The 43,405-nt window shown below is 33.0% G+C and carries 44 protein-coding genes; 23 read left to right on the plus strand and 21 right to left on the minus strand.

Annotated elements, in window-relative coordinates; translation table 11 throughout:
- Positions 1-124 precede the first annotated feature (124 nt).
- Positions 125-460: a hypothetical protein gene (locus FWJ34_RS02670; protein ID WP_308253784.1), complete on the plus strand. Its 336-nt coding sequence runs from the start codon at positions 125-127 to the stop codon at positions 458-460.
- 84 nt (positions 461-544) lie between these two features.
- Here FWJ34_RS02670 and rpiA read toward each other — a convergent pair whose 3' ends face one another.
- From rpiA to FWJ34_RS02705, 7 genes are all read right to left on the minus strand, one after another.
- The gene (gene rpiA, locus FWJ34_RS02675; protein ID WP_308253785.1) at positions 545-1,249 is read right to left on the minus strand and encodes a ribose-5-phosphate isomerase RpiA; all 705 of its coding nucleotides are present in this window, start codon (positions 1,247-1,249) and stop codon (positions 545-547) included.
- Between the two features lie 543 nt (positions 1,250-1,792).
- Positions 1,793-2,398 carry an aminoacyl-tRNA hydrolase gene (pth, locus tag FWJ34_RS02680; RefSeq protein ID WP_308253786.1) on the minus strand — a complete coding sequence of 202 codons (606 nt, stop codon included), beginning with the start codon at positions 2,396-2,398 and terminating at the stop codon, positions 1,793-1,795.
- Between the two features lie 129 nt (positions 2,399-2,527).
- A complete protein-coding gene (locus FWJ34_RS02685; protein ID WP_308253787.1) occupies positions 2,528-3,403 on the minus strand; it encodes a hypothetical protein in 876 nt (291 codons plus the stop codon).
- Between the two features lie 126 nt (positions 3,404-3,529).
- Positions 3,530-4,189, minus strand: a complete 660-nt coding sequence (gene tsf, locus FWJ34_RS02690) for a translation elongation factor Ts (RefSeq protein WP_308253788.1) — start codon at positions 4,187-4,189, stop codon at positions 3,530-3,532.
- A gap of 149 nt (positions 4,190-4,338) precedes the next feature.
- Positions 4,339-5,139: a 30S ribosomal protein S2 gene (gene rpsB, locus FWJ34_RS02695; RefSeq protein WP_308253789.1), complete on the minus strand. Its 801-nt coding sequence runs from the start codon at positions 5,137-5,139 to the stop codon at positions 4,339-4,341.
- Between the two features lie 153 nt (positions 5,140-5,292).
- Entirely contained in the window at positions 5,293-5,709 is a 417-nt protein-coding gene (locus FWJ34_RS02700) for a GtrA family protein (RefSeq protein ID WP_308253790.1), read from the minus strand.
- Positions 5,710-5,819: 110 nt separating this feature from the next.
- Complete coding sequence (locus FWJ34_RS02705) at positions 5,820-6,992, minus strand: glycosyltransferase family 4 protein (RefSeq protein ID WP_308253791.1); 1,173 nt, start codon at positions 6,990-6,992, stop codon at positions 5,820-5,822.
- 305 nt (positions 6,993-7,297) lie between these two features.
- On the opposite strand from FWJ34_RS02705, the gene FWJ34_RS02710 reads away from it, so the two are divergent.
- On the plus strand, positions 7,298-7,855 hold the full coding sequence (locus FWJ34_RS02710; RefSeq protein WP_308253792.1) for a Uma2 family endonuclease: 558 nt from the start codon (positions 7,298-7,300) through the stop codon (positions 7,853-7,855).
- Positions 7,856-7,951: 96 nt separating this feature from the next.
- On the opposite strand, the gene FWJ34_RS02715 is transcribed toward FWJ34_RS02710, so the two are convergent.
- A complete protein-coding gene (locus FWJ34_RS02715; protein WP_308253793.1) occupies positions 7,952-8,254 on the minus strand; it encodes a hypothetical protein in 303 nt (100 codons plus the stop codon).
- Positions 8,255-8,274: 20 nt separating this feature from the next.
- Positions 8,275-9,102 carry a hypothetical protein gene (locus FWJ34_RS02720; protein ID WP_308253794.1) on the minus strand — a complete coding sequence of 276 codons (828 nt, stop codon included), beginning with the start codon at positions 9,100-9,102 and terminating at the stop codon, positions 8,275-8,277.
- Positions 9,103-9,305: 203 nt separating this feature from the next.
- On the opposite strand from FWJ34_RS02720, the gene acs reads away from it, so the two are divergent.
- From acs to FWJ34_RS02750, 7 genes are all read left to right on the plus strand, one after another.
- Complete coding sequence (gene acs, locus FWJ34_RS02725; protein WP_308253795.1) at positions 9,306-11,279, plus strand: acetate--CoA ligase; 1,974 nt, start codon at positions 9,306-9,308, stop codon at positions 11,277-11,279.
- A gap of 253 nt (positions 11,280-11,532) precedes the next feature.
- Complete coding sequence (locus FWJ34_RS02730; protein ID WP_308253796.1) at positions 11,533-11,772, plus strand: type II toxin-antitoxin system HicA family toxin; 240 nt, start codon at positions 11,533-11,535, stop codon at positions 11,770-11,772.
- A gap of 2 nt (positions 11,773-11,774) precedes the next feature.
- Positions 11,775-11,981 (plus strand): type II toxin-antitoxin system HicB family antitoxin, encoded by a 207-nt coding sequence (locus FWJ34_RS02735; protein WP_308253797.1) that lies wholly within the window; start codon positions 11,775-11,777, stop codon positions 11,979-11,981.
- Positions 11,982-12,113: 132 nt separating this feature from the next.
- On the plus strand, positions 12,114-12,299 hold the full coding sequence (locus FWJ34_RS19515) for a DUF6888 family protein (protein WP_396231610.1): 186 nt from the start codon (positions 12,114-12,116) through the stop codon (positions 12,297-12,299).
- Positions 12,289-12,483: a DUF6887 family protein gene (locus tag FWJ34_RS02740; RefSeq protein ID WP_308253798.1), complete on the plus strand. Its 195-nt coding sequence runs from the start codon at positions 12,289-12,291 to the stop codon at positions 12,481-12,483. The genes FWJ34_RS19515 and FWJ34_RS02740 overlap by 11 nt, the downstream gene beginning before the upstream one ends.
- A 230-nt stretch (positions 12,484-12,713) precedes the next feature.
- Complete coding sequence (locus FWJ34_RS02745; protein WP_308253799.1) at positions 12,714-13,697, plus strand: sulfurtransferase; 984 nt, start codon at positions 12,714-12,716, stop codon at positions 13,695-13,697.
- Between the two features lie 54 nt (positions 13,698-13,751).
- Positions 13,752-14,501, plus strand: a complete 750-nt coding sequence (locus FWJ34_RS02750) for an MgtC/SapB family protein (RefSeq protein ID WP_308253800.1) — start codon at positions 13,752-13,754, stop codon at positions 14,499-14,501.
- Between the two features lie 253 nt (positions 14,502-14,754).
- On the opposite strand, the gene FWJ34_RS02755 is transcribed toward FWJ34_RS02750, so the two are convergent.
- The 3 genes from FWJ34_RS02755 to FWJ34_RS02765 all read right to left on the minus strand — a co-directional run bounded on the left by FWJ34_RS02755 (position 14,755) and on the right by FWJ34_RS02765 (position 18,167).
- Positions 14,755-15,645: a sulfotransferase domain-containing protein gene (locus FWJ34_RS02755; RefSeq protein ID WP_308253801.1), complete on the minus strand. Its 891-nt coding sequence runs from the start codon at positions 15,643-15,645 to the stop codon at positions 14,755-14,757.
- A gap of 340 nt (positions 15,646-15,985) precedes the next feature.
- A complete protein-coding gene (locus tag FWJ34_RS02760; RefSeq protein WP_308253802.1) occupies positions 15,986-16,684 on the minus strand; it encodes a class I SAM-dependent methyltransferase in 699 nt (232 codons plus the stop codon).
- Between the two features lie 22 nt (positions 16,685-16,706).
- Entirely contained in the window at positions 16,707-18,167 is a 1,461-nt protein-coding gene (locus FWJ34_RS02765; protein ID WP_308253803.1) for a sulfotransferase, read from the minus strand.
- A gap of 317 nt (positions 18,168-18,484) precedes the next feature.
- On the opposite strand from FWJ34_RS02765, the gene FWJ34_RS02770 reads away from it, so the two are divergent.
- Positions 18,485-20,035, plus strand: coding sequence for a calcium-binding protein (locus tag FWJ34_RS02770; protein ID WP_308253804.1), 1,551 nt, complete (start codon positions 18,485-18,487; stop codon positions 20,033-20,035).
- Between the two features lie 383 nt (positions 20,036-20,418).
- On the opposite strand, the gene nblB is transcribed toward FWJ34_RS02770, so the two are convergent.
- Entirely contained in the window at positions 20,419-21,093 is a 675-nt protein-coding gene (gene nblB / locus FWJ34_RS02775; RefSeq protein ID WP_308253805.1) for a phycobilisome degradation protein NblB, read from the minus strand.
- A gap of 281 nt (positions 21,094-21,374) precedes the next feature.
- Between nblB and htpG the strand changes: the two genes are divergently transcribed.
- Positions 21,375-23,333, plus strand: a complete 1,959-nt coding sequence (gene htpG / locus FWJ34_RS02780; protein WP_308253806.1) for a molecular chaperone HtpG — start codon at positions 21,375-21,377, stop codon at positions 23,331-23,333.
- Positions 23,334-23,653: 320 nt separating this feature from the next.
- Here the strand turns inward: htpG and FWJ34_RS02785 are convergent, their stop codons facing one another.
- On the minus strand, positions 23,654-24,088 hold the full coding sequence (locus FWJ34_RS02785) for a DUF29 domain-containing protein (protein ID WP_308253807.1): 435 nt from the start codon (positions 24,086-24,088) through the stop codon (positions 23,654-23,656).
- 146 nt (positions 24,089-24,234) lie between these two features.
- Here FWJ34_RS02785 and FWJ34_RS02790 point away from each other — a divergent pair, with 146 nt between their 5' ends.
- Both FWJ34_RS02790 and FWJ34_RS02795 read left to right on the plus strand, forming a co-directional pair.
- Entirely contained in the window at positions 24,235-24,573 is a 339-nt protein-coding gene (locus FWJ34_RS02790; protein WP_308253808.1) for a hypothetical protein, read from the plus strand.
- 179 nt (positions 24,574-24,752) lie between these two features.
- Complete coding sequence (locus FWJ34_RS02795) at positions 24,753-25,031, plus strand: hypothetical protein (RefSeq protein WP_308253809.1); 279 nt, start codon at positions 24,753-24,755, stop codon at positions 25,029-25,031.
- Positions 25,032-25,036: 5 nt separating this feature from the next.
- Here the strand turns inward: FWJ34_RS02795 and FWJ34_RS02800 are convergent, their stop codons facing one another.
- Positions 25,037-26,839 carry a DNA polymerase III subunit gamma/tau gene (locus FWJ34_RS02800; RefSeq protein ID WP_308253810.1) on the minus strand — a complete coding sequence of 601 codons (1,803 nt, stop codon included), beginning with the start codon at positions 26,837-26,839 and terminating at the stop codon, positions 25,037-25,039.
- Positions 26,840-26,958: 119 nt separating this feature from the next.
- On the opposite strand from FWJ34_RS02800, the gene FWJ34_RS02805 reads away from it, so the two are divergent.
- Positions 26,959-28,131: a tetratricopeptide repeat protein gene (locus tag FWJ34_RS02805; protein ID WP_308253811.1), complete on the plus strand. Its 1,173-nt coding sequence runs from the start codon at positions 26,959-26,961 to the stop codon at positions 28,129-28,131.
- Between the two features lie 87 nt (positions 28,132-28,218).
- On the opposite strand, the gene FWJ34_RS02810 is transcribed toward FWJ34_RS02805, so the two are convergent.
- Positions 28,219-28,620, minus strand: a complete 402-nt coding sequence (locus FWJ34_RS02810) for a pre-16S rRNA-processing nuclease YqgF (protein WP_308253812.1) — start codon at positions 28,618-28,620, stop codon at positions 28,219-28,221.
- Between the two features lie 211 nt (positions 28,621-28,831).
- On the opposite strand from FWJ34_RS02810, the gene FWJ34_RS02815 reads away from it, so the two are divergent.
- Both FWJ34_RS02815 and ychF read left to right on the plus strand, forming a co-directional pair.
- Positions 28,832-29,536, plus strand: coding sequence for a TerC family protein (locus tag FWJ34_RS02815; protein WP_308253813.1), 705 nt, complete (start codon positions 28,832-28,834; stop codon positions 29,534-29,536).
- 163 nt (positions 29,537-29,699) lie between these two features.
- On the plus strand, positions 29,700-30,791 hold the full coding sequence (ychF, locus tag FWJ34_RS02820) for a redox-regulated ATPase YchF (RefSeq protein WP_308253814.1): 1,092 nt from the start codon (positions 29,700-29,702) through the stop codon (positions 30,789-30,791).
- A gap of 106 nt (positions 30,792-30,897) precedes the next feature.
- On the opposite strand, the gene FWJ34_RS02825 is transcribed toward ychF, so the two are convergent.
- The 4 genes from FWJ34_RS02825 to FWJ34_RS02840 all read right to left on the minus strand — a co-directional run bounded on the left by FWJ34_RS02825 (position 30,898) and on the right by FWJ34_RS02840 (position 33,420).
- The gene (locus FWJ34_RS02825) at positions 30,898-31,245 is read right to left on the minus strand and encodes a DUF5615 family PIN-like protein (RefSeq protein ID WP_308253815.1); all 348 of its coding nucleotides are present in this window, start codon (positions 31,243-31,245) and stop codon (positions 30,898-30,900) included.
- A gap of 3 nt (positions 31,246-31,248) precedes the next feature.
- A complete protein-coding gene (locus FWJ34_RS02830) occupies positions 31,249-31,527 on the minus strand; it encodes a DUF433 domain-containing protein (protein ID WP_308253816.1) in 279 nt (92 codons plus the stop codon).
- Positions 31,528-31,658: 131 nt separating this feature from the next.
- On the minus strand, positions 31,659-32,531 hold the full coding sequence (locus FWJ34_RS02835) for a lipid kinase (protein WP_308253817.1): 873 nt from the start codon (positions 32,529-32,531) through the stop codon (positions 31,659-31,661).
- Between the two features lie 280 nt (positions 32,532-32,811).
- Complete coding sequence (locus FWJ34_RS02840; RefSeq protein ID WP_308253818.1) at positions 32,812-33,420, minus strand: 2-dehydropantoate 2-reductase; 609 nt, start codon at positions 33,418-33,420, stop codon at positions 32,812-32,814.
- Between the two features lie 149 nt (positions 33,421-33,569).
- On the opposite strand from FWJ34_RS02840, the gene FWJ34_RS02845 reads away from it, so the two are divergent.
- The 5 genes from FWJ34_RS02845 (at position 33,570) to FWJ34_RS02865 (ending at position 41,042) form a co-directional block, all read left to right on the plus strand.
- Entirely contained in the window at positions 33,570-35,213 is a 1,644-nt protein-coding gene (locus FWJ34_RS02845) for an acetolactate synthase large subunit (protein ID WP_308253819.1), read from the plus strand.
- 162 nt (positions 35,214-35,375) lie between these two features.
- On the plus strand, positions 35,376-36,311 hold the full coding sequence (locus FWJ34_RS02850; RefSeq protein WP_308253820.1) for a hypothetical protein: 936 nt from the start codon (positions 35,376-35,378) through the stop codon (positions 36,309-36,311).
- A gap of 334 nt (positions 36,312-36,645) precedes the next feature.
- Positions 36,646-38,580: an ABC-F family ATP-binding cassette domain-containing protein gene (locus FWJ34_RS02855; protein ID WP_308253821.1), complete on the plus strand. Its 1,935-nt coding sequence runs from the start codon at positions 36,646-36,648 to the stop codon at positions 38,578-38,580.
- A gap of 319 nt (positions 38,581-38,899) precedes the next feature.
- Complete coding sequence (locus FWJ34_RS02860; protein WP_308253822.1) at positions 38,900-40,066, plus strand: pyridoxal phosphate-dependent aminotransferase; 1,167 nt, start codon at positions 38,900-38,902, stop codon at positions 40,064-40,066.
- Positions 40,067-40,112: 46 nt separating this feature from the next.
- Entirely contained in the window at positions 40,113-41,042 is a 930-nt protein-coding gene (locus FWJ34_RS02865; RefSeq protein WP_308253823.1) for an FkbM family methyltransferase, read from the plus strand.
- Between the two features lie 239 nt (positions 41,043-41,281).
- On the opposite strand, the gene FWJ34_RS02870 is transcribed toward FWJ34_RS02865, so the two are convergent.
- Entirely contained in the window at positions 41,282-41,629 is a 348-nt protein-coding gene (locus FWJ34_RS02870; protein WP_308253824.1) for a YkgJ family cysteine cluster protein, read from the minus strand.
- A 139-nt stretch (positions 41,630-41,768) separates the two neighbouring features.
- On the opposite strand from FWJ34_RS02870, the gene psb30 reads away from it, so the two are divergent.
- Positions 41,769-41,900, plus strand: a complete 132-nt coding sequence (psb30, locus tag FWJ34_RS02875) for a photosystem II reaction center protein Ycf12/Psb30 (protein ID WP_308253825.1) — start codon at positions 41,769-41,771, stop codon at positions 41,898-41,900.
- 176 nt (positions 41,901-42,076) lie between these two features.
- The coding region (malQ, locus tag FWJ34_RS02880; protein ID WP_308253826.1) for a 4-alpha-glucanotransferase at positions 42,077-43,405 on the plus strand (1,329 nt) is incomplete at its 3' end.

Raw genomic sequence — 43,405 nt, forward strand, 5'->3', positions numbered from 1 at the left:
CCCTTATTCAATCCTCTTGATTCATCTTTCTTGTTAAACTTTTTACTTTTTACTTTTTACTTGGTGAACTTTACTTCGACTGCTATATTATATAAACACTTCTATTATTTTAGGAAAATAAATCATGAGCGAAAATTGGGACAATCAACAAAATCAGCAAACTAACCAAACAGAGGCGACATCGGCTCTAAAATTAGCTAATAAATCTTCATTATTATTTGGAAATCGTCCGATTGAACCTAGTCATTTACAAATAGTTAATACTTATACTACTGTGGGCAGTTTACGTCCTGTTACAAAAAGTGGATTAGATATTAAGGAAATGATAACTGTTTCAGGATCACGTCCTATTACAGCTAGTCATCTTAATATTAGTCAAGAATTTAAAGTTATGGGTAATCGTCCTGTAGCTTCTAATCAAATTGATGATGTTCTTCTTTTAATGGGTTATCTCGACTAAAAATCCGGAATCAGCAAGGGGTTTAAACCCCTTATTAGAATTAATAATCAAGATGTCTATTTTACAATTAATTATTTAGTAAGTTTAAAATTGTCTTACAGAAGGTTTACCATCAATAATTTCTCCCACGAGAATAACATCCGCCACGCCTACAAATAAACCGTTTTCTAATACACCCGGAAGATTATTAATTTTTGATTCTAATTCCTCTGGATTATCAATGCGATCGAATTTAACATCAATAACTAAATTACCTTGATCTGTGACCACAGGACCAGCTTTTTTTATACCCATTCTTAACTCTGGTTTACCTCCTAATGCTTCTAATTGACGAGTAACAGGAGTTATAGCCATAGGGATTACTTCTACTGGTAACAAAAAAGTTGAACCTAACTGATCAACTAATTTACCAGCATCTACCACTACAATAAATTGATCTGCTAAACTATCCACTACTTTTTCCCGAGTATGAGCGGCACCACCGCCTTTAATCAAGTTTTTTTGGGGATCAACTTCATCAGCACCATCAATAGCTACATCTATATGATCGATCGCATCTAGGGTAGTTAAAGGAATACCATATTTTTTTGCTAAAACTTCCGCCTGAAAAGAAGTAGGCACACCAACAATATTAGTTAACTCTCCTGACGCTAATCTCTCGCCAATATATTCGATGGCGTAAGCAGTCGTTGAACCTGTACCTAAACCAATGATAGAATTAGATTTGACAAGGTTAGCAGCGGCTTTACCTACTTCCTGTTTCATTACAGTTACTAGATCTTTAGTCATTTTTTTTTTTTTGAATAATCATCAATTATTATCTGTGATTCGAGATCATTAATCAATTGAAAGGAATAATTAAGATTGCCAGCGCACTATTTGAGTCACTAATTAGGGTTTGCTGAATTAAGATAAAACCTTAACTAAGTTGCAAAATATAATTCAAAAGCTTTTCATGACGACTTTCTGGGCATTTCAGCAATACCATAGCTTTCCACTGTTTCTGGAATTATCAGTTTAACCAATCTTTTTAGGATTACTTCTACTTACTATAATACTAATTGAAGAATTTATTGTAACTCAATACAATCTATAGATACTTTTGGGTATTAATTTTTGTATTTTATTAAAATATGCGGAATGTGGGTTACAAACATACCTAATTCTACTGAAGGAAAATACTCAGATGTTTATAACTAACATTTAATAGTGATCAAACCCAAATTATTTAAGCATATTTGATCTTGTTTAATTTTTCCCTATAAACATTGTTTATATTTGGTAAAAATGGGTAAAAAATAACCTCCTTTTTTTGTTGCTTACTTAGATTAGTTATAGATCCACAAATTTTTGATTATAAAGACTCATGGTTTTTTCAACACCATCTTTTAAACTTAGACAAATGGCATCATGGGTTAACACCATCAATTCCTCAATAACTTTTTCCTCACTTTTGGAAAATTTACCCAAAACATGACCAATGGTAGCCTCTTTATGACTAGATTTGCCAATACCAATACGAAAACGAGAGAATTTTTGAGAACCAACATGAGAAATAATTGATTTCATACCATTATGACCCCCGGCTGATCCTGATAGTCTTAACCTGATTTTGCCAAAAGGTAAATCCATGTCATCATAAACCACTAAAATCACTTCAGGGTCTAATTTATACCAATCTAATACTGCCCTTACGGATTGACCTGATAAATTCATATAAGTTAAGGGTTTTACCAACCTAATTTTACGATGGTTTAGAGCGATTCCTTCACAAAATAAGGCATTAAATTTTGGATTTTTTTGCCAATTAAACTCCCATTTATCCGCTAAATAATCCACTATTTCAAATCCAATATTATGTCTTGTTTTTTCGTATTTTTTTTCAGGATTTCCTAAGCCTATAATTACTTCTGGTATCACTAAATTTTTTTCACTCATTTTTATTTTTCATTAACTATAAAAATTTTTCTTAATTAGTTTACAAAATTTGTGGGCAATATCCATCCTACAAAACTAAATTTTTCTTTAATTTTTTTTTAGGGGTTTAAACTTTTTGCCAATTCCTGATTACTCATTCCAACTACTACGCCATGCTGATTCTGCTTGGGCGATCGCATATTGTTGATTTATTTTTGTATATTCATTTTCAAGGGCATCTAATTCTTGAAGAAGAATAGTAATTTTTTGTCTAATTAAATTCAATTGAGTATGATTAAATTCAATTTCTGTTAATCTTAAACAAAGGGCAATAATAGGGGAAATATTTAAGTTATCTGATGTATCTTCTTTCTCAATTACAAGACTTAATAAATTAGGTGAACCACTTACTAAAGATGTATTTTCTTCTGCTTGTAATGCCATTTCTAAAATTTTACTAGGGATTTTATTAGGCAAGATATTCGCATTTTGTAAATATTTATTGGTTCTATGAGAAATATTCATTAAACACTCTTCTATACAATCTTCTATATCTAGTTGAAACTTAATTAACTCTTCAGGATTAATCTCTTGAGAAGTTGATAAGTTTTCTGAATTATTTGTTTGTGTATTTTTTGAATCTAAAAGAGTTTCTTGAGGACTATTTTCTGTGATTAATAAAGACGAAAAAAGTGTTATAATTTGATTATAAAAATCTTGTATAAATTTATTATTAGGAAGTTCTATAGATTTAAAACTATCAAGTAAATTTTCAATAAAAATGGTATCTAATGCTTTAATTTGTTTCTGTAAATTAATTCTTTGTTGATAACTTAAACGAAGAAAAGAATCTGGATATTTTTGTGTACAAATTTGATAAACAGCCAAAATTAATTGACGATTAACAATCTCACTGAAATTTTGAAAATAATCTTGATATAAACTTAGTAAATTAGTGGCTAAATTTTGAATCTTAGTATTTAAAACGATTAAATCATCTCTTAATTTTTTGATTGACTTACTCATTTTTATTAATAATTAAAGAAAGTAAAAATTTGAGTTTTAATTAGGTAATGAAAAGAGGGAAAAGTAGGAGATTAGGAGACTATTTAAAGATTTATTAATTCCTAATTCCTAATTCCTAATTCCTAACTATTTTAAACCTGCTTGAGCGGCGACTTCTTCAGCGAAATTAGTTTCTTCTTTTTCGATGCCTTCTCCTAAAACAAAACGATTAAAACGACGCACTTGAATATTTTCACCGATTTTAGAAATTTGTTGAGTAATTAATTCTTCAACGGTAATTGCTTGATCACGAATATAGGGTTGACTGAGTAAACACATTTCCCCCAAACGTTTTTGAATTCTACCTTCTACGATTTTCTCTTTGATATTTTCAGGCTTTTTCCCTAAATCATCTCTACCCATTTCGATTTCTTTTTCTTTGGCAACAATATCTTGAGGAATATCAGCAATTTTAACGTATTCAACATTAGGACAAGCAGCAATTTGCATAGCGATATTTTTAGCTAAGGCTTGGAAATCTTCTCTACGGGCAACAAAATCAGTTTCGCAGTTAACTTCAACTAAAACACCGATTCTACCACCAGTATGAATATAACTTTCGACAATCCCTTCAGCGGCAACTCTACCTGCTTTTTTCTCAGCAGAAGTAATCCCTTTTTGACGTAACCATTCAGTGGCTTTTGTTATATCACCATCATTTTCAACGAGGGCTTTTTTACAATCCATCATCCCGGCGTTAGTTTTTTCTCTAAGTTCTTTTACTAATTTTGCAGATATTTCAGGCATAATATTATTTTTAGTTTAAATCATTAACAATAATCATTACATGAATTGACTCTGTGAGAGGTAAGAAGATCAAAAAAGTTCATAGTCAGGGCTTTAGCCTCTTAACTTTACAAAAGTGCGACTAAAGCTCCGACTACAAACAAGAGTTATTACTCTTCTTCACTATCACTATCTTCGTAATCTTCATCTTCGTAATCTTCGTCGTAGTCAGCTTCACCTGTAGCTAAAGATTCTTCAAAGTCATCGAATCTTCCTTCAGCAACAGCTTTACCGTAACGCCCTTCATAAATAGCATCGGCTAATTTACCAATAATCAATTTAATAGAGCGAATAGCATCATCATTAGCAGGAATAGGTAAATCAACTAATTCAGGATTACAGTTAGTATCTAACATAGAAATAACGGGCAAATTGAGTTTTTGACACTCTTTGATGGCATTATGTTCTCTACGAATGTCAATAATTACTACAACATCAGGAACACGACGCATATCTTTGATTCCGCCGAGATATTTTTGTAGTTTTGCTAACTCACGACGTAGAACTGAGGCTTCTTTTTTTGGTCTTCTGTCTAAAGCGCCACTTTCTTCTAATTCTTCTAAATCTTTAAGACGTGCTACTCTGGATTTAATGGTTTCCCAGTTAGTGAGCATACCACCTAACCAACGTTGATTAATGTAAAATGCACCACAACGACTAGCTTCTTGGGCGATAATTCCGGCCGCTTGGCGTTTAGTACCGACAAAAAGCACTTTTTTGCCACTTTCTGCGGCTTTTTTGACATAATTATAGGCTTCATCCATTAACTGTGCAGTTTGCACTAAGTCAATAATATGTACACCATTTCTAGCGGTGTAAATATAGGGGGCCATTTTCGGATTCCAACGACGAGTTTGATGCCCAAAATGAACACCAGAATCTAAAAGCTCTTTTAAGCTAACTACTGACATTTGTTTTTCTCCAATTTTTCGGGTTTATCCTCCATCCGGGTTAGTTCTATTTCTGATTTTTAGAAACACCCGACGTCCCAGATGTGCGAATTTAGACAACTTTACCATTTTATCACAGTATTTATTTTTTTTCTAGTTAGTTAATAATAATAGTTATTTAAAACTCCAATTTTTGTGCATAAAATAGTTATAAATATAGAAAAGTATAGCTACCATTAAACTGGCATAAACTATCCAAATATGGAAAATTTTAACAAGAATAAACATCAAGAATAGATTAGCGATAAAACTAGAAGTCATCACTGCATAATATTTGTAAATTTCTTTAAAAATGTTAGTATTAGTAATTTTAAAAGTAAAATATTTATTGAGGAAAAAACCTAGTAAATTAGAGAAGAAAAAACCAATAATTGTAGCCATGATTTCTTCTACTTTAAATTTATCAGTTAAAATCCATAAAATTACTATATTAAAACTTAAACAAACAATCCCAACTATGGTAAATTTAATAATTTCTCTTTTCTCATAAATTGTCTTTCTTAAAGTCTCAAAATAAGAATTAATTTTCATTAAACATAATAACAGATAATAACAGATAATAAAACTTCGATACCTTTGCGCCTTTGCGCCTTTGCGAGAAAATTTTACTGATAATTATTAAATAGAATTTTATCGAACTCCTAAGTAATTTTATTGAGATAATTTAAAAAGATTTTTTCTAACTTATCGGTTATTTCTTGCCAATCAAAAGATTTTGCCCTAATTCTACCATTATTACTCAATCTGTGCCATTCAAGTTCATTATATAATAATTTGGCGATCGCCTCACTTAAATGATCTTCATCAGGATTAACAGCAATTCCTTCGATGCCATCTCTGACAATTTCTTTTACAGCACTTTCTTGACTATGACAATATATAACAGGGATTCCTAAAGCCATCGCTTCGAGGGGGAAAATACCGAAACCTTCCCTTAAAGATGGTTGAATGGCGATTTTTGCTTGACTTATTTCTCGCCAAACTTCTTCAATTGTCTCTAACTTTCCTCTAAATTTTACTTTATCTACAATTCCTAATTTTTGAGCTAACTTTTCTAATTCTTCTCTAGTGTTGCCTTCCCCAATTATCTGTAAAATTACTCCTTGATAAGCATACTTTTGAGTAAAAATAGCGACAGCTTTTAACAATAAATCAACTCTTTTTTCTTTGATTAATCTTCCTGCATAAATTAACGGAGGTGTATCGTTAATACCAGAATGACTTAAAGAAGATATAAAAGAAAGATTAATACCATTACTTACTATTTCTATTTCATCGAATTTTCCTCTAGCTTTGCGTAACTTTTCGGCGGTAAATTTACTAACACAAATAACTTTATTCCCTAACTGTGCCGCTAAAATTTCAATATTATAATAAATAAACCAAGTCCAATTTTTAATATAAATTTGCCAATATTTTCCCCAATATTCATGCCAAGTTATAATCATTTGTTTTCTTAACAATTTTGCCTTAAAAAACAATAAAAATAAATGAATATAAGGAATATTATCTACTAAAATTATGTCAAATTTATGCAAAGGTAAAGTTAAGGTAGCTAAAGCATATTTAAGGGAAGTTAAAGCAGTTCTTTGACCTAAACTATTATACAATTTTTTAGCGAAAGGTAAAGGGATTATTTCCACATTTAAAGGATGTTTTTTTTCTTTTACCCAACCAGCTAAAGTAATTTGATGCCCTTTTTCTGTCAAAAATTTTGCTAACTGATAATTGCGAAATTCTACACCACCTAAAGAATCGGGATAAATGCAATCATAAATAAAAATTATTTTTAGCTTTTTTTGTTCTTTTTTCATTTTTCCTTAATTTAATTTAATTTAACTTACTGGCTATGAAATAGAATAACATTATCTGGTTTTTCCTGATAATAATAATTGTCACTTTAGGATATTTTATCGTCAATACTTTTAATTTTAAATTTTTTTGGATAAATGTTTAATTATTGCGGTGAATATTTTGATTAAATGGCAATAAAAAATCTCGCAAAGGAGGAAATAAATAATAAAAATATGGTAAGACTTTACTTACTCTATATTGAAACAATCAAAAAATAGATGAATTGATATAATTAAAAAACGTTAAATATTAATAGGTAAAAACAATGGTTGCCATTCAAGAAGTCGTTAAACTGGCTGCTGAAGAATATTTAAACCTAGAAGAAATAAACTCCGTAAAACATGAATATATTAATGGTGAGGTGTATAAAATGGCGGGTGCAAATTCGGCTCATGTTACGATTTCTCTTAATATCGCTTCTTTATTAAAAAATCATTTAAGAGGCAGTGATTGTCGAGTTTATATTGCTGATATGAAAGTCAGAATTGATAGTTTAAATCTCTTTTATTATCCTGATGTTATTGTTACTTGTAGCCAAGACGATCGAGCTTTAGATTATTATAAAAAATATCCTCAAATTATTATAGAAGTGTTGTCAGAAAGTACGGAATCTTTTGATAGAGGTGATAAATTTGCTGATTATCGCCTTATAGAAAGTTTAAAAGAATATGTACTTATTTCCCAAACAAAAAAACGAGTGGACTTATTTACCAAACAAGATAATAATTTATGGCAATTAACCTCTTTTTCTGAAGGAGAAAATTTAGTTTTAAATAGTATTAATTTTACTGGTGCTGTCTCTAGTTTATATGAAGATATATAACCATTTAAAACTTGATTTGATTAACTACTTTGCTTATTATCTTTACCATATTAAAATGTTAAAAATATTTAGAAAGTTCGATTCTTAAAAAAAATATTATCCCCATAAATCCTTAATTTCATCTAACTGATGTTGTTGATTAAACCTTTCCCACATAATACCGTTAACGTCAATATCCTTAGTAAATTCCATCGCTTCAGAATCTTCCCAACCTAAATGCCTTAAACTTCCAGACTTTGACTCTGTATCTTGTCTTACGGAAAAATTCAGTGTTTCTGTTCTCCATAAAGCATATTCTCCCTCAATTATTACCGTTGGTTGTACTGATAAACGTTGACTATACTCTTTAATACTGTCTTCAAGATTATGAGTTGATAAAGCAATATGTATTTTTTTCATTTTGTCAAGTTTTTTCCGTATTAATTTTTATTCAAATCTGTTAATTGTAAAAAATTATTGATACTTTTAATCATCATTTCTTGCTCAGATATACTTCCAGTAAGATCAAGAGAAATTTCTAAGCCTTGATGTAAAATTATTTTAGGTATTTTAGGTTTAAAAATTTGATTATCTTTACTATCTTTTTGTTCTACTATCTTAACTCGTTTAATTTGTCCCAATTGATATTCAATAATTTTTGATGTAAAAATATTATCTTGTCTAATAAAAACTACCCCTTTTACCTTGTCAAATATACAGCTAACTTGTCTAAAAAATGTTATAGAAAGAATCATTAAGCCTCCTCCTATAAGAGCAAAAAATCCCGCAATAAAATAGGCAAAAAATTGATTATCTTGCTTTACTATTAGAGAATTTTGAGCTGGATTTTTGACAAAAATATTGATTTTTGTTACTTTATCTGTTTTTCCCTGTCGTCCTGAACTATATACTTCTGCAAGAGGTATTATTTGATGATCTGTGAGTATATCAACTCTATAAGTTATCTCATTAGGATTATCTTTATTTCTATTAAGTTTTGCCCCCTGTAATTGATTAATTTTAATAATTTCTTTTCCCATCAAACCCTGTCTTGTTAATTGACAAGATATTTGTTGTGTTTGAATGACATTGTACACTGTCAGTTCCCGATCACATTGTAGAATATGTAATTTTCCAAAAGATAAAATAATCCATATTCCTAATAAAAAAAAAGGTATTGCAAAAAGAAATAATAATAGTCTTCCTAAATAAAATTTATTACTATTTTCTAGCTCTAATATCTGAGAATTTTGTTTTTTTATTTTCATCGCTTTACTTAATAAAAATCTCTTAAATTCTGATTCTAATAATTAACTTTATAATAAAAATTATAAATTAGTTGTCTATAGCTTTTAAATTCAATAATTTTTTACATCTATATTATCTGCGATCAATAAAATTTAACAATAAAAATTCAAGAAATAGGTTAATCTTTGATCCTAGTAGAATTTGTATTTATATATATTTGATTATGACACAACCGACGATCGAATCTATTTTAAAGGAAAAACGTACTTTTACACCGCCCTCAGAATTTGCAGAAAAAGCTCAAATTAAGAGTTGGGCAGACTATCAAGCATTATATCAACAATCGATCACTAATCCTACAGAATTTTGGGCTGATTTAGCGGAAAAAGAGCTAAATTGGTTTCAAAAATGGGAGCAAGTTTTAGACTGGAGTAATCCTCCTTTTGCTAAGTGGTTCGTTAACGGAAAGATAAATATTTCTTATAACTGTCTTGATCGACATCTCACCACTTGGCGACGCAACAAAGCCGCTATCATTTGGGAAGGCGAACCCGGTGACAGCCGTACTCTTACTTATGCCCAACTTCATCGGGAAGTGTGTCAATTTGCTAACGTCATGAAGCAGTTAGGAGTCAAAAAAGGTGATGTCGTGGCAATTTATATGCCCATGATTCCCGAAAGTGCCATCGCCATGTTAGCTTGTGCGAGAATTGGGGCGGTGCATAGTGTAGTCTTTGGAGGCTTTAGTTCGGAAGCTTTAAGAGACAGAATTAACGCCGCTCAAGCTAAATTAGTAATTACTGCTGACGGTGGATTTCGTAAAGATAAAGTCGTCGCCCTTAAAGAGCAAGTTGATTTGGCGATCGCAGATAATCACGCCCCCTCTGTAGAAAACGTGTTAGTGGTACAACGCACCAAAGAAAAAGTACAGATGGAAGCTGGTAGAGATCATTGGTGGCACGACTTACAAGCGGGAGTATCCACCCATTGTAAAGCTGAAGCAATGGATAGTGAGGATATGTTATTCATTCTCTATACCAGTGGTAGTACAGGGAAGCCTAAAGGAGTTGTGCATACAACAGGAGGCTATAACCTTTACTCTCACATGACGACTAAGTGGATTTTTGATCTTCGTGACGATGATGTTTATTGGTGTACCGCCGATGTGGGTTGGATTACTGGGCATAGTTACATCGTTTATGGACCTCTTTCCAATGGTGCGACAACTGTTATGTATGAAGGTGTACCCCGTCCGTCTAATCTTGGTTGTTTTTGGGATGTTATCGAGAAATACGGCGTAAATATATTTTATACTGCCCCTACCGCTATTCGTGCTTTTATCAAAATGGGCGAACATCATCCTAAAGCCCGTGATTTATCATCTTTACGCTTGTTAGGCACGGTGGGCGAACCGATCAACCCTGAAGCGTGGATGTGGTATCATAAGGTAATTGGTAAGGAAAAATGTCCCATAGTCGATACATGGTGGCAAACGGAAACAGGTGGGGTGATGATAACTCCTTTACCCGGTGCTACTCCCACAAAACCGGGTTCGGCAACCTATCCTTTCCCTGGTATCATCACTGATATTGTGGATTTAGATGGCAATTCTGTTGAGGATAACGAGGGCGGTTATTTAGTGATAAAACATCCTTGGCCTGGTATGATGAGAACAGTCTATGGTGATCCCGATCGCTTCCGTAATACCTATTGGGAACATATACCGCCGAAAGATGGACAATATCTCTATTTTGCCGGAGATGGTGCGAGACGAGATGAAGACGGCTATTTCTGGGTAATGGGGCGTGTGGACGATGTTATCAACGTTTCTGGGCATCGTTTAGGCACGATGGAGGTAGAATCCGCTTTAGTCTCTCATCCTGCGGTAGCAGAAGCCGCCGTTGTCGGTAAACCTGATGAAATTAAAGGGGAAGAAATCTTTGCTTTTGTCACTCTCGAAGGTGATTTTACCCCTAGCGATGAATTGGCAAATGAACTAAAAGCCCATGTAGTACAAGAAATTGGATCGATCGCCCGTCCGGGAGAGATCAGATTTACTGAGGGAATGCCGAAAACTCGATCAGGTAAAATCATGCGCCGATTGTTGCGTAGCCTTGCTTCTGGGCAGGAAGTAACAGGGGATACATCTACTTTAGAAGATCGTAGCGTCTTAGATAAATTGAGAGAAGGAGCGTAAATTAATTAACAATTAACAATTAACAATTAACAATTAATAATTAACAATTAATAATTAACAATTAATAATTAACAATTAAACTAATTCTTGATGAAATTAATTACAGTGATAAAATAAAAAATAAAATACAGAGTTATAATGAATATTAATCCCCAGAAAAATTAGAGAATTAAAAGCACAAATTACGAAAGAAGGTTTTGTTTATTTATCAAAAAGAGGAAAAGGAAGTCATTAGTGTTGGTAACATCCTTTATTGAAAAAAACTTTAACTATCTCTGGAAAAGATGGTGATGAAAATATTTTATTTAATGATTTATGCCAATTATTAAAAAGATTAGGTTTTGACGAAAGAATTAGAGGATCACATCATATCTTTAGAAAAGACGGCATCGCAGAAAAACCAAACATACAAAGTGATGGGAATAAAGCAAAAGCCTATCAAGTCAAACAAATTCGAGAAATTATTTTAAAATATAATTTAGGAGATAAATAATCATGTATAAATATGAAATTATCATTAATTGGAGCAAACAAGATCAAGTATTTATCGCTAAAGTACCAGAATTATTAGGTTGTATAGCTCATAGTAAAACTCAAGAAGAAGCTATTATTAATATTAAAGAAGCGATGGAGTTATGGATTGATAAAACCAAAGAATTTGGGGATTTTATTCCACAACCAAAAAGTTTACAAGTTGCTTAATAATTTTAAGCGGATAAAGTGCGCTCGCCCGTTCGGGAGAGATCAAGTTTACTGAAGAGGCTTAAGTTCTGCTAGTGGTGGGTTTTTTTTAGCTCACCTTCAAATTTATAATAGTATAATGGAGGCAATCTTATTTTACCCACCTTTGAACAATCAATTAAATCGGTAATACTTTGTCAAGATTTATCTAATAAGTATTTAGATATTCACCTGTTTCGTTTTAATGATCGCACTGGCGAGATTTATATTTTAGCTGGTGAAGATATTGAAATTTTAATTGCATCTAATGGAACATGGAGGTTTATTGATGAAACCTAATTTTGAAACAATGACTCGAAAAGAGCTTAAAGATTATGTGTTAGCCCATCGTGATGATCAAGAAGCTGTTGATTTGTTAATGAGTCGGCGTAGTCCAGATTCCGAAGCTATTTGGTATGATACTTCTTTATCTCAAGCTCAAATTAAAGAGATTTTGGAAAAAAAAATTCAAGGTAAAATTTGAGATCCAATGGGTATTACGATCGCACTTTCCCCTGACATCAGATTTGCAGTCGTAACGAAAAAAACTCTATCTGTCGATTATTGCCTAGCTTCTAACAGAAAATTGTCAGTGATACTTCTACTTTAAGGATAGATTAAATTGAGCTTGTTTTTTAGATGTTTTTGATAGCGATTAAAAATTTATTTAGATTATAATGGATAACGAACATTACGAAAATCAAGAACATTATGATGTCACAATCTTTTTGGACAGTCACGAAACAGTGGCTTTTCTATAAATTTCCCCGTCTTGCCATTATCTTTTTTTGTGTATTATTAAGTATTGTTTGGTTTTCTTTCTCTCCGATGGTGGCGAGTTCATCTTCCACTATTCAGTTTGTTTCTCCCAGTTGGGTAGAGCAAAATAGAGATAATCCTAAACTGAAAATTTTAGATGTCCGCATCAATCCGTTAGAATATATAGAGGGTCATCTTCCGAAGGCTGTAAACATTGCAGATAATAACTTTCGAGGACCTAATGGCTTTTTACCCGTACAATATTGGGAAGAACAGAAAATCGCTCAAATATTTTCTAAAGCAGGTATCAGTAATGATGATACGGTGGTAGTTTACTCTGATGGTAATAATGTTTTAGGGGCGACAATGGTTGCTTATTTATTGGAGCGATCAGGTGCTAAAAATATTGCGGTGTTAGATGGTGGCTACAAGGGCTATAAAGATGGTCAAAAAGACGTTACAAAAGAGTTTCTACGCTATGATAGGGGGAATTTTACCTTAAAAGATAACCCTTCTGTGAGAATTAGCTTAAAAGAATTAGAACCTCTCATCGGTAAGAAAGATGTAGTAATTATCGATCCTCGTCCGCCAGAGCTTTTTGAAGGTAAAACGAATCTTTGGGTAAGAAATGGGCATATTCCGGGAGCAAAAAATATACCTTGGCCTACTTTTACGGAAGCGAATAATTCTAGCGAAGCCTTGAAAAATCCTCATCAGTTAAAATCTTTAGAAGAAATTAAACAAATATTAGCTAGTCGCAACATTAAGCCTAGTGATACGATTATTGTTTCTTGCAGTACTGGACGAGAAGCAACTTTACAATATGTCGTCTTAAAACACTTGCTTGGTTATCCTAACGTCAGAATTTATGAAGGTTCTTGGACAGAATATAGCACTACTGATCTTCCCATCGAAACAGGTCCAGAAAAAAGTGCTTAAAGTTTCATCTGCGATCGAGCAACTGGTAGGGTGGGCATTGCTCATCTTTTTATCGTGAATACATTATATTATTTAATTTTTTGTCAAGAAATCAGCATGGAAGTGAAATGGACAGATTTTGCAGTCAGAATTATAGTGGCGTTTCTGTTGGGTTCAATACTGGGATTTGAACGTCAGTGGCGACAACGCATGGCAGGGTTACGAACCAGTACTTTAGTCTCAACTGGATCAGCACTTTTTGTATTGCTTTCTGTCCTCACTCCTAATGATGCCAGTCCAACTCGTATTGCGGCACAAGTAGTGTCAGGGATTGGCTTTTTAGCTGGAGGGGTGATTTTAAAGGAAGGTATCACCGTTCGAGGGTTAAACACGGCCGCAACCATTTGGTGTGCTTCGGCAATTGGTTCATTGGCAGGAGGTGGTTTTTTGTATCAGGCTTTTTTAGGTGCGATCGCTGTTCTCTTATCTAATACTCTCCTACGTCCGATCGCCCATCGTATTAACCAACAATCCTTACAGGGAACGGAAAGACAGTTAGCCTATCGAGTCAATTTCGTTTGTCAAAGAAAACAAGAAATCCATGTTCGAGCATTATTATTACAGTCTTTGACATCTAATAATATTACCCTGAGATCGCTATATAGTGAGGATTATAATGACAGTACAGATAAAGTGAATATCGAAGTTGAAATGTTAACTCAAGTACGAGACGATCAATTTTTAGAACAAATCGCTAGTCGTTTAAGTTTACAAAAAGGTGTTATTTCTGTTAGTTGGCGAGTGATAGAAGAAGAATTTGGTTAATCTTTTATTATAACTTAGATCTTGCATCTCTATCATCAATTCTCGATGAGGATAGGGAAAAGGGAAGAGGGAAGAGGGAAAAGTAATAAGAATTGATTTTAAAACTCCTAAAATTGATTTTTCCCGTTTTGTTTCATTGGTATTATTGTACTGGTGCAAGATCTGAGTATAATCTAAACTTTTAAAATTTAATGAGAAAATGAAAACGCCCAGCTTAGTAATGGTGGAGTATGAGTCGATCATCTTACTAACTTTATGAAAAAGGGGACTTGAATTCTTGTTCTAAATATTCAGATAATTCTTGATTATAAGGAGTAAAATAAGTTTTTAATTGTTGAATGATTAATGGTGATGTTTGGGGATATTCATACTGATTATGAGGATAATATTCTGTTAGTTTAAAGTTATCTATGGCTAAAAAATTAGTTACTTTTTTGAGGGTATTGGTGGGATTTTTATAAAACTTTTCACTTTGTAAGATTAAAAATTGTTCAGAAGCAAAATATTGTCGCCAATGCTTTAATTGTTCAATATATTTACCCCTAGATATATAGGCTAAATGTTGATGATTATAACTATAATAATTTTCGTCTTGATAAAACTTTTCCAATTCTCCTTTTAGGCGATCTTTTTCTAATTTTAATGCTTCTTTTAAAGGTAAATTTTCTAGGTTAAAACGGATACAATGATGATAATGGGAAATAGCTCGATCGACGGGATCTCGTAGTAAAACAATCAATTTAATATCAGGACAATACTCTTTTACCCTTTGAGCTACTAAAGGATGAAAAATATAATAAGGACTAGCTTCCCCAGTAATAATCTTTTTTTCTGAGAAAATATCATCATTTTTATTATTAGTTAAAAAAGGAAATTGTTGAAGATACCAATCCCATCCTTTTTGAAAATGTAGATCAAAAAAATGTATTTCTTTATCTACTGGAGATGCGATCTGAGGATGTTCCATTAAATAACGAAATAGGGAACTTGTACCGCCCCGTTGTACTCCAATTATTAAAAAATCTGGTTTTTTCATGGTAAAATTTAATGAGGGTTTGCTGTGGGAAATCAGAAAACTTTTATAATCCACGGTTTTGACATAATACTCAGATCTTGCACCAGTACAATAATACCAATGAAACAAAACGGGAAAAATCAATTTTAGGAGTTTTAAAATCAATTCTGATTACTTTTCTCTCTTTCCTCTTCCCTTTTCCCTATCCTCATCGAGAATTGATGATAGAGATGCAAGATCTAAGTAATACATTGCCCAAAAAATAAGCAATTTTAGCAAGGGTTTTAAACCCCTTATTTACTTAAAAACTGGGTAAGTAATATGTGTCGTCAGACTCAAATTCTAATAATAAAAACCATTAAAACTCTTCCCTCTTCCCAAATCCTGCCTACTTTCATGATACTATTATGAGGCAACTCCTAATTATATAAAAAATGTCGGCAATGCTCATCCTAGTAGTAATTATCACTCACGGTGCTTGACAAATCCAAACGCAATCCCTAGGCACTGATTCTATATCTTTGACTAGAATTTTATAGCCTAGATAAGTTAAAAATTGTTCCATAATACTATCTGTCATGACAGAAAAAGCTGTGCCATGTCTTCCTAATAAGTGTTTATCCCAGTCTTTAAGAAACCTTTTCCAACCCAATTTGCTGAGAATATTTGTATGATGAAATATACAGAGTTTATCACCTTTTAATAGTGAGGGAATACGGGTTAAATAATTAAAAATATCCCTAGGCTCTAAATGTACCATAGTATCATAACAAAAACAGATGTCTATAGAGGCTTTTTCTATGTTATCTAAGGTTAAACCATCGAGTTTGATATAATTTACTCTTTCTTTCCCAATGCGTTGTTTCGTTGCTTCTAACATTTCTGTGGCAATATCAGCACAAGTTAGGCGAGCACCATATTTAAGTAAAATTTCGGCTGTACGTCCACCGCCGATGCCAATTTCTAAAATCTGATGATTAGGTTTAATATAAGGAGCAATAAATTTATTTTCGATCAATTGGACGTATTCATCTAAACATTGTGCTGCACCTGCTTCTTTCCCTATCCATTCATCACCGATATATTTTTTATCTTGATGAAGATTTGACCAATTTTTGGCGTAATCATTCCAATCTTTTTCATAATCGATACTTTTATTCTCAGTCATATTAATTATTAATTAAACTTGATTATTCCTTTACCATACCGAATGATCCTTTAATTTTAAACCACTGATTCCGCATTCGCCAAAATTTGCTAGTTTTCATCGAAATAATTTCTTCTTGGCAATTTTTTAACTCTTCTTCTTTTTGAGTAAAATTAGCTTCTATTTCTTTTAGCTGTTGCTGAGTTTGTTTTAATTCTTCTTGAGAGCGATCGAAATAAAAATGTAGTTGTTTAAAGTCTAATTGAGATTTTTGTAGTTGAACTTGATGATTGTTTAACTCTTGTTGTAATTCTTTTAACTGAATTTGAGACTGAGATAAGTGGGATTTAGTTTCCTCTAACTGAATTTGAGATTGAGATAACTGAGATTTAGTTTCCTCTAACTGAATTTGAGATTGAGATAACTGGGATTTAGTTTCCTCTAACTGAGATTTGGTTTCTTCTAACTGAATTTGAGATTGAGATAACTGGGATTTAGTTTCTTCTAACTGAATTTGAGACTGAGATAATTGGGATTTGGTTTCTTCTAACTGAATTTGAGACTGAGATAACTGAAATTCTGTGGCTTCTTTTTTTCCCGTTATTTCTCCTAATTCTTGATATAACGAATGTAAATGTTGATCACTAGATTCTTTTTCCTGTTTTAACTTTTTATTCAAAAGTCTTAAATCTAACCAATCTTGTAACGCCCAACTATTACTAGAAAGATTATCAATGTCATCAAGCCATGAATTTTCAAAACCACTAATTATATTTAATTCTTGATATTGTTGCCAAATTTCAGGAAAATAAACTTTAATCAGATGACGACGTTGAGACTTTTTAACATCTCTTTTCAAAGCCGAATTGTCATAAAGACTCGAATCAATAGCTGATAAGGAAATTCCGAATTTTTCTTGTATTATCTGGGCTAAAATCTGTGGATTCTTAATAACTGTTTCTAAATTGATTAATAAACATTTTTCTTGATGCAGATTATAAAAATTTAATATTAGGCGATTATAAGTACTCCAAACCTGTAAAGCTAATTCAGGATTATGATGAAAAATATCATCACCCCGACGGTACAAAGAATCAATTACTTCCCAAGGCGATCGATAAACGAAGATAAAATAAGCTGAAGGTAATAAATCTGACCAAAAATCTAAAAAAAGTGATGTTCTCGGCTCTTTCCATCCCCAAGGATTTTCAAAGTCTTGATTTTCTTCTATTAATCTTCTTGCCTCTTCCACATAAGTTAATGGCGGAACAATTTTTTCTTGAGTAGTCCAACCAATGCTATTAATACCTAAAGAAAATAAGATACTTTCGTGAAAATTGACAAAGTCAGCATTTTCAAAATAACCTTTAGGATTACCCTCATTGGCTGGTATTAATTTTTTTCCAATATTTACCCCAGCACTTTGGAGTAAAGAAGACAATAAAGAAGTACCAGAACGGTGCATTCCCGTTAAAATGAGAATCGGTTGTTGAGAATAAGCCATATATTAAAATAAATGATGTAACAACGCAAATTTAATTTATCATTTAAGCTAACATAAAACTAATTAATCATCTTGATTAGATAAGTAACTCTAACTGAAATCTTATTATTATACAACAAAAAAAATCAAAATAGTTAATCTATACTAATCCTAAATAGGTTGTGGTAAATTAAATAGCAGTTAATAACTAACTATTATTGACAAATAAAATTTACTTTGTTAGGATTTATGAGTCAGAAGCATAAAACGAAATAATATCATAGTTTAGTTCGTTAAAATAAACAATATTCAAAAAAATCATAGTGTAGGAGTACATAATGGCTTTAACTACAATTACAACTTTTACAAACGGTCCTGATCTTTGGACTCCTTCTTTGTTACCTGGTCTAACAGATGGAGTATTAGGTGAGGCTTTAGCAGGAAATGATACCGTTGTTGGTACACAGTTCGCCGATTCCATCTTAGGTGGACAAGGAGAAGATAGTCTTCTTGGTGCTGGTGGGAATGATACTATCTATGGTGGCCAAGGTAATGACACTATTGAAGGTGGTGCAGGAAATAACTGGATTAGTGCCAATCAGGGTAATGATTATATAATTGTAACAAGTCCTGGTGACACTGTTTACGGTGGGCAAGGAGATGATATTATTATTGTTAATACAACAAATGCTTTTGTTAGTGCCAATAAAGGTAATGATACTATTACATCTTCCCAAGAAAACAGTCAACTCTATGGAGGTCAAGGTAATGATTTGATTAATCTGACTGGGGGAAGTAGTCAAATAGTGCAAGGAAACATCGGTGATGATACTATTACATCCTCAGGTGGTGAACACCTAATCTATGGTGGACAAGGAGATGATCGGATTATTATTTCTGGAGCATCAACGAAAGTTAATGTAGCTGGAGACTTAGGAAATAATATCATTGAGTTGGGAGAAGGTGTAATAGGTTCTAACATTACCATTTTTGGTGGTCAAAATCCTGCCAATACTGGTGGACAAACTCCTCAAGGAATATCAACTATAATAGTCAATGGAAATAATAACCTTATAGGAGCTAATATAAGCAATGTTGGAACTATCAATGTCAATCAAGGTGTTACCACAACTATTAATGCTTCTACAATTATCGCCTCTGGAGCGACAAAAATAGGGGGTTCTGGTACTGTTAACATTCAAGGAACTTTACAACAACTAACTCAATTAACTCAAACCGTTACTATTACCAACACTAATACCTTACCAATAGTTACAGATAATAATAATATTTTTCAAGCTGTCGGTCTTTCTCGTAGTCGTTTCAATTTAGCTACTGGGTTAACACAATTTTTTGTGATTGATGGTGCTCAATTTGCTCCTATAATTGCTCAGACTAATCCTAATGTTACAGATCCTGCCCAGCTACGAAAGTTGAATATTGGAGCTTTATCATTCCAGTTCGGACAAATTACTCAAGGAGAATTAAGTGCCATCAGAACTAATCCGGCGGCGGATATTCCAGCATCAACTCAAGCTAAAATGGTTAATTTTGGAACACAGTTAAATGATGCCAAGTATATTCCTCAAGTTAATTTACAACAGGCTGATACATTACTTAGTGGTTTTTATACCCTTATTTCCCAAAATGGTATTACACCAGTAAAAAATCGTTTCTTCTCTGTTATTGATACCAAAGGAACAACAGCAACCACTGATGATGTAACCACTCTTTATTATAGTTCTAATGGTCAATTTGACTTAGGTACTTCCGAAAAAGTCTTTACCTCAACCCCTGGATTATCTGTCTTTACTCCCTCAAACACAGGCGTAGGCCCCCTTAGTTTGGCTACTATCCCCGCTAGTACTCAAATTATACCTTTTGCGTAATATTTATCTATTTAAGCATTTAATTAATTTAATTAATTTTTGATCCTTTCTATCTTATAGGGAGGATTTTTTTCTTCAGTTGGTAATTGATAATTCCTCATTCTTAATTCCTGATTCCTGATAACTCATTTTTAATTAGGGTATGTAATTTTATAATACTTACCTATTTTTTGACTAAACAAGAGGTTTAAACCCCTTGCTAAAACTGTGCATTTTTTTTTGTTAATGTAGTGTGTTTAAATCGTTTATTTTTATAGCTTCCTCATTATGGCAGATAACGAGTTGATTAAGACGTTTTGAGATTCTTCTCTATGCTCGGAATGACAACTATAGATTTTGAGAATGTCTTAACTAACCCGTTTATTGCTATAATTCAGCAGCGTCTAATTATTTTTGATATTTATTAAATAATTTTTGGCTTCGTTGGCTACCGCTACAGATTTATCTTCGGAAAGAATTGTTAAAACTTTTTTAGCTTCTTCACCGCCAAATTTACTTAATGCTTGGGCTAAACGGTGGCGAATTTGCCAATCATCACTATTGACAAAAGGAATTAACAAACTTACCGCCCGAATATCTCCCAATTCTCCTAAGGCACTAATAGCGGCAGTTTGCAATAATCCATTATCGGAATCTAAAGCATCTTTTAATAAATCAAAACCTTCGGGATGCCCTAATTCTCCTAATGCAGCCACAATACTAAATTGAATTAACCAATCTTCACTTTCATAATACACTTTTTTGAGATCTGGAAATGCCTGAATAAGTTTTAATCCGGCAATGGCATCGGCTGCCGCCGCTCGAACATCGGGTTCAGGATCGTTATATAATCGATCTAATAATATTTCTAAGGATTCTTCTAAGTTTACGTCTCCTAAAGTATCTAACTGAGAAATTGCGGCATAACGTACTCTAACATTATTATCTTTTATAATCGGTTTTACTAATTCATAGGCTTTTTCTTTCCCCAATTGCCTTAACTCATTTATTCCTTTGATGCGATCGCCAAAATTTTGAGAATGGATTAATTCGTTTACTGATTCTGGTGTAATAGTCATATTTTTTTTAGTTAATGGTTAATAATTAAACTTCACCTCATTACTATAACTTAGGTAGATTCGGTAAACCACATCTTGATATAGTGGGATTCTCTGTGACATGATCACAAATAAGTAAGCCTTCGTCTATGAATAAATTAGATTTTTAGTCTCTCGCAAAGACGCAAAGGCGCAAAGAAAGTTCGCAAAATATACTCTTTGCTATTTCTAATTTATCTTCACAAAAGAAGGATAAGTCTTTATCTATTGTTATTAATTACATTTAAAAGAAAAGAGAAACTATGACTACTGTTTTAGAAAAGGGTAATATTTCTATCCATACCGAGAATATATTTCCCATTATCAAGAAATCCCTTTATACTGATCACGAAATCTTTTTAAGAGAATTAATTTCTAACTCCGTTGACGCTATTTCTAAGGCAAAAATGGCATCTTTAGCAGGAGAAATTACTAACGACTTGCCTGAGCCTGAAATTACTATTAGTATTGATAAAGAACAGAAAACTCTTTCTATCAGCGATAACGGTATCGGCATGACAGTTGATGAGATTAAAAAATATATCAATCAAGTTGCCTTTTCCAGTGCTGAAGATTTTATTACTAAATATGGTAAAAGTGCTAATGATTTAATCGGGCATTTCGGTTTAGGTTTCTATTCTGCTTTTATGGTGTCTAAGCAAGTAGAAATCGACACTCTATCATATCGTGAAGGTGCAACGGCGATTCATTGGAGTTGTGATGGTTCACCTGAGTTTCAAATAAGTGACTCTACTCGCACCACTCCCGGCACAACTATCACCCTCACTATTATGGATGAGGAAACGGAATATTTAGAAGAATCTCGCATTAAAAATCTTGTCAAGAAATATTCTGACTTTGTGCCTGTAGCTATAAAAATGGGCGGTGAAGCGGTTAACCGTCAAAAAGCTTTATGGAAAGAATCTCCCCAAAATCTCACCGATGAAGATTATTTAGAATTTTACCGCTATTTATATCCTTTCCAAGAAGATCCTTTATTATGGGTACATTTAAGCACGGATTATCCCTTTTTACTCAACGGTATTTTATATTTTCCTAAATTACGTCCTGATGTTGATGTTTCTAAAGGACAAATTAAGTTATTCTGTAACCAAGTCTTTGTAAGTGATCATTGTGAAGAGATTATCCCTGAATTTTTGATGCCCCTCAGAGGTGTTATCGATAGTCCTGATATTCCTTTGAATGTTTCTCGTAGTGCTTTAACTAACCATCGCACTGTCAGACGCATTGCAGACTTTATTAGTAAAAAAATAGGCGATCGACTCAAATCCTTATACAATGACGATAAGGCAAAATATATCAGCAGTTGGGAAGATGTCGGCACATTCGTTAAATATGGTGCATTAAGAGACGAAAAATTTAAGAAACAAGTCGAAGATTTAATTATTTATCGCACCACCTATCAAGCTGATAAAGTAGCCGAAACTCCTAAAGTTGAAGTTGACTCTGGAGACGATGCTTGGAAGGATGTCACCCCTGATAATAGCCAACCTTATACCACCTTAAACGAATATTTAGATAGAAATAAAGAAAAACACGAAAAACGGGTATTCTACTGTAATAATGCTCAAACTCAAAGCACTTACGTTGACTTATACAAAAATCAAGGCATCGAAGTGTTATTCATGGATTCTTTCATTGACACTAACTACTTTATCCCCTTCCTTGAAAGAGAATATACTGATGTAAAATTCTCAAGAGTTGACTCAGAATTAGACTCTAGCTTGGTGGAAGAAGACAAAGCTAATGAAATTGTTGATGCTAACACTAACAAAACCCGTGCAGAAGTTATCAAGGAAATTTTTGAGAAAGCCATTAACAAGCCTAAAGTTAACATCAAAACTCAATCCCTAAAAAGCGAAACTCAGGAAGAAACTCCTCCAGCTATGGTATTGTTACCCGAAGCGATGCGTCGTTTCCAAGAGATGACGGCGATGATGCAACAACGAGAGATGAAATTTCCTGAAGAGCATATGTTAGTAATCAACACTGCTCATCCTTTGATTGAAAATATCTATCAACTTAACAAGGGTGCAATTATTCAAGGTAGTGGTGAATCGCCTACTCAAGAAATGGTTAACCTCATGTGTCAATATGTCTATGACTTAGCCTTGATGGCACAACGGGCATTCGATGCGGAGGGAATGACGGCATTTGTAGAGAGATCGAATAAAGTCTTAACGAAGCTAACCAAGCGCTAAACTGTAGGGTGGGCATTGCCCACCTTTTTTTGTAATAATATAAAGTGAAAACTAGAGAAATAAATATTAGATTGGATAAACAAAAATACTTATCATCAATTCATGTTAATTTTGCAAGTTTATATAAATTTATTTGTGTTTTTGGGAGAAAATATGAAACATAAAATTTAGCCTTGAGGGTATTTACTCACCTTTTTTATTCATTCTAAAAATATCAATGAAAAACAGTTATATTGCCTATTCTTTAAGAATTTGAGGAAAATTTTAAAATTTAATATCAAAGGTGATTTTTCCCTGTAAAAATGCTGTAATTATCACACTTATTTACCCATTAATAAATAGTTTAAAGTGTACGGACAACCAGTAGGAAATTCAACTTTATACCTTGTTTTTCCTTGTACATATTCTAAAGCATCCTCATAGATAGAAGATAAATTTTGTTCTAAATGATTGCGTAAATTAGTAGTTAAAATTTTGTTTATTTGTTTCCGAAAACTCTTTATTTCTACTTCCCAATGATTGCGAGATAGTTCTTCTTGTGTCCAATAATCACATAATAATAAATGACGAATTACTTGTTCTAATAAACTTTCTACCGTTACTTTTTCTCGTTTTCCCAAAAATTCTAACTCCTCAATTAAATTTTCTAAATCTAAGGATTCATACTGTTTATTTTTTAATAGCTCGATCGTTTTTTCTAACCATAAAGTTTCATCTATTTCATAAAGTTGTTTTAAGTCATTAGTTGTTAGCATATATATTCCAGTATTTAATAGTTCTTACTTTATTTCATAGCCCAATTATAACTAAGTGCTAAACTTAACAGTAGCATGGGCACCCCTCACCTAACAATTGACAATGATAATTTTTTTCATAAGAATAAAATAACAATCCATTACCAATGAAATTATACGTTAGTTATGGGAATCAAGTGTCTAATCAATGGGAAAAAATAGGAGAATTTGAGCTTAATTTATTAATTAATCAAGATTTTATCCCCATTATTGAACATGAAATATTAACTTTAAATTCACAAGAAATAATTTTGTCTAATGGCGAAAAATTACAAATTTCAGTATCCTATGCCACTATCAATAGAGGTATCAATATTATCGTGATAAGTGACAATAAAACATTAATTAATGTAGGTGGTTTTAAATCCAGTGAAACCAGTTATGATCCTAGTGTTATCTTTTTAACTCCTCAAGGGCTACATTTATCTTTAATGGTGGGAAATTAAAAACTAGAAAACATGACGTATTTTGTGGCTATTATTATCCCACAACTTTCTTTTTTTGACTGTTTCTCAGACTGTGATGTGATCATAATTATTTGATAGAATAAGTAAAGAAAACGTGATTTATCTGTGATAATGTCTCAATTTCCCCATCATAAATTTGTCAAAGAATACTGCCCGAATTGTATCAAGATTATAGCATTGTCACCCCTTCTGCGGATGTGATGAGCGAAAAAAGAGATATTGATATGTTATTTATTCCTACAAAACCAGTGCCATCAACACCTGATACCCTAGTATTATTAGGGAAACTAGCCCAAACCACCTGTTTACTAGAAGTTTATCGCAATGCCATTAATAGCGATCAAATTAGAGATTGTATTAGTAAACTAATTACCGTGCAACAACAGTTTATTAAATCAGCAAAAAAAGAAGGAAAAACCCTGTCACACTTGATATAAATCATTTAAAATGGTATATCATCATCGTCAAAATTATCAACTTGAGGGCGATTAACAATTTTAACATCAGTGGTTTTTGCTTCAATTAAAACAATTTCACCGTTAAGATTTTTTGCTAAATTTTCCGCTGCATTTTTGGCACTAAGATTGCTATTTTTCTGAATAGATGTGGGTATTTCAGGAGAAGATACTGGGGATTTATGATTAGATTGTCTTAAGGGAATTACATTATTATTTTGGGTGTTGTTAACAGGTGGAGTTGTCGATTTAGGAGATTCACTTACTTGTTTTCTCTCATAAATATTTCCTTTAGATTCTTCTTTGCTTGACTTTAAATTTTTATCTTCAAAGAAAAATACTGTCATTGGTTGCCCAAAAACCTTTTCAAAACTAGCCTCTATCTCTTTTTTACTTTTATTTCCGAGTTCTAATAGAAACTTACTTGCTACACCAATTTTATTAACATTACCTTCGATACTAAAAATATGACAATTTTGGCGGAAAAATGATTTTGTTGTCATCAAATTAATACTATTAGCAACTTTTTCTTTGACATCAGAAAAGGAAGTTAAATCAACTTTTTCGATATTTTCTGAAGGAGTTTCTTTCTTTGGGGTTATTGGTAATGAAGAATTAACGGAAGAAGAGGCAGGAGAAGAAATATTTACCGACGAAGATGTGGCAACTTGAGTGCTAGTAACTCTCTCGATAGTAGCGTTTGCTGATGGTAACAGACTTAGTAAAGTTATTTCTAACCATAATCGAGGTTGAGTGGTATTTCTGATTTGTACTTCACTATCTTTAAGTTTTTTTTGTCCTTGTAAAATAGTGTTTAATTGCCAATTATGGGCTTCTTGGGTCAATTTTGACCATGTATCTGCAGTAATAGCTACTAAATCATTTCTTTGGGGTGCTGTTTTTGCTATTAAGATGTTGAGGTAAAAGTTAGCTAAATTTTGTAACACAATGAGAGGTTCTCTTCCCCGATCTAAGAGTTTCCGACATTGAGTTATTACCGTTTCGGGATTATCCGTGGCGATCGCCTGTATCAATTCTAATAAATCTTGTTCAGATACTGCACCAACTAAATCCCATACTTTTTGAGGTGTAATAGTATCCGATAATAAGCTAAGTTGATCTAATAAACTTTGAGCATCCCTCATACCACCATTAGATAATTGTGCCACTAAAGTCAAGGCTTCGGCGGTAATATCAATATTTTCTTTGGTGGCAATATCCCTTAAATGATCTACCATTGCCTCTAAAGGAATACGGCGATAATCGAATCTTTGACATCGAGAGATGATAGTAGGTAATACTCGTTGAGGATCAGTGGTAGCTAAAACAAAAATAACCCTTGAGGGTGGTTCTTCTAAAGTCTTTAAAAGGGCATTAAAAGCCGCCGTACTGAGCATATGACACTCATCAATAACATATACCTTATAACGACACTGAACAGGGGCAAATTGTGCTTTTTCAATGATTTCTCGAATATTATCAATACCTGTATTGCTAGCTGCATCTATTTCAATTACGTCTAAAGCTGAACCATTAGTAATACTTCTACAGGCTTCACAAACTCCACAAGGCTCATCCGTAGGGCGATCACTTTCAAAACAGTTAAGAGATTTAGCTAAAATTCTAGCACTAGATGTTTTACCGGTACCACGGGGGCCACAAAAAAGATAAGCAGGAGCAATTTTTTCACTTTTGAGGGCGTTAATTAGAGTTTGAGTAATAGCTTGTTGACCGGTTAATTGAGCAAAAGTCTGGGGACGATATTTGTGATGTAAAGGCTCGTAACTCATGGTTTTTGAGAGGAGAAAGAATTAAAGAATAACAGGTAATAATTTAAGTTTTTTCATTGATAAGATCAATTATGATTAAATATTAAAATTTAAAAACCGCTTTTAATCAAAGAAAAGCAATGATCAGAAAATTACGACAGTGGCTTAATTCTAGTTTTAATACTATTGAAGCTCATAATCCTCTTGAAGGTGATGGTCATAATCATTTAGCGAATGAAAATCCATTATCTCACAATTTATTAGAAAAATCTGTCAAAGACACGGATTTAGAATTTTTATTTCATCAATTATTAGAAGGAATCGCTAAGGGTTGGCAAGAAAATCGGATTGAACAGTTTTTCGAGAAAGCAAAACCAAAAATTACTATTGAAGTATGGCTGAATTGGTTACAACGCTATCGTCATAAATTAATTTCTTCTTCACATTCTCATAATCAGATTGCTAGTAAAATGATTATTTTAGGACAAAGAACCGCTTCTTTACCCTTTGTTCGTTCTATTGGTGATTTAGCTTATGCTATTGGAAATGAGTTATTAAGTCGAGAGAACAATAATTCTTTAGTGGAATCTTTACGCTCTCAAACTACTGATATTTCATCTGATATTAACCCTGATTCTAGTAATAATAATCCAGATCAAGAACCTCAAGAAGTTCCAAATCCTAGTTCTTTAGGGGATTTCTTACATTTATTAGAAAATAATCCCAGTTTTGCTGAAGATACCGCGCGTAAATTAGGCCTTGATACCGCCGATCCGGGTATAATTATGGAGAAAATCGTTCAAAAAACTCGGTTAAATTCTCCCACCCCCGTAACAGAATCTTTTTCCCCAGATAAAGTGAATCAATTGTTTAATCTTGGTTTAGAAAAAGCCTCCCAAGGAGATTTAGAAGGGGCGATCGCCGATTGGGATCAAGCCTTAGCCATCGATCAGAACTTTACTCAAGCATGGCATAATCGAGGAAGTGCATTAGCTTATTTAAAACATTTTGAAGAAGCCGTTAAAAGTTTTGATCGTGCCATCGCCTTAGATGTAAATTATCATCAGTCATGGAATGATCGAGGTAATGCGTTATATAGTTTACAACGTTGGCGGGAAGCAATTATAAGTTGGGATCGTACTTTAGGAATACAACCTGACAATTATCAAGCATGGTATCATCGAGGCTTGGCTTTAGAAAAATTAAATTTATTCCCAGATGCTATAGCCAGTTTTCAAAAATGTTTGAGTATTGAGAATAATTATAAACCAGCCGAAAACGCCTTAAAAAGAGTTTTTCAACTAATAAATTAACCGAAGAAACGAACAATTTGTAATTTTATCGACAAATATTCATCTATAAACTTAGTTTATATTTTCATTCAATTGAAACGAGACTTTTTAGGCAACCTTTAACAAAAAATATCTTTCTATCAATATAATTGCGACAATATCATCCACAGGACGAGGGGGAATTCTTAAACCTTCTGGTATTAATCTAGTTAATCCTTGAGGGGGATATATTTCCCAGTATCGTTTTCTTGCTTCTACCGTGCTATTTTTTTCATCTACTAACACAAGATCAATAGATAAGTTTAAATTATCTTTTAAGTGTTTTTTCCATTGTTCAGAAGTAGTTTGATTGCCCATGACGAGCTTCAATGGCTTATATTTATTGATTAATTTAGTTATCACAGTAATTGCATCCTCACTGGTGATCACTTCATTATATAAAATTTGTTTATCATTATTTAAAATAGCTAAACCACATTTATCTCTGCCCGGATCAAATCCAAGGATCATAACTATACTAAAAAGGTACTTTAAGAATAAAATAGAAATAGATTTATGAAGACTATTGGTATAGAAAAATACCATTGTTAAGTTTTTAAAAGCTCAAAACTATTAGCTAATAATAATTAGAGCTAATTTAAAGCAAAAATTTAACGAATATTAGTTTCCAGTAAATTATTTAACTCATCGTAACATAAATTGAACAAGGTAAAAAATCTGAATGCTTGACCAAATTTTACACCCTTCTATTGACTTCGGTATTGATACAGTTTTTATTTTAATAATTCTTGTTGCCTTAGAAGCAGTTTTATCAGCAGATAACGCCATCGCTTTAGCCTCCATTGCTCAAGGATTAAAAGACGAAAAAGAACAAAATTATGCTTTAAATATTGGCTTATTAATGGCTTATGTTTTGAGAATATTATTAATTGTGACGGCTACTTGGGTGATTAAATATTGGCAATTTTCTTTACTCGGGGGGTTGTATTTGTTATGGTTAACCTATCAGTATTTTTCTGGTAATGATGGAGAACAAGAAGAAGGTACATCTAAGCTCAATTTTCACAGTTTATGGCAAACAATTCCTATGATTGCCTTTACAGACATAGCTTTCTCTTTAGATAGCGTCACTACCGCCATTGCTGTCGCCGATGAAATTTGGTTAATTATTGCTGGAGGTACTATTGGCGTAATTGCTTTACGTTTTCTCGCTCAATTATTTATTCGTTGGATTGAAGAATTTACTCATTTACAAGATGCAGGATTTATTACTGTTGGTTTAGTTGGTTTAAGATTAATTGTTAAAGTAATTGATCCGAATATTGTACCTCCTGAGTGGTTAATGATTAGTGTGATTATTGCTATGTTTACTTGGGGATTTTCTAAAAAAAATGAAGTAGAAGTTACGGATTCTTCGGAATCTTAATTGAAAGTTGCCCAAAAACTATTTTGAGGAGGATAGGCGACAGGCAAAAAACACAAAATTGACTCAAATCAGAAATTTTAAAAACGATATGGGTCTTATTTACTCATAATTTTGACCCTAATCATTGATAATAAAGTGTTGATTAATTTTTATATGTAAATTTATGTTAAGAGCCGGAATTGTGGGATTACCAAACGTAGGTAAATCTACCTTATTTAATGCCGTCGTTGCCAATGCAAAAGCCACAGCCGCCAATTTTCCATTTTGTACTATCGAGCCCAATGTGGGGGTTGTTGCCGTGCCTGATGAGCGTTTGCAAGTGTTGGCAAAAATTTCTAAATCAATAAAAATTGTCCCAGCTACTATTGAATTTGTAGATATTGCAGGTTTAGTCAAAGGTGCAAGTAAAGGAGAAGGTTTAGGTAATCAATTTTTAGCCAATATTCGGGAAGTTGATGCTATTGTCCATGTGGTAAGATGTTTCGATGATGATGATATTATCCATGTTTCTGGCTCAGTTGATCCGATTAGAGATATTGAAGTGATTAATTTAGAATTGGCATTAGCCGATTTAACTCAAGTTGAGCGCCGAATCGAAAGATTGAGAAAACAGGCAAAAAACAATCAAGAAGCAGCGGAAGAATTGCTCATTTTAGAACAAATTTTACCAATTTTAAATGATGGTAAACCTGCCCGATTATTAGAATTAACACCCGAAGAAAAAGTTATCATCAAACCTCTCGGATTGTTAACATCAAAACCAGTGATTTATGCCGCTAACGTTACTGATGAAGATTTAGCCACAGGTAACGAATGGGTTGAGCAAGTTAAGCAATTTGTTGCCTCAGAAGATGCTAAAGTTGTCATAGTTTCCGCCCAAGTAGAGTCAGAATTAGTAGAATTATCAACCGAAGAAAAAACCGAATTTTTAGAATCTTTAGGAGTAACAGAAGGAGGTTTACAGTCTTTAATTAAGGCTACCTATGAATTGTTAGGATTGCGTACCTATATTACCACAGGAGAAACCGAAACCAGAGCATGGACAATTATAGCAGGAATGAAAGCTCCTCAAGCCGCAGGAGTTATTCATAGTGACTTTGAGAAGGGTTTTATTCGTGCAGAAACGATTTCTTATGATGATTTAGTGAAAACTGGTAGTATGACTATAGCAAAAGAACAAGGTTTAGTTAGATCTGAAGGAAAAGAGTATCTTGTAAAAGAGGGAGATGTGATGTTATTCCGTTTCAATGTTTAATTAGTCTTCTTGCAAAATAAAAAATACAATTAATCAGGTTGCCGTTTAATTATCTTGTAAACTAATTCAGGGGAAGCTTTTGCCTCTTTTTTTTGGTTAGTTACAGTTAAATATAACGAACTTGATTACGCATTTCATCGGCAGTAAGATGATTGACAATTTTTAATAATCTTCGGGCAATTTCTTGAGGAGGATGACGGACTGCAATAATAACACCATAATGAGTTTGGTTTAATTTAAAGTATTCTTGTACTAACTTTTCAAAGTCGGCTCGATTGTGGGTGACAAGAGTTTTTTTCTGGTTAACACAATAAGATAATTGTTCGGGATCTGTTTTTTGTAACATTTCTTCATCACGAACAGTGGTAATAGAGAATCCCCTCGCCCGAATTAAATCGGCTACCAAAACGTTAACGTCTTCATCTAAATAAAGTTCAATAAAGAGACGATTCATAGTTTAATCTTTAACTAGGGGATCGATCAAGTGGTCTGGAATGCGGTTTAATTCAATATAGTGGTTAATTTCTTCTGTAAATTCACTGTAATAAGCAAGGGCGGAAAATACTTGACTTAGTGTTAAATGAGGCATTCCTTGAGGGATTTCTTCGGGTGCAATTCCCATTCGCCATGTTTCTACGATCGCCCTAACAGGGGTACGAGTACCTTCAATAATTGGTTCACCGTTAAGAATTGATGAATCAGAAACAATATAACGATGCTGTGTTGCTTGTACCATTTTTGTTGACAAATTGATGTAATTTTAAGGTTAACATTTTGAGAGAAATCAAGAAGTGTGTGATCTAAATCAGAAATTATTAATATTCAAAATAAAAAAGTACAGTCCTCTCCCTATCTCTCCATTATTTATTATGGTACAAATACCTTTAAAGCATGGGGAATAACTTTAAATTTAGCCGGAGAAAATGTAGTTATTTCACCATCAGTATTAATGTTATAGGCTTTATGGGTATAAATTTCTATCTGTTTTCCTTCAATACTTCTCACCCAATCTAACTGACGATGTCGCCCTTTTGGTAAATGCCAAATTAACGGGAAAACTTGCCACCAGTGTTTTAATTCAATACTATATAAATCTAATCTTTGATCATCAATAGCTGCATCATCGGCGATCGCCATGCCACCACCATAATACTTACCATTACCAATGGCAATTTGAATGGTTTTAATATCAAAAACTTGACCATCAACTTTAATTTTAGCCCGAAAACTGCGAGTAGAGCTAACAACTTGTAAAGCCGTGATACCATAAGCCAAAACTCCCCAACGACGCTTCACCCCACGGGATAGTTTTTCGGTAATATCAACACTTAAACCAATACTAGCAACATTAAAAAAATATTTCCCATTCACCCTTCCTAAATCAATAGATTTCAAGTTACCATTAGCGATGACATCAGAAGCCTCTTTTATGGTGAGAGGAAGATTTAATGTTCGTGCGAGATCATTTGCTGTACCTAATGGTAAAATGCCTAAAGGTAAATTAGTCTCAACTAAACTATCAACTACTGCATTAAGAGTACCATCACCACCGCCAACAATGACTAAATCTAACTGATTTTGATATTCTCTAACTACCGCACCTAATTCATCAGGGTGTTTAACTGGTTTAATAATTAATTCCATATCATGAGCATAAAAAGATTCTACAGCCAAAGGTAAAGATTTTTCTCCTTTGCGAGAATGACGATTGATTAATAATAAAGCTCTTTTTCCATTCATAAAAACTTAAAGACTAAGTAGGGGTTGCTCAAAAAGTATGAGTAGTGAGGGTAGGTTTCAGGTATTAGGTAAAATAATGAAAAAAATCAAGATTTTGAGGTTTTTTATATACACATAAAACATAAACTTTGGTTAAAAAATAAGGCAATGGGAAATAGGCAATGGTAAATTCTAAATTCTAAGATTTTTATAACTTTCTGATTCCTAACAGCAACCCCTAATTAAGAGTTAAAAATTAATAATATCTATTAGCTATTTGTTGAAGTAACTAAGAATTATATTAAAAGTTGACGGCAATTAATCCTAAATCTAAATAATTTTTGATGACTAATTTTGTTCCTTCAAGGATAACAGAAAAAGTGTAAAAATGTTTAATAGTATGATCAGGAATTTTTCCTTTTAATTCCAGTTTAAAAAAGCTGACTCTCCTACTAGATAATGTGTTATTTTTACAAATTTTAACGATAACTTTTTGCTCTTTTTTAGAAGAATAAAGCACTTCTCCTCTAATGGAAAAATAATTTAGGGGTAAAGTCTCACTACTAACTTTATCAGGTATATAAACACCGACTATTTGAAAATGTATCTGTTCTATTTCAGAAATAGTATGAGGATAAACTACCCAATTTTGTGATTCGTTTAAATCAATATGATTTTTAACCGCACTAATGGTTTTACCTAATAATACTGTTTCAAAAGTCTGGTGATCAGATGTAATAATTATTCCCTTAGTTAGTTTCTCTTCTTGGGGTTGATATTTAGCTTGAATAATACCAATAGCACGATATTGTAATGGATGATCAGGAATACCCACAGCTTGATGATCTAAGGGATAATTAGAATTAGGGGATAAAGTGTTCGGAAAAATGGGAGGATTATTTGAATTCACACTGATGATCTCTTAATGAAAAAGTTTATATTGATATATATGATACATATTCTGAATTTGCTGATTTTAATTAACCTTAACCGCTTTTATCAGAATATAGCAACAACATTGAACAGAATCAATCTATAAAAGAAAAATAATTAAGAAAAATGAATACCGCAGAATTGTTAATTAAGTGTTTAGAAAACGAAGGGGTAGAATATATTTTCGGTTTACCCGGAGAGGAAAATTTACACCTTCTTGAGGCTTTAAAAAATTCTTCTATCCAGTTTATCACCACTCGTCATGAACAAGGGGCCGCTTTTATGGCTGATGTTTATGGGCGTTTGACAGGAAAAGCTGGAGTTTGTCTTTCTACTTTAGGACCAGGTGCTACAAATTTAATGACTGGGGTTGCTGATGCCAATTTAGACGGCGCACCTCTAGTAGCTATTACTGGGCAAGTTGGCACGGATAGAATGCACATTGCATCTCACCAATACTTAGATTTAGTGGCGATGTTTGCCCCTGTTACCAAGTGGAATAAGCAAATTGTCCGTCCGGGTATCACTCCTGAAATTGTTCGTAAGGCTTTTAAGGTAGCTGAAAAAGAGAAACCCGGAGCAGTACATATTGACTTACCAGAAAATATTGCCGCCATGCCTGTAGAAGGTTTACCATTACGCATTGATAATCGAGAAAAAATTTATGCTTCTTATCGTAGTGTAAACGCCGCTTCTTTAGCCATCGCCAAAGCTAAAAATCCCTTAATTTTGGCAGGAAATGGTGCAATTCGGGCAAAAGCGGCTGATGCGTTAACAGAATTTGCTACCCGTTTAAATATTCCAGTAGCTAATACATTTATGGGTAAAGGTGCAATTCCTTATATTCATCCTCTCTCATTATGGACTGTTGGTTTACAACAGCGAGATTTTATTACTTGTGCTTTTGAACAAACGGATCTTATTATTGCCGTAGGCTATGATTTAATTGAGTATTCGCCAAAACGTTGGAATCCTGATGGAAATACTCCTATTATCCATATTGGTGCTGATTCTGCGGAAATTGATAGTAGTTATATTCCCTCCGTTGAAGTTATTGGTGATATTGCCGATTCTTTAGACGAAATTCTCAAAAGATGCGATCGCACTGGTATACCTTTACCCTTTGCCGCTACTTTACGAAACGAAATACGAGAAGATTACGAGCAATATGCTCATGATGAAGGTTTCCCCGTCAAGCCTCAAAAAATCATTTATGATTTAAGACAAGTAATGGGTTCGGAAGATATAGTAATATCAGACGTAGGCGCTCATAAAATGTGGATGGCGAGACATTATCATTGTGAATGCCCGAATACTTGCATTATATCCAACGGTTTTGCCGCTATGGGTATAGCCATTCCGGGGGCAGTTGCTGCAAAATTAGTCAATCCTGATAAAAAAGTTGTAGCAGTAACAGGAGATGGTGGTTTCATGATGAATTGCCAAGAATTAGAAACCGCTTTGAGAGTCAAAACCCCTTTTGTAACACTAATTTTTAACGATAACGCTTATGGCTTAATTGGGTGGAAGCAAATGAACCAATTTGGCTCTACAAGTTATGTTGACTTTGGGAACCCTGATTTTGTCAAATTTGCCGAAAGTATGGGTTTAAAAGGCTATAGAGTCACTTTTGCTGATGATCTAATCCCTATCCTTAAGACGGCTTTAGAACAAGATGTTCCATCTGTAATCGATTGCCCCGTTGATTATCGTGAAAATATCCGTTTTTCTCGCAAAGCTGGAGATTTAAGTTGTCACGTCTGGGAATAATGAAGAATTTAGAATTTAAGAATGAGGAATAAGGAATGAGAAATTTAGTTATCTTTAGATAACCTCAGCTATTAGCTTTAAAATAAATTTCCAACGGAAATAATTACTAATAAAACTTTTCTTTCTTTAACCCTATTACCTATTACCGATTACCTTTTTTTCATGAGTCAAAAAATTCGTCAATTAATACCCATTATTTTTATCTTAATCTTATTTTCGGTATCGATAATGGCGATCGCATCTGAACTAAAAAAGTATAGTATCGAATCAGTGTGGTTATATTTAGGTAATATTCCTCTTTGGCATAAAATAACGGCATTATTGATGACCATGTTAGGATATGGATTAATGACAGGATATGATTTACTCGGATTTACTCATATTCGCCAAAAACTAGCCCCTTTAAAAATAGCTTTTACTGCCTTTGTTAGTTATGCCGTTGGCAATACCGTTGGTTTTACGGCTTTTTCAGGCACTGCTATACGTTATCGCTATTATGGTTTATGGGGTATCTCTAAAATTAAAATAGCAGAATTAATTGTTTTCACTCATCTAACTTTTTGGATCGGATTATTAACAATTAGTGGTATTGTATGCTTATTAGATCCCTTAACTTTACCAGCAGTAATCAAACTACCTTTTAAATCCATTTATCCTTTAGGATTTATATTTCTTTCCTTGGTAATAATTTACTTTATTATCAGCGTCACTGTTAAACACTCTATAAAAGTAGGTAATGACGAAATCACTTTCCCTAAACCGATAATTTCTTTTGGGAGTATTTTAGTTACCGGTTTAGATTGGGGAATCGCCGCCGCAGTGCTTTATCTTTTGTTACCGATTAATTCCTCAATGTCTTATATAGGATTTTTTGGTATTTATATTGTGGCTTTAACTGCTGGATTAATTAGTAATGTGCCGGGAGGGTTAGGAGTTTTTGAAACGATAATGTTATATCTACGCCCTGAGTCTATTACTGCTACAGATATGGTGGGAGGATTAATTGCTTATCGCCTAGTTTATTTTTTTAGTGCTCTTATTATCGCACTTATTTTAATTGTTATACAAACTTGGAAAAATAATCTAATTTCTAAATAACTATCACATTAGGCACGTCACTTTGTAGTTAATAAAATCTCGTTTATTTACTATTAGACAAAATAGATAAAATAGAGACAATAAATTAAGTGTTTATGTGAAAAGCCCAAAAAGATTGAAAGTAATGGGAATGTTGAAAAGAATTATATATAGTCAAAAAATTATAATTTTTAGTGAGAAAGCAAATATTTTTTGTATCTAAAAATCAAGTATTATTTTTTGTTAACTGCAATGTGACTTACGGAATGTCGAATAGATAGTAAATTGTCGATAATTATATGTGAAATAGGCATCTTGAGGTATAATTACTAATGGCTAATTCCTCATTCCTAAAATGGCTATTATTACGATACAATCTCTCAAAAAAGACTTTGGCATTAAAGAAATTCTTAAGGATGCCAGTTTTAGCATCGATGATAAAGATAAAGTAGGTTTAATTGGGGTAAATGGTTCAGGAAAATCAACCCTTCTCAAAATTCTATCAGGTTTAGAACCCCATGATGGTGGTGAAATGGCAGTCAAATCGGGTTCAAAAATTATTTATCTTCCACAACAACCAGAAATTGAGCCAAATAATAACGTTTTAGAACAAGTTTTTGCCTATAGTGGCGAACAAATGCAGTGGATTAAAGAATATGAAGATTTATCTCACCGTATTGCCCATGCTGATATTGTAACCCAACAGCAGTTAATGGGTAAATTAGAACGGGTGACAGAAAAAATCAATGCCGCTAATGCTTGGGACTTGGAAACTAATGCTAAAATTATCCTTGATAAGTTGGGAATTAGTGATTTTGAGGCAATAATGGGAGATTTGTCAGGGGGTTATCGCAAAAGAGTCGCCCTTGCTTCGGCTTTAATGGCAGATCCTGATTTATTATTGATGGATGAGCCTACTAATCATCTTGATGCGGAATCGGTGCAATGGTTGCAGGAATATTTGCAAAAGTTTCAAGGTGCAATCTTTTTGATTACCCATGATCGCTATTTTCTCGATCAGGTTACAACTCGTATTTTGGAAATAGATCGAGGAGATATGTATAGTTATAATGGCAACTATAGTTATTATCTTGAGAAAAAAGCCCTTGCTGAAGAATCTGAGGCTAGTAGTCAGCGAAAACATCAAGGGGTATTAAGAAGGGAGTTAGAGTGGCTTAAACGAGGACCTAAAGCCCGTAGTACGAAACAAAAAGCACGGATCGATCGCATTTATGAAATGAAAGATAAGGAGTTTAAACAAACTCAAAGTAAAGTCGAAATTGATACCCCAAGTCGCCGTATCGGCAAAAAAGTCATTAAATTAGATAATATTAGCAAATCTTTTGGCAGTCGAACCCTCATCAAAGATTTTACCTATGAATTTGCGCCTGATGATAGAGTGGGAATTATTGGTGGTAATGGTGTTGGTAAGTCAACATTAATGAATTTAATTATGGCAAAAATTGAGCCAGATAAGGGTAAAGTAGAAATAGGTAGTACTATTCATATCGGTTATTTTGATCAACATTCCGATGACTTAATTACTGCGTCCCAAAATCAACAACGAGCGATAGAATATATCAAAGATGTAGCGACTTATATCGAAACCAGTGACGGTAGTCAGATAAGTGCATCGCAATTGTTAGAAAGATTTTTATTTACCCCCAATCAACAATATTCTCCCATTGCCAAATTATCAGGAGGAGAAAAACGCCGTTTATTTTTACTCAGGATGTTGGTTAGTAATCCGAATGTATTAATTTTAGATGAACCTACCAATGATTTAGATGTGCAAACTTTAGCAGTATTAGAAGAATATATCGAATCTTTTAAGGGGTGTGTAATAGTAGTATCTCATGATCGGTACTTTCTTGATCGAACTGTAGAAACTATTTTTGCCTTTGAAAATAATGGTAATTTACGGCAATATCCCGGTAACTATTCTGTTTATTTAGACTATAAAAAGAAAGAAGAAAAACAAATTCAAGAAGCAAAAACTATTAATAATAAAGTAGGAAAATTAACTAAAAAAATTGAAGAAAAAGAGGAAAAAAAGATTAATAACTCTCCTCGATTATCAACTTATCAAAGAAGAGAATTGGAAAAACTAGAAACAAAAATTATCCCTGATTTAGAAGATAAAAAAGCTAAAATTGAACAGGAATTATCTCAAAATTATCCCCATGATTATGACATCTTAAATAAATTAACCGCACAGTTAGCTAATATTAACAAAGAAATAGATACAGCAACAATGAAATGGATGGAATTATCCGAATTAGACAGTTAATGAAGATAAAAATTGAGAAATATTCCCACAACTTAATTGTCATCAGGTATTGATTAATTAATTAAAGCAAATCATTTTCGGTTAAATTAGCTTTTTTCCTCAGATTTTTTAAAATACCTTGCTCCAAAATCTTAGATTCTTTCCCTAAGTTTTCTTCAGAAATATTCATAATATACAGTTAATCTTACACTGCTATTTATAGTGAATGCAAAATTATTATTAAGAAAGAGTGATATTTTTTACGGATTATAGTTCAATAATTACTATTTACTATGACAATTACGATTAAAAGATTCTTTCCGTTAAAATTTAAGCAACAATGAATAAATTAGCTACTAGAATATCTCAAGTTAACCCCTCTATTACCCTTACCATCACCGCTAAAGCTAAAGCCATGAAAGCTGAAGGGTTAGATGTTTGTAGTTTTAGTGCTGGTGAGCCAGACTTTGATACTCCCGATCATATCAAATTAGCAGCCAAAAAAGCCTTAGATGAAGGGAAAACAAAATATGGTGCGGCGGCGGGGGAAATGGCATTACGCCAAGCCATCGCTAATAAACTCAAAAAAGACAATAATTTGGAATATAAAGCGGAAAATGTCATTGTTACCAACGGCGGAAAACACTTTTTATATAACCTCATCATGGCACTTATCGAAACTGATGATGAAGTAATTATCCCAGCTCCCTATTGGTTAAGTTATCCTGAAATGGTGACTTTAGCAGGAGGAAAATCTGTTATCGTTACTACTACTGCTGAAAATGAGTATAAAATAACTCCAGAGCAGTTAACACAAGCGATTACCCCAAAAACTAAGTTATTTGTCTTAAATTCCCCTTCTAATCCCACTGGTTCAGTATATACTCCCGATGAGATTAAAGCCCTAGCTCAAGTTATTATTGATCATGATATTTTAGTCGTCTCTGACGAAATTTACGAAAAAATCCTTTATGATGGTGCAACTCATTTAAGTATTGGTGCCGTTAATGAAGAAATTTTTAAACGCACTTTAATTAGTAACGGTTTTGCTAAGGCTTACTCCATGACGGGATGGCGTGTTGGTTATATCGCCGGTGATATTAATATTATTAAAGCGATGACTACGGTTCAAGGTCACAGTACTTCTAATATATGTACATTTGCTCAATATGGGGCGATCGCAGCCTTAGAATCATCGCAAGATTGTGTATCGGAAATGTTAGTATCTTTCACCCAAAGACGAAAAGTAATGTATTCTGCCATTGAATCTATCACTAATGTTAGTACTACCTTACCCCAAGGTGCATTTTATTTGTTTATCGATATTAGTAAAACCGGTTTAAAATCCCTTGAATTTTGCGATAAATTACTAACTCAAGAAAAAGTAGCCACCATTCCGGGTATTGCCTTCGGGGATGATAATTGTATTCGTCTATCTTATGCCACAGATATGGATTCCATCGAAAAAGGCATGACAAGATTAGGGAATTTTATTCAATCACTATAATTAATTGATAGTTGATAGTTGATCATTAAATTTATTATTTAGTTTTATGGCGATATTTGTTCCAGAATTAAAAAAAGAAGGTTTTTTAGATAATATTCATTTTACTATAGTCGTCGTTGGTTCCCGCAAAATGAGAAATGATGATGATTATGGTAGTGGTATTTGGCAAAATTTTGCCCCTAATTTAACTATTTATGGTTTTGATGCTGATGAAGATGCCTGTCAATTTGCTAATCAAGAATTAGAGAAAAAAGCAATTAATTGGCAAGAAAAACATTTTCCCCTTGTTCTTTCTGATACCATTGGAGAATCAACATTATATGTAACAAAAGGTGTTGATTGTACCTCTCTATATGAACCAAATGAAAATTATTTATCTCGTTTTTCAGCCCTGAATAATCACATAAAATTAGACTTTGCTATAGAGATAGAAACTACTACTTTAGATGCTTTTTGTCAAGAAGAAAATATTAAAAATATTGATTTTTTATACCTTGATATTCAAGGAGCAGAATTAAAGGTTTTACAGGGGGCGAAAAAGATACTTAATCAATCCATTTTAGGGATACAACTAGAAGTAGAATTTGCTCATTTATATAAACAACAACCTTTATTTTCAGATGTTGATCCTTTTTTAAGAAAACATAATTTTAATCTTTTTGACTTAATAACTGATCATCCCATGAGTCATCGTCCTCGAGCCATTTCTCCTGTTTATTCTCCTAAAAAAATCGGTCAACTATTGTGGGCTTATGCGTTATATTTAAGAGATCCATTATTAGAAAATAGTCTAAACTTTTTACAAAATCCAGAACAAATTTTTAAATTAGCTTGTCTTGCTGATATTTTAGATTATCCTGATTATGCCTTAGAATTACTCAGTTATTTATCGAATACATATGGTGATAATTTACAAGATCAAGTTAATGCAATTATTGAATATTCTTTAAAATCTTTACCATTAGATACCCATTAAGATCTTTTAAAATAGATTTCTTGCAGACGTTGCGGCAATAGGCAATGGGTAATAAGCAATGAGGAAAAGTTTTTTAAATGTTTTACTAATTTGAAAAGATGCAAGTTATAGTTATTGATCTAAAAACGGCTGTAACACAAGTTTAGGGATAATTCCTAATAATTTCGTAAAGGAAAAAAAAATGAAAATGATAAGAATAAGCTAAAACCCCAAATTATCCCTTATTTGTTAGTGCTGGTTCACCCCACTTTCATTAGATAACTATTCATTTCCTCACTTTCTTCCCCATAAACTCCTTCAATTTGCTGGTGACAACAATCTATGGCAAACTCTTCAAACTCCTCTAAAGGAATATCATACATTTGGTTAAAAACATCCGCCTTAACTCGACAAAAACGAGGGCGATCGTCATATATCTGACATTTTCTTGAATCCTTATCATAATTAATACACCAACCATCTTTTCCTACCCTACTCAGATATAACTCTAACTCCGATTCACTGAGGTAATCCCCTAAATCTGGGCGATCGCTCGGATCTAAATTACAACAAGCACCACAATTTTCGATACATCGCCATTCACTCATATAACTACAAAAATTGTAACAAAACTTAATAAATTTAGGCTGTTTTTGTCAATAAATAATCTTCCTTTCCTAGTATCATATATCTTGTTAGATTTAGTGCCAAACATTTAAGATCATTATTTAAAAACTAGGAGTAGCTATGGATTTCATTACAATTCTTTTTAGTGGTTTAGATTTACAAGTTATTTTACAATTAACCTCCGTCGGTTTTATTTTAATCGCAGGTCCTGTAATCGTTTTTATTCTTTACGCTTTACGAGGCGATCTTTAAGTTAAGTAATTAGTAATGAGTAATAAATATATAGTAAGTAAGTAATAAGTAATAAGAAATCATTGATAGTTGATAATTAATAGTTGTAAAATAGGCATCTTGCCACGAAACTCTTAATCCTAACAAGGGGTTTAAACCTGAGTGCTAATTCCTAATTCTTAATCCCTAATAAATATATGTTCGATCGCAGATTGAGTGGCGTTTTACTACATCCAACCTCCTTACCAAGTAGTTACGGTATCGGTGATTTAGGAAATGGTGCTTATCGTTTCGTAGATTTCTTAGAAAAAAGTGATCAACAAGTATGGCAAATTCTGCCTTTGGGACCGACTGGGGCGGGAAATTCCCCTTATTTAGCCTATAGTGCCCTTGCAGGTAATCCTGTGATGATTAGCTTGGATATTCTTTATGGTGATGGTTTATTAACGGAAAAAGATTTGGAAACGATACAAACTGTTTTTGCTTTTACAAAAAATTCTCGTGTTAATTTTGATTTAGTTATTAAAGAAAAATATCCTTTATTTCTCAAGGCTTTTGAATCATTCCAAAATCGAAAAGAAGACGAATATAAACAAGAATTTAGTCAATTTTGCCAAGATTATAGTTACTGGTTAGAAGATTATTCCCTCTACATGGCTTTGAAAGACTATCATCAAGGGGCGGCTTGGTTTCAGTGGGAGGAAGCGATCGCCAAACGTAATCCTGAAGCAATATCTCAATGGCAAGTAAAATTAGGTCATGAGATGTTTTATCATAAATTCTTGCAGTTTAGCTTCTTTAAACAATGGCGAAACCTGAAAGAATATGCCAACGAGAAAAACGTTAAAATTTTTGGTGATATTCCCATTTACGTTGCTCATGATAGCGTTGACGTATGGGCAAATCAAGGCATTTTTTGTTTAGATGAAAAAACAGGGGCAGTGGCATTAATGGCGGGAGTTCCTCCTGACTACTTTAGTGAGACTGGTCAATTATGGGGTAATCCAGTATATGATTGGGAAGCCTTAGAAGAAACGAATTTTGCATGGTGGATACAACGTATTAAAGGAATGTTAGAATATGTTGATATTATGCGTATTGACCATTTTCGTGGTTTTGAGGCTTATTGGGCTGTGCCTGAAGGAGAAACCACTGCTGTTAATGGTGAATGGTTAATTGCACCGGGTGATAAGTTTTTTAGTATTTTAGAGCAACAATTAGGCACTTTACCGATTATTGCTGAAGATTTAGGGGTTATTACTCCTGAAGTAGAGGAATTGCGAGATAAGTATAAATTTCCGGGGATGAAAGTCTTACATTTTGCCTTTGATTCTGATCGAGCTAACGGTTTTTTACCGTATAATTATAGCGATCGTAATTGTGTCGTTTATACAGGCACTCATGATAATGATACAACGGTGGGATGGTTTGAAAAGCGATCATTTAGTGAGAAAAAAAGAGTAGTAGATTTTCTCGGTGGTATTTGTAACGAAGGCATCCATTGGAGTTTAATTCGTTTAGCCTTA

The sequence above is a fragment of the Geminocystis sp. GBBB08 genome, assembly GCF_016743215.1.
Taxonomy (GTDB): Bacteria; Cyanobacteriota; Cyanobacteriia; order Cyanobacteriales; family Cyanobacteriaceae; genus Geminocystis.

What these genes read in the sequence shown, in the direction of transcription:
- rpiA (WP_308253785.1), bottom strand. Translation starts at nt 1,249, where the DNA reads ATGACTAAAGATCTAGTAACTGTAATGAAACAGGAAGTAGGTAAAGCC.
- FWJ34_RS02685 (WP_308253787.1), bottom strand. Translation starts at nt 3,403, where the DNA reads ATGAGTAAGTCAATCAAAAAATTAAGAGATGATTTAATCGTTTTAAAT.
- htpG (WP_308253806.1), top strand. Translation starts at nt 21,375, where the DNA reads ATGACTACTGTTTTAGAAAAGGGTAATATTTCTATCCATACCGAGAAT.
- FWJ34_RS02845 (WP_308253819.1), top strand. Translation starts at nt 33,570, where the DNA reads ATGAATACCGCAGAATTGTTAATTAAGTGTTTAGAAAACGAAGGGGTA.
- FWJ34_RS02765 (WP_308253803.1), bottom strand. Translation starts at nt 18,167, where the DNA reads ATGGCTTATTCTCAACAACCGATTCTCATTTTAACGGGAATGCACCGT.
- FWJ34_RS02790 (WP_308253808.1), top strand. Translation starts at nt 24,235, where the DNA reads ATGAAATTATACGTTAGTTATGGGAATCAAGTGTCTAATCAATGGGAA.
- nblB (WP_308253805.1), bottom strand. Translation starts at nt 21,093, where the DNA reads ATGACTATTACACCAGAATCAGTAAACGAATTAATCCATTCTCAAAAT.
- FWJ34_RS02710 (WP_308253792.1), top strand. Translation starts at nt 7,298, where the DNA reads ATGGTTGCCATTCAAGAAGTCGTTAAACTGGCTGCTGAAGAATATTTA.
- pth (WP_308253786.1), bottom strand. Translation starts at nt 2,398, where the DNA reads ATGAGTGAAAAAAATTTAGTGATACCAGAAGTAATTATAGGCTTAGGA.
- rpsB (WP_308253789.1), bottom strand. Translation starts at nt 5,139, where the DNA reads ATGTCAGTAGTTAGCTTAAAAGAGCTTTTAGATTCTGGTGTTCATTTT.
- FWJ34_RS02745 (WP_308253799.1), top strand. Translation starts at nt 12,714, where the DNA reads ATGTCACAATCTTTTTGGACAGTCACGAAACAGTGGCTTTTCTATAAA.
- FWJ34_RS02700 (WP_308253790.1), bottom strand. Translation starts at nt 5,709, where the DNA reads ATGAAAATTAATTCTTATTTTGAGACTTTAAGAAAGACAATTTATGAG.
- FWJ34_RS02760 (WP_308253802.1), bottom strand. Translation starts at nt 16,684, where the DNA reads ATGACTGAGAATAAAAGTATCGATTATGAAAAAGATTGGAATGATTAC.
- FWJ34_RS02810 (WP_308253812.1), bottom strand. Translation starts at nt 28,620, where the DNA reads ATGATCCTTGGATTTGATCCGGGCAGAGATAAATGTGGTTTAGCTATT.
- FWJ34_RS02705 (WP_308253791.1), bottom strand. Translation starts at nt 6,992, where the DNA reads ATGAAAAAAGAACAAAAAAAGCTAAAAATAATTTTTATTTATGATTGC.
- ychF (WP_308253814.1), top strand. Translation starts at nt 29,700, where the DNA reads ATGTTAAGAGCCGGAATTGTGGGATTACCAAACGTAGGTAAATCTACC.
- FWJ34_RS02805 (WP_308253811.1), top strand. Translation starts at nt 26,959, where the DNA reads ATGATCAGAAAATTACGACAGTGGCTTAATTCTAGTTTTAATACTATT.
- FWJ34_RS02855 (WP_308253821.1), top strand. Translation starts at nt 36,646, where the DNA reads ATGGCTATTATTACGATACAATCTCTCAAAAAAGACTTTGGCATTAAA.
- FWJ34_RS02800 (WP_308253810.1), bottom strand. Translation starts at nt 26,839, where the DNA reads ATGAGTTACGAGCCTTTACATCACAAATATCGTCCCCAGACTTTTGCT.
- FWJ34_RS02860 (WP_308253822.1), top strand. Translation starts at nt 38,900, where the DNA reads ATGAATAAATTAGCTACTAGAATATCTCAAGTTAACCCCTCTATTACC.
- FWJ34_RS02770 (WP_308253804.1), top strand. Translation starts at nt 18,485, where the DNA reads ATGGCTTTAACTACAATTACAACTTTTACAAACGGTCCTGATCTTTGG.
- FWJ34_RS02785 (WP_308253807.1), bottom strand. Translation starts at nt 24,088, where the DNA reads ATGCTAACAACTAATGACTTAAAACAACTTTATGAAATAGATGAAACT.
- FWJ34_RS02740 (WP_308253798.1), top strand. Translation starts at nt 12,289, where the DNA reads ATGAAACCTAATTTTGAAACAATGACTCGAAAAGAGCTTAAAGATTAT.
- FWJ34_RS02815 (WP_308253813.1), top strand. Translation starts at nt 28,832, where the DNA reads ATGCTTGACCAAATTTTACACCCTTCTATTGACTTCGGTATTGATACA.
- FWJ34_RS02835 (WP_308253817.1), bottom strand. Translation starts at nt 32,531, where the DNA reads ATGAATGGAAAAAGAGCTTTATTATTAATCAATCGTCATTCTCGCAAA.
- FWJ34_RS02830 (WP_308253816.1), bottom strand. Translation starts at nt 31,527, where the DNA reads ATGGTACAAGCAACACAGCATCGTTATATTGTTTCTGATTCATCAATT.
- acs (WP_308253795.1), top strand. Translation starts at nt 9,306, where the DNA reads ATGACACAACCGACGATCGAATCTATTTTAAAGGAAAAACGTACTTTT.
- FWJ34_RS02670 (WP_308253784.1), top strand. Translation starts at nt 125, where the DNA reads ATGAGCGAAAATTGGGACAATCAACAAAATCAGCAAACTAACCAAACA.
- FWJ34_RS02870 (WP_308253824.1), bottom strand. Translation starts at nt 41,629, where the DNA reads ATGAGTGAATGGCGATGTATCGAAAATTGTGGTGCTTGTTGTAATTTA.
- FWJ34_RS02720 (WP_308253794.1), bottom strand. Translation starts at nt 9,102, where the DNA reads ATGAAAATAAAAAAACAAAATTCTCAGATATTAGAGCTAGAAAATAGT.
- psb30 (WP_308253825.1), top strand. Translation starts at nt 41,769, where the DNA reads ATGGATTTCATTACAATTCTTTTTAGTGGTTTAGATTTACAAGTTATT.
- FWJ34_RS02865 (WP_308253823.1), top strand. Translation starts at nt 40,113, where the DNA reads ATGGCGATATTTGTTCCAGAATTAAAAAAAGAAGGTTTTTTAGATAAT.
- FWJ34_RS02825 (WP_308253815.1), bottom strand. Translation starts at nt 31,245, where the DNA reads ATGAATCGTCTCTTTATTGAACTTTATTTAGATGAAGACGTTAACGTT.
- tsf (WP_308253788.1), bottom strand. Translation starts at nt 4,189, where the DNA reads ATGCCTGAAATATCTGCAAAATTAGTAAAAGAACTTAGAGAAAAAACT.
- FWJ34_RS02850 (WP_308253820.1), top strand. Translation starts at nt 35,376, where the DNA reads ATGAGTCAAAAAATTCGTCAATTAATACCCATTATTTTTATCTTAATC.
- FWJ34_RS02735 (WP_308253797.1), top strand. Translation starts at nt 11,775, where the DNA reads ATGTATAAATATGAAATTATCATTAATTGGAGCAAACAAGATCAAGTA.
- FWJ34_RS02715 (WP_308253793.1), bottom strand. Translation starts at nt 8,254, where the DNA reads ATGAAAAAAATACATATTGCTTTATCAACTCATAATCTTGAAGACAGT.